Here is a 50,023-nt window from a genome sequence, read left to right on the forward strand (position 1 = left end):
CTGCCGCCGGACATCGAGTACGTCCTCGCGGGCTCCCTGGGCTATCTGCGGGTCACCGCGCGGGCCACGTACTTCGTCAACAACGTCAACTGGCCCGGAACCCTGGTCAAACGGCCCGGCACCGTCCACATCCACACCCACCGGGGCACCCCGCTGAAGTACATGGGGGCCGATCTGCGGGACAAACCGGGTGCCCGTCTGGGCCTGGACGTGCCGCAGATGCTGCGGCGCGCCGACCGCTGGGACTACAGCCTGGTGGCCAACCACCACTCCGAACTGGTGTGGGACCGCGCCTATCCGTGCGACTTCACCTCGGTGCGCAGCGGCAGCCCCCGCAACGACGTCCTCGTGGACGCCAAGCCCGGCGACGGGGCCGGGTTCCGGTTCCGGCACGGCATCCCCGAGGACCACACGGTGGTGCTGTACGCGCCGACCCGCCGCGACTACGTCCGGGGCGGCCACATCGACCGCTTCGACCTGGCCCGGTTCGCCGAGGACCTGGGCGGGGGCCACACCCTCGTCGTACGGCTGCACCCCTCGCTCGCGGAGGGTCCGGCGCGCGGGATGGGCCTGGCCGAGCTGCACCGGCGGGGCGTGCTGGTCGACGCCACCGACGAGCCGCATGCCGAGGAGGTGATGCTCGCCTCGGACGCCCTGGTCACCGACTACTCGGCTCTGATGTTCGACTACGCCAACCTGGACCGGCCGATCGTCGTGCACGCCGACGACTGGGGGGCGTTCCGGGCGAGCCGGGGCGCCTACTTCGACGTCACGGCGGACCCGCCGGGGCACGTCTCCCGCTCGTACCGGGAGCTGGCGTGGCTGTTCGCCTCCGGGTGCTGGCGCGACGAGGACTCGACGCGGTTGCGGGCGGAGTTCCGGGCGCGGTTCTGCGCGTTCGACGACGGGCGGGCGGCCGAGCGGGTGGTGCGCACGCTGATGCTGGGCGAGCCGGACACCCGGGCGTCGATCCCGGCACCGGCGGCCGGTGACAGCGGGGCGCTGACGACATCGCCGTGAACGCGCACGGCCTCGCACGCCCGGCAGGTGCGTACGAGGCCGTGGGGTGGACGGGTGTCACTCGATGACGAGCTCGACCGGGATGTTGCCGCGGGTGGCGTTGGAGTAGGGGCAGACCTGGTGGGCCTGCTCGACCAGCTTGCGGCCGGTCTCCTCGTCCACGGTGTCCGGCAGCTCGACGCGCAGGGTGACCGCGAGCGCGAAGCCCTCGCCCTGCTTGCCGATGCCGACCTCGGCGGTCACGGCGGCGTCGCTGACGTCCACCTTGGCCGCCCGGCCGACGAGGCCGAGCGCGCTGCCGAAGCAGGCCGCGTAACCGGCGGCGAAGAGCTGCTCCGGGTTGGTGCCCTCGCCGTTGCCGCCCAGCTCCACCGGCGGGGCCAGCTTGAGGTCGATCCTGCCGTCGGAGGAGACGGCGCGCCCGTCGCGGCCGTGGGTGGCGGTGGCGACAGCGGTGTAGAGCGCGTCCATGGAAAACCATCCCTCTCGAAGTCACACGGCGGCCGGCCCCTGGCTGGCTCGGGCCGCCTCATGCAGGTAAGTAGAGCACACAATTCAGTTGCCCACAACTAAATGGCGGGAGAGGAGCTACCCTGTCCTCATGACGACCACGCCGACCCCCCGTACGGAGGCGACCTCCGCGGACGAGGAGTACCTGCGCCTCGACCGCCAGATCTGCTTCTCGCTGCACGCCGCGTCGCGCGCCTTCAACGGCGTCTACCGCGTCGTCCTGAAGGACCTCGGCCTCACCTACCCGCAGTACCTGGTGATGCTGGTGCTGTGGGAGCACGGAGAGCTGCCGGTGAAGAAGCTCGGCGAGCACCTCCGCCTGGACTCCGGGACGCTCTCCCCGCTGCTGAAGCGGCTGGAGGCGGCGGGCCTGGTGCGACGGGAGCGCAGCGCCCGGGACGAGCGGTCCGTGCACATCCACCTCACGGACGAGGGCACGGCGCTCAGGGAACGCGCGCTGCTGGTGCCGCGCCGGATCGCCGCGGCGACGGGCTTCGACCTGGCGGAGATCACCGACCTGCGGGAACGCCTCGACCGGCTGACCCGCACCCTGGACACGGCGGCACTGGACGAGACCCCCGGCTGCGGATAGGCGCGCGGCCAGGCCCCGGAGCAGGCCCCGGCGCCTACCGGCGGGCGTGGGGGCCGGACTCCGGCTGCGCCTGGCGCCGTACGTAGAGCCGAAGGGTGAGGTGGGGCTGCACATACTCCTTGCGGGTGATGAAGTCCCGCCTCACGACCGCGAGTTTGGCGCGGTCCGTGGCGTTCCAGGGGGTCCAGGAAGGGTCCAGCGCGTACCGCTCGGTGACCACCCAGACACGGCTCAGCCCGTCGAGCCGCCGCCGCAGCTCCGCGGGCCCGACCTCCCGTCCGTACAGCGTCCCGCTCTCGGCGGCCGGCACGCCCAGCGCCACGTCCCGCACGCCCCGGAACCCGGCCGGATAGGCGAGCGCCGACCGCCGCTCCAGCGAGGGCAGGAACAACACGGGATCCCCGGACCGCACCCGCCGCGCCACGGCCGCGGACACGGCCCCGAGGTCGTCGGGCCGGTGCGCGGCCCGCCGGTCCTCCCGGAGCAGGGGCAACTGCACGAGGAACACACAACAGACGGCGACGACCCCGAGCAGGGCGACACCACCGCCGGGCACGGTCCGGCCACCCGGTCGCAAGCGCCCCACCATCCCGGCCACCCGCTCCGCACCGGCCGCCGCCAGCAGCGGCACCCCCGCCAGCGAATACAGCACGTACCGGTCGTCGTACAACGGCCGGAACTGCGACACCCCCATGAGCACCGCCGGCGGAACCACCAGCAACGGCACCGCCACCCGCGCCAGGGAGACCCCGCGCGGCCACGGCGCCCACACCGCCGTCACCGCGAGCCCCAGACACGGCACCAGCACCAGCGGCGACTCACCGAAGAACTCCCGCACCAGCTCCTCGACGCTGCGGCCGTCCGGCGCGGTCAGCCACGCCACCTGCTCCGCCTGCCCCCGCGACACCAGCACCAGCGGCACCAGCACCACCACCGCGACCCCGGCCGCGGTCCCCCATCCCCGCCACACCCGCCCCGGCGCCCGTGCCACCGCCAGCGTGCAGGCGTGGGCCGGCAGCATCAGCACGGCGAACTCGTGCAGTAGACACGTGACGGCGACGACGACCCCGTACGGCCACCACCTCCCGCCCTGCACGGCCCGCACGAGCAGCAGGGTCGCGCCCGTCACCCCGGCCGCGACCAACGCGTACGAGCGCCCTTCCTGCGCGTAGTGCCCGGCCATCGGCGTGACCGCGTACAGCAGCCCCGCCCACAGCCCCACCCGCGGCCGCCCGAGCCGCACGCCCAGCGCGGCGACCAGCCCGGCCGCCGCGGCCGCCCCGCACACCGAGGGCAGCCGCAGCAGCACCTCCCCGGGGTGCAGGGCGAGGACCGGGTGCATCAGCAGGTAGTACAGGCCGTGCACCGCGTCCACGCTCCGCAGCAGGTGCCAGATCTGCGGCAGCGAGCGGCGCGCCACCTGGAACGTGACCGCTTCGTCGCGCCACATGCCGTCGCGGTCCAGTCCCCACAGCCCGAGCGTGAACATGACCGCAACGGGCACGAGGACGGTGATGCGCTCCCTGCGCCTCATCGGTGACCGGCTCATGCCCGCATTCAACATGTGCGGGTTTCGTACGATTAACTAACTTTTGCCCTGTGTTGACGTCGTATCCACCCCACGGTCCATGCGGACGGCCTACCATCCGGCTTTGATGAGTGCCTTGAAGACTGCCCTGGAACGCCCGGCGACCAGACCGGCACCCCTTTTCCCGCCACCCTTCTGGAAGAGGGTGCGCCGGGGACATCGGTTGCTTCTGCTCGCCGCCGGCTGGCTCGCCACCCGTGCCCTGATGCTCTGGCTGCTCGTCCACGACCAGTACGCCCTGCTCGGCCGGGGCGGGGTCGCACGCGAGGTCTGGAAGCTCTACTTCCACTGGTACGGCATCCTCCGCCACGGCGCCTTCCCCTCCGGCGACCACCTGTGGCAGTACCCGCCCGGTGCCGGCGCGGTGCTCCTGTCACCCGGGCTCCTGCCGGGACTGACGTACTTTCAGGCGTTCGTGGTCATCACCTTGTTCACGGACGCGGTGATCGCGCTCGCCCTCGCGTACGCCGGCACCCGCCGGGGCCGGTCACTGCGCGGCGCGGCGCTGTGGATCGCCGGCCTGCCGCTGCTGTGGCACATCCCGCTCGTCCGGTACGACGTCCAGGTCACCGCCTTCGCGGTCGTCTCGCTGCTGGCGATGTCGCGCTCGCCCCGCGTGGGCGGCGTGTTCGCGGCCCTCGGCGCCCTGGTGAAGGTGTGGCCGGCACTGGCGCTCATCGGCACACCGCGGGGCCGTGGCACCCGCCAGGCGTGGACGTCGGCGGTCGTCACCGCGGTGACGCTGCTCGCCGTGGTGGCGGTCCTGTTCCGCAACCCGTTCGACTTCCTGCGCCAGCAGGGCGGCCGCGGCGTGCAGATCGAGTCGCTGGGCGGCACGGTGCTGATGCTGGCGCGCCGGGCCGGCTGGTCGGGCACCACCCGCTACCAGTACGGCGCCGTGGAGTACGTCGGCCCGCATGTGCGCGCGGTCGCCGACTGCTCGCTCGCGCTGACCGCCGTCGCCTTCGCACTGCTGCTGCTGTGGCGGGTGCGCGCCCGCCGCTGGACGCAGGCGACCCCGTACGACGCGGCGCTGACGGCCGTGCTCCTGTTCACGGTGACGAGCCGGGTCATCAGCCCGCAGTACATGATCTGGCTGGTCGGGCTGGCCGCCGTCTGCCTGACCACACGGCACACCACTCAGCGCCCGGTGGCCTGGCTCATCCTGGCGGCGACCGCGATCAGCGCCGTGGTGTACCCCGCCTTCTACGGGGAGGTGATCAGCTCCACCTGGCCGGGCTGCCTGCTCATGCTGGCCCGCAACGGACTGCTCGCCACCGCGGCGATCGTGTCCTTCGTCCGCCTGTGGCGCTCCGGGCTCGCGGTCCCGCAGCAGGAGAACCCGCAGGCTCCCGCGGGGAACCGGAACCGTGTTCCCGCCCTCTTCTCCACGGGGGGTTAATGGTCTCTTAACAGATGATTACCGGTTGCCCGTATCCTCTGCTCGTGGATGCGATCGGTCACCCTCAGGATGCACAGGTCAGCGTCGTGGTCATCGGATACGACGACGCGGCCCATGTGGCGGACGCGGTCCGTTCGGCCCTCGCGCAGGGCGGGGTGGTCCGCGAAGTGATCGCTGTCGACGACTGCTCGTCGGACGGCAGCGCCGAGCTGCTGCATGCCCTGGCGGCCGAGGAGCCACGCGTCAAGGTGATCGCCCGGACCACCAACAGCGGCGGCTGCGGCACCCCGCGCAACGACGGGATCGACGCGGCGACCGCTCCGTACCTGATGTTCCTGGACAGCGACGACGTGCTGCCGCCGGGCGCGGTGGACGCGCTGCTCATGGCGGCCGTCGCACACGGCACCCAGGTCGCCGCGGGCCTGTGCGTGCGCCGCGAGCTGCCCTCGGGCCGCGAGGTGCCCTGGCAGCCGGAGCTGTACGGGCAGGCGGCGGTGGTCTCCCACCCGTCCCGGCGCCCTCGCCTGGCCTATGACACGCTGTGCGTCAACAAGCTGTACCGCACCGACTTCCTGCGCGAGCACGGCATCCGCTTCCCCGAAGGCCGCTTCCACTACGAGGACTTCGTCTTCAGCGCGCGCGTCCTGGCCGCCGGCCCGAGCATCGCCGTGATCCCGGACACGGTGTACGTCTGGCACGTGCGCCGCGCCGCCCAGCGCCTGTCCATCTCCCTCGCCCGCGCCGACATCGACAACTGGAAGTCGCGGATGGAGGCGACCCGGCAGTCCTACGAGATCCTGCTGGGCGCCGGCGAGAAGCGGCTCGCGCGGGCGGCGCGCACCACCTTCCTGGACCGGGGCCTGCGCATGTACGCGCGGGAACTGCCGCTGCGCGACGAGGGGTACCGCACGGAGTGGTGGCGGCTCACCCGCGCGTACCTCGAGGACTTCGACGCCGACGACTTCGCCCAGGCCTCGGTGCCGGGGCGGGTCCTCGCGCAGGTCGTGCTCGCCTCCGACCGGCCGCGCGACCTGAACCGGATCAAGGAGCTCGCGGGCCGTCCCGCCCGGCTGACCCCGCCGTACGCGAGGGCGGCGGACGGCACGCCCGTGTGGTCCGACGACCTGCGGGAGGTCCGGCTCGAGCACCTGCTGGACCACCCCATGGAACGTCTGCCGGTCACCGTCGACGCCGAACTGCGCCCACGCGCGGGGGCCGGCCGGCTGCGGCTGCGCCTGCACGAGCTGTACGGGCGGGTGGAGAACGCGGGTCCGGCCCGGGTGGACGTGCAGTTCGTGCTCCGGGAGGACGAGAAGCGGGTGGGGCTGTCCACCACGGCTACCCTCGGGAAGGACCCGGACTCGTCCGGCTGGACGGCGGAGGCTCCCGTGGACCTCGCGGCGCTCGGCGCCGGCACCTGGGACCTGAAGCTGACGCTCCGGTTCGATGACGGAACGAGCCGTGAGACCGCGCCGCACGCCGTCGCGGGCCCCGGCCTGCTGCGCCGCCAGGCGGTGCCGAGCCCGAGGCACGGCGTGCTGCTGGTGCAGCCGTACGCGACGCACTCGGGCGCACTGGCACTGCGGGTGGCGTCGGGCGTACGGGGAGTGACGTCGGTCGTGCGGCGCAGGCTCCGTCGCCTGCTTCGCTCGAGGTGACCGACGGCGGGAAGGCTCCGCCTGCTTCACTGAAGCGCGCCTGCTTCACTGAAGTGGCAGCAAGAACACGACAGGCCAACGAGCAAGGAGACGGCCGCATCATGACCTGGCTGATCACCGGCGGTGCCGGTTACATCGGGGCGCACGTCGTCCGCGCGATGACCGAGGCGGGCGAGCGCGCCGTGGTGTACGACGACCTGTCCACGGGCATCGCCGAGCGCGTGCCCGCGGAGGTGCCGCTGGTGGAGGGCTCCACCCTGGACGGCGGCCTGCTGCGCCGCACGCTGGCGGAGCACGCGGTGACGGGCGTCGTGCACCTGGCGGCGAAGAAGCAGGTGGGCGAGTCGGTGGAGCTGCCGCTGCACTACTACCGGGAGAACGTGGAGGGGCTGCGCGTCCTGCTGGAGGCGGTCACGGAGACCGGGGTTCCGTCCTTCGTGTTCTCCTCGTCCGCCGCCGTGTACGGCATGCCGGACGTGGACCTGGTGACGGAGGAGACGCCGTGCGTCCCGATGTCGCCGTACGGCGAGACCAAGCTGGCCGGCGAGTGGCTGGTCCGGGCGACGGGGCGGGCGACCGGTCTGTCCACGGCGTCCCTGCGCTACTTCAACGTGGCGGGCGCGGCGAGCCCCGAGCTGGCGGACGTGGGCGTCTTCAACCTGATCCCGATGGTGTTCGAGAAGCTGACCGAGGGCGCGCCGCCGCGCATCTTCGGCGACGACTACGCCACACCCGACGGCACCTGCATCCGCGACTACATCCATGTGGCCGACCTGGCGGAGGCCCACGTCGCCGCCGCCCGCGCCCTGCAGGCCGCCCCCGGCACGGACCTCACCCTCAACATCGGCCGCGGGGAGGGCGTGTCGGTGCGCGAGATGATCGACCGCATCAACGCGATCACCGGCTACGACATCCCGCCGACGGTCACCCCGCGCCGCCCCGGTGACCCGGCCCGCGTCGTCGCCTCCGCCGACCGCATCGCCCGGGAACTGGGCTGGACGGCGAAGCGCGACGTCGAGGACATGATCACCTCGGCGTGGGAGGGCTGGGTGCGCAGGCATCCGGAAGCGGCGCGGCGGTAGGACGCTCAGGCCCCCGCGGCCCGCGAGAGCTCGGGGAGCTGCGGAAAGGCGACGCCGGTCAGCTCCTCCGAGACCGTCCACAGACGGCGGGCCGCCTCCGGGTCACTGGCCGCTCGGGAGCGGCCCACCAGGGTCGGCGCGCCGCGCATCTCGCTCAGGCCGTCGGGGCCGACGTAGCTCGCGCCGGGCAGGTCCTGGGTGGCGGCGTACAGGGTGGGCAGCGCGCCCGCCCTGTCGTCCTGGGCGAACAGGCGGTTGCCGACCCGCATCGCGATCCGGCGCAGGGCGCTGGCGTCGTGGCCCTGGAGGTTGGTCGCGGCCCAGCCCGGGTGCGCGGCCAGAGCCCGCACCCGTGAACCCGCCTCGGTCAGGCGGCGCTGCAACTCCAGGGTGAACAGCAGGTTGGCGAGCTTGGACTGGGCGTACGCCGCCATCGGGGAGTACTCGCCGGTCAGGTTCAGGTTCTCGAAGTGGATGCGCGCACCCGGGTACCGGTGCATGCCCGAGGACACGGTGACCACGCGATCCCTGACCCGCGGCAGCAGCAGGCCGGTCAGGGCGAAGTGCCCCAGGTGGTTGGTGCCGAACTGGGTCTCGAAGCCGTCCTTGGTGGTTCCCTCGGGGACGTTCATGACCCCGGCGTTGTTGACGAGCACGTCGATGTCGCCCTGCCGGCCGCGGGCGAACTCCCGTACGGACTCCAGGTCGGCCAGGTCGAGTCGGTGCACCTCGAGGCGGCCCTTCGCGCCGCGCAGGGCGGCGGCCGCCGCCTCGCCGCGCCGGGGATCGCGCACGGCGAGCACCACATGGGCGCCGGCCCGGGCGAAGGCGTCGGCGGTGGCGAGGCCGATGCCGCTGTTGGCGCCGGTGATGACGACGGTGCGGCCGGTCTGGTCGGTTATGTCGCCGGCATTCCACTTGTGCTGTGTCTTGGGCATGCCCTTCAAAGTAGGCGCCGACAACAATGCTGTCAATGACAACAATGTAGGCGACGACCACTTGGCCGATACACTGACCGGTATGCACACTCGCCGTCGCTACCACCACGGAGACCTGCGCGCCGCGCTGCTCACCCGGGCGGAGGAGACCCTCCGGGAGAAGGGGCCGGCCGCGCTGTCCCTCCGCGAACTCGCGCGCGACCTGGGCGTGAGCCACGCCGCACCGAGCCGCCACTTCAAGGACAAGCAGGCGCTGCTGGACGCCCTGGCGCTGACCGGTTTCCACCGGCTCGCGCAGACGATGACGGCGGCTCTGGAGGGGACGGGCGAGTCGTTCGCCGAACGGCTGCGGGCCGGGGCCCACGCCTACGTGGAATTCGCCACCGCCAACGCCGAGTTGCTGGACCTGATGTACGCCATCAAGCACACCCCCGAAGCCTCCGAGGAGCTCGGCGCCGCGTCCCAGCGGTGGATCGCGCAGATGGAGAACCTGATCGGCGAGGCCCAGCGCCGCGGCGAGGTGCGCGACGGCCCCCTGGAGAGCGTGGGCATCGGGGTCTTCTCCAGCCTGCACGGCTACGCCTCACTCGCGGCGGGCGACCACCTGCCGCCGGAGGTGCGTGCCCAGGGCCTGGACGACCTGGTCGCGTACATCCTGCGGGGCTGCGCCCCGGAGTAGCGGATACGCCCCAAGGAGCGGTTACGAGCCCCGGGCCCTGCGCGCCGGGGCAGGTCGGGCACATACGGCCGACCCCCGTCCGCCCCGGCGGCGTACCGCGCGGTTCGGACGGGGGTCGGCAGGCCGGCTGTGAACCGGTCAGATGATGGCGTTGTAGATGTCCCACCCCGTGCCGAAGCCGCTCCGCGCGCCGTACGGCGACGCCGGGCTGCCGGTACCCGGGTAGAGGTACACGTTCCCGGAGGAGTCCCGGGCGACGAGGTCGGGCTTGCCGTCACCGGTCAGGTCACCGGGGCCGACCATGGTGTAGCCGCCCCAGCCCGTACCGGCCTTGACGCGAGGCCCGAAGGGCGACGTCGTGCTGCCGGTGCCGGGGTAGACGTACAGGTTCCCCGCCGAGTCCCGCGCGAGCAGGTCCCCCTTGCCGTCACCCGTGAGATCACCGCCGTTGACCATGGTGTAGCCGCCCCAGCCGTAGCCCGCCTTGATGCGCGGACCGAAGGGCGAGGTGGTGCTGCCGGTGCCGGGGTAGACGTACAGGTTCCCCGAGGAGTCCCGCGCGAGCAGGTCCGGCCTGCCGTCACCGGTCAGGTCCCCCATGCCGAGCATGGTGTAGCCGCCCCAGCCGTAACCCGCCTTCACACGCGCCTTGAAGGGCGCCGACGGGCTGCCGCTGCCCTGGTAGTACCAGAGGTTGCCGGAGCCGTCGCGGGCCACCATGTCACCCGTGCCGTCGGCGTGGAAGACCGACATCGGCGTCATGGCGTTGTAACCGCCCCAGCCGTAGCCGACCTTGTACCGCGACAGGAACGGCGACGACGCCACCCCCGTGCCCTGGTACTGCCACAGGTTGCCCGACGAGTCACGGGCGAGGATGTTCTGCCGCTTCGAGGCGGCAGGCCCGGGCACCGCGGAGATCACCTTCACATCCGCCGAACTCACGTACGCCAGACGGTGGTTGTAACGGATCGGGTAGTAGGTGGTGGTGCCGCTGATCACCGTGCGGTCGTGCGGGGCGCTGCCGTCGAACGTCGTCGAGCGGTAGTAGCCCGAGGTCTCCTGCGCGTTGGCGACGTACGCCTGCCCGGAGGGGATCGAGTGTTTGGTGAGCGGAGTCACCGGCTGCGGGGTGAGGTCGCTCGGGTACGCGCTCGCCTCCGGGTAGGCACGGCCGTAGACCGGGATGGAGTCGGCCCCGTCGCGGGCGGTGACCACCGTGACCGCGGAGGTGTCGGAGACCGGCACGGTGTACGAGCCGTGCGGGTTGTAGAACCACGCCTTCGTGCCGCCGTACCAGATCGCGGTCCAGTCGCCCTGCTGCGCGGCCACCACGAAGCCCTGACCGGCGACCGCCTTGTCGCTCCAGTCGGCGGCGGCGGTCGTTCCGGAGGAGAAGTACGGGTTCGTGACCAGCGATGCGCTGTCCGACGGCGCGGTGCGCAGGTAGACGAAGTCGGCGGGCTGCGCCGACTGGCCGTCGACGGGCGGTTCGTACGACGTGTCGAACGGCGGCGCGATCCGCACCACCTCGCCGGGGACGAGCGGCGAGCCGGCCGGGTTGCTGTTCGGCGCGCCGAGCAGGGACATGTAGTGGTTCCAGTCCCAGTACGTGCCCGGGTCCCAGTGCATGCCGGCCACGTACGCGTCGAGCGGGCCCGTGATGTCGTCGTGGCCGATGATGTGTTCGCGGTCGAGCGGGATGCCGTACTTGCCCGCGAGGTACTTCACCAGCGCGGCGGACGACTCGTACTCGGACTCGGTGTACCAGCTCCCGCCCTGGAGCGCGTAGCCCTCGTGCTCGATGCCGATGGCGTGCTGGTTCATGTACCAGTTGCCCGCGTGCCAGGCCACGTCCTTGTCGGCCACCATCTGCGTGACCAGCCCGTCCGAGGAGCGGATCAGGTAGTGGGCGCTGGCGCCGGCGGTCGGGTCCTGGAACTGGCTGAGCGCCGAGGAGTACTGGCCCTCGGTGTCGTGGATGACGATGTAGTCGATCGCGTCGCCGTCCGAGGGCCGGTCGGCGATGTCGTAGTTCCCGTACTGCGTCTTGTCGGTGGAACTGGTCTGCTGGTACGCGGCAGGCGCATAGTTGCACGTCAGGCCGGACGGGCACTCCGGGGCCGGGGTGCTGGTCGCGGCGGCCGCCGTCGCCGTGGTGTAGCTCGCGGCCGTCGCGGTGGCGTAGCCGGTGTGCGTGCTGCCGGTGGTCGAGTAGGCAGCCGTGCTCGCCCGCGGCTTCAGCCCGGGCTGCGCCTCGAGCGTCACCCGCTGGCCGTCGGCGGTCACACGGCTGATCCCCGAACGCATGTGGGCGTAGACGCGCTGCGCGAACTGGGCCGCGCCCCGGCTGTCCGGCGACTGGCTGTAACGTTCCACCGCCGGGTACCACTGCGCCGGGTCGGCCGGCAGCCCGCCGGTCGCCGCGCGTTCGTACTCGGCCAGCAGGGCCGCACCTCCGCGGACGCTCTGTGCCATGTCGGCGCGCAGTGACGTCGTCGGTGCGTCGATGAGCTCGGCGGCCCGGTCCAGCGTGTGCAGTGCGGGCGCGTCGGTCTGCACGGCGCCGACGTCGGCCAGCACGCGCTTCGACGGATGGAAGGACCGCCGGCCGTCCTCACCCCGCAGGTTCAGCTCCCGCATGCGGTCGCCGGCCGACGGCTTGGGCACGTCCGTCGAGGCCACCTGTGTGAGGCCCATCACGTTGTAATTGCCGGTCATGCTCGGCCGGCCCGCGTGGGTGTCCCAGCGGCTCTCCTGGTACGCCACCGCCATCAGCACGCTCTGCGGCACGTGGAACTCCCGTGCCGCCGAGGCGAACCGATCCTGCAGGGCTGTGGGAGCGATCGCCGTCGGGTGCGAGCCACCGGGCTGGCTGGCCTGCGCCACGGCCGCGACTCCCGCCGCGACCAGCGCGAGCACACCTCCGGCAGCCATTCCCACCCGCATCCTCGACCGGCGGTGTCTTCGCTGCTTGCGATTCAAAAGACCGTCACATCCTGTTCTGGCCATGCCTCGGCCAACCAGGGGGGGTGGCAGCGGGACGTTAGCAGGGAAGACGGCCGTACACACACTCGGTATGCCGAACCGAGGTCATTCCCACGTGTCGAGCGGCAAAGGGAGCGGTGGGCGGACGGCCGCCGTCCGCGCGCGGCCTCCCGCGGTCGGGGCAGGGCTCACAAGGCCTTGAGCGCCCCCGCCGTGGCCCGGGCCAGCCCCGCCAGGTACCCCTTCGGCAGCTTCGGTCCCCGTACCACCACCGCTCGCCAGTACAGCGGGCCCGAGATCAGGTCCAGCGCCAGGTCCGTGTCGATGGTTCCGCTGATCTCGCCGCGGGCGGCCGCCGCCGCGACGATGCCGCTCGCCACGCTCTCCTGACCCTCGCGCAGCGCCTTCTGCATGGCCTCGGCGATGTCGGGGTTGCGGGCCGCCTCCGCCTGGAGGTCCGGGATGATCTGGCCGGCCACCGGGTGGCGCAGGGCCCGGGAGGTCACCTCGTAGAGCAATCTCAGATCACCCTCCAGCGAGCCCGTGTCGGGGGCCGGCAGGCCCTGGACCGCGATCGCCGAGACCAGGTCGAGGACCAGGTGCAGCTTCGAGCGCCACCGGCGGTACACCGCCGTCTTGCCGACACCGGCCCGGCGCGCGATGCCCTCTATGGACATCCGGGCGTAGCCGACGGCCGCCAGCTCCTCGAAGACCGCCGCGCGAATGGCTTCCGTCACGTCCTCACGGAGGACGGCCGCACCCGCGGGCGCCCTGCGGCGCCGCTTCACCTGGGGAGTGTCGGCGTTCGTCGTCATGCGGACCAGCATAGGGCGTGACGACGAAACGGTTGCGTTCCGACGTCGAATCGGCTTACTCTCCCGTTGCGACGATACGGTGCCGTCCCGACGTAAAGGGCAGTCGTCCGAACCCCCAAGAGCGGTACAAGAACCCTGGAGCCGAGCAAGGTCCCGGCAAGAAACGTGAGAAACGCAGGGCGGCGGTACCCGAGGGGGCGACGCGGCGGAACACTCGGTACCGGTTGTGCAACCGACCCCCCGAGCGAAAGCAGCGGATGTGAGCCAGGTCCTCCACACACCGCCCCCCACGGCCACCGACCCGGCCGAGACCCCGGCGCAGCTCGCCGCCCGTCACGGCCTGGCGGTCAGCGGCGCCCGTCCCTCGCTGCCGGAGTACGTTCGCCAGCTGTGGGCCCGCCGCCACTTCATCACGGCCTTCGCCACCGCCAAACTCACCGCCCAGTACAGCGAGGCGAAGCTCGGCCAGGTCTGGCAGGTCGCGAACCCCCTGCTGAACGCGGCGGTGTACTACTTCATCTTCGGCGTCCTGCTGGGCACCAGCCACGGCGTGCCGGACTACATCCCGTTCCTGGTGACGGGCGTGTTCGTCTGGACGTTCACGCAGAGCTCGATCATGGCGGGCACCCGGGCGATCTGCGGCAACCTCGGCCTGGTCCGGGCCCTGCACTTCCCGCGGGCCGCGCTGCCGATCTCGTTCGCGCTCCAGCAGCTCCAGCAGCTCCTGTTCTCGATGGCCGCCCTGGTCGTGATCCTGCTCTGCTTCGGGGTGCCCGTGGCCGCCTCCTGGGTCCTCGCGGTACCGGTCCTCGTCCTGCAGTTCATGTTCAACGCCGGCGTGTCGCTGATCGTGGCCCGGATGGGCGCCAAGACGCCGGACATCGCGCAGCTCATGCCGTTCCTGCTGCGCACCTGGATGTACGTCTCGGGCGTCATGTGGAGCATCGCCAAGACGCTGAAGCACAGCGGCATGCCGCACTGGGCGAAGCTGCTGCTGGAGTCGAACCCCGCGGCCGTCTACATCGACCTGATGCGCTACGCCCTGATCGACAGCTTCAAGGCGCACCAGCTCCCGCACCATGTGTGGGCGTACGCCACGGGCTGGGCCCTGCTCGCCGGCGTCGGCGGCTTCATCTACTTCTGGAAGGCTGAGGAGACGTACGGCCGTGGCTGATCTTGTGAACGACGAGCTGACCGACGCGCCGGTCCCCACGGTGATCTGCGACGGCGTCGACATCGTCTACCGCGTCAACGGAACCGGCGCGGGCCGTGGCTCCGCGACCGCCGCCCTCAACCGCATCCTGCGCCGCAAGCAGGCCGAGAAGGCGGCGGGCGTGCGCCGGGTGCACGCTGTGAAGAACGTCTCGTTCACCGCGTACAAGGGCGAGGCCATCGGCCTGATCGGAACCAACGGTTCTGGGAAGTCCACGCTGCTCAAGGCCATCGCCGGCCTGCTGCCCGTGGAGAACGGCAAGATCTACACCAACGGTCAGCCGTCCCTCCTCGGCGTGAACGCGGCCCTGATGAACGACCTGACCGGCGAACGCAACGTCTACCTGGGCGGTCTCGCCATGGGCATGTCCCGGGAGCAGATCAAGGAGCGTTACCAGGGCATCGTCGACTTCTCCGGCATCAACGAGAAGGGCGACTTCATCACACTCCCCATGCGGACGTACTCCTCCGGCATGGCCGCCCGTCTGCGCTTCTCCATCGCCGCCGCCAAGGACCACGACGTGCTGCTGATCGACGAGGCGCTCGCCACCGGCGACCGGTCCTTCCAGAAGCGGTCCGAGGAACGCATCCGCGAGCTGCGCGAGCAGGCGGGTACCGTCTTCCTCGTCAGCCACAACAACAAGTCGATCCGGGACACCTGTGACCGGGTGCTGTGGCTGGAGCGCGGTGTGCTGCGCATGGACGGCCCCACCGAGGAGGTCCTCGAGGCCTACGAGGCGTTCACGGGCGGCGCCGACAAGACCAAGGGCGGGGGCGCCGCGGGGCAGGCGGGCGCGCAGAAGAAGGCACCCGCGGCAGCGAAGTAGCATTTTCCTTCATCGAGCGCGGGAAGAGAGCGGTTGTTCCCCTCTCGTACGCGTCTCTTACTATCTCGTATACGCCTTATTCATGTTGTTCCATCAGCAGCAGTGCCGCCGTGGGCGACTGAAGAGCAGGGAGACCACGTGCAACCAGGGCTGAGCGTGATCGTTCACGGCCCCGAGACCCAAGGCCACCTGGGCGAACTTCTGGACGCCCTCACCACCCAGCCTTTCGCCGAGGCCGAGGTGGTGATCGCGGCCGTCGGCGACTGGGCCAGGCAGGAGGCCGAGCGGCGCGCCGCCGACGATCCCCGGATGGTGGTGGTGCCACTGCCCGAGGGCACGGGCGACGGCGCGGCCCGGGCCGCGGGCGCCGAGCGGGCCACCGGCCGCTGGCTGCACTTCGTGCACGCCAAGGACGGGCTGCCCGTGGGTGCCGTGCGCACGGTCGCCGACCGGGTCGCGGAGCTCGAGGACTCGGCGGACGTCCTGGTCGTGGATCACGTGCGCTCCACGTGGCAGACCTCCGGGGAGCCCAGCGGGGACCACCGGTTCCTGGCCCGGGCGAGCCGCCGCGGCGTTCCGCTCGCCGACTTCCCGCAACTGCTGCGACTGACCCCGGTTCTGGGCAACCGCGTCATACGGGCAGATTTCTGGCGAAACCAGGACATCGCGGCCCTTACGGACGGCGAGTTCCGTGACGACGAGGCGTACGCCGCCTACGCCGTGCTCCTGCACGCCGAGCGGATCGCCGCCCTCGACCACGCCGCGTACGAGATAAGGGAACTGCGCGAGGAGAGCCTGCCGCCGGTGACCGCCGCCCAGCGGTACGCCGTGATAGAGCGGTACGAGCGCCTGCACCGGATCCTGGCCGAACAGGGCGCGCCCCAGGGACCGCGCGCGGTGCTCTACGACGTGATGGTGCGCGATCTGCTGCGCACGTTCGCGCGCAGCAGGATGCCGGAGCCGGTGGCCCGGGAGTTCTTCTCCCGCGCGTCCCGCGCCGCCGTGCACTGGCGGCCCGAGCACCACCAGCGGCCGGGCGGCTTCGAGGGCATCCGCCGCTCCCTTCTGGAGGAGAACGCGTACACCCGCTACCGCGCCTTCCAGGCCGCCAACCAGACGCGGCGCGACGTGAAGTCGGCGGTGACCACCGGCAAGCGCGAGGTGGGCGCGAAACTGCGCGACCACCGCTACCGGCGCGCCCTGAGCGAGCCCGTCGACCCCAACCTGGCCGTGTTCTCCGCGTACTGGGACCGGGGTGTGGCCTGCAACCCGGCCGCGATCGCCGCGAAGCTCACCGAGCTCGCCCCGCACATCCACCAGGTGTGGGTGGTCGCCCGTGCCAAGGCGGCGCTGCTGCCGCCGGGCACCGACCACATCATCGCGGGCACCCGCCGCTACTGGGACGTGATGGCACGGGCCAAGTACCTCGTGAACAACGTCAACTTCCCGAACTCGGTGGTCAAGCGACCGGACGCGATCCACCTCCAGACCCACCACGGCACCCCGCTCAAGCGCATGGGCCTGGACCAGCTCGACTACCCGGCCGCCTCCAAGGGGCTCGACTTCGACGCGCTGCTGGCCCGTATCGACAAGTGGGACTACAGCCTGTCCTCCAACAGCCACTCCACGCGGATGTGGGAGCGGGCGTACCCGTCGCGGTACACGAAGCTGGACTACGGCTACCCGCGCAACGACGTCTTCTACTCGGCGACGGCCGAGGACATCCGCGCGATCCGCGAGCGCCTGGGCATCGCCCCGGGCCGCCGCGCCATCCTGTACGCGCCCACCCACCGCGACTACGAGGCCGGCTGGACCCCGCGCCTCGACCTCGCCTCCCTCGCCGACCGCCTCGGCGAGGACACGGTCCTGCTGGTCCGCGGCCACTACTTCTACGGCGGCGCGGCCTCCCCGCTGACCGGGCTGCGCCGGTCGGGACGGGTGATCGACGTGTCGTCGTACGACCCGGTCGAGGACCTGTGCCTGGCGGCGGACGCCCTGGTCACGGACTACTCGTCCATCATGTTCGACTACGCCAACCTCAACCGCCCGATCGTGATCTACGCCGACGACTGGGAGACGTACGCGAAGACGCGCGGCGTCTACTTCGACCTGATGGCGGAGGCGCCGGGCCATGTGGCGCGCAGCCAGGAGGAGCTGGCGGCCGCGTTCGAGACGGACGCCTGGCAGGACGAGGCCGCGCTGAAGTCGCTGGCCGCCTTCCGGCGCCGGTTCTGCGAGTTCGACGACGGACAGGCCGCGGAACGGGTGGTGCGCCGGGTGTTCCTCGGCCAGAGCGAGGCATCGCTGCCGCCGGTGATCCCCGTGGACGAACGCACCCCGGCCCCGACCCCCAAGGAGGCGAACGCGTGACGCCGGCCGTGACCGCCGAGACCCGAACCCCCGATGTGACGATCACGGTCATCGTCTTCAACGACGCGGAACGCCTTCCGCGGGCGGTGGCGTCGCTGCTGCGGCAGACGCACACCAACATCGAGGTGATCATCAGCGACGACCACTCGACGGACGACACGCCGTCGGTGGCGCGACGGCTGGCCGCCCAGGACGAGCGGGTGCGCTACCTGCGCCTGCCGGAGAACAGCGGCGGGTGCAGCGCACCGCGCAACCGGGCGCTGGAGATCGCCCGGGGCCCGTACCTGATGTTCCTCGACAGTGACGACGAACTCCCCGAGAACGCGGTCGAGTTGCTGCTGGCGGCGCACCGCGAGCGGGAAGTGGACTTCGCGATGGGCGCGGTGGAGCGGGTCCGCGTCGACACGGGACGGCGCTCGACCTGGATGGGGCACCTGGTCGCCGAGCGGCGCACCGTGGAGGGCATCGACGCCGAGCCCGAACTGCTCTTCGAGCACCTGTCGACGAGCAAGATGTACCGGCGGGAGTTCCTGGACCGGCACCAGCTCCGCTTCCCCGAGGGCATCCACTACGAGGACCAGCTCTTCTCGGCGCAGGCGTACTGTCTGGCCCGGTCCTTCACGATCATCCCGGAGCCGGTGTACCGCTGGTACATAGCGCCGTACGTGGCCGCCGAGGTGGCGTCGATCTCCAACCAGCGGCACAAGCTGTCGAACGTCAGCGACCGCATCTACGTGCAGACGCTGATCGACGAGTTCCTGACGGAGAGCGGGCACGAGGGGCTGCGCGAGCACAAGGACTACAAGTTCCTCAAGCACGACTTCCGGATGTACGCCGGTGACCTGCCCTACCGCGACGAGGAGTGGCTGGCCGGTTTCGCGGACATCGTGACGCCGTACCTGGAGGGACTCGCTCCCAGCGCCTACGCCCGACTGCCGCGGGTGGAACGCGTGGTGATCCAGCTCATCCGCGACCGGCGGCTGGCGGAGGCGCAGGAGGCGGCGCGAGGGCTGGGCCACGGGGTGGCTCCCCGCACGACGTCCACGGACGACTCGGGCGCCGTGTACTGGGGCTCGCAGGTGCCGGCGTCCTCCTGGGCGCGGCGGGAACTGGACGTGTCGGACCTGGAGTTGGAGTACCGGCCGTTCCCCAGCGCGCTGTTCCGGCACGAGATCACGTCGGTGGAGCCGGGTCCGGGTGCGTCGGTGAACCTGTCGATCCGGACGTACGACCCGGGCCTGCGACTCCCCGTGGGCCCGCAGCGGGCGAGCATCGTGGTCGCGCCGGGCCGGCGCCGCCTGGTGACGGCGTTCCGCCTGGACCCCGTGCGTCCCGGTGTCTTCGAGGGCCGGGTGCGGGTGGACCTGGCGGCGGCGCAGTTGCCGGTGCAAGGGTTCCAGGGCATCCGCCACCCCATGCTGCGCCTGGAACACCAGGGCCTGTTCAACACGGGCGTGCTGCTGGCGCCGCTGACGTTCCCGGCGCTGACCGCGACCCAGGTGGGCACGCTGCCGCACGAGGTGACCGTGGAGCCCGAGGGCCGCGGGGCGGGGCGCCTGGAGGTGCGGTGGCGTCCGGTGGGGGTCACGGCGAAGGTCGGTCCGGTGGTACGACGGATCGCGGGGCCGCGGGTGCGGCGCGCCGCACGCCTGGTCCGGAGCGCGCTGCGATAAGGCGGTGAAGCGGTAATGCCGCGGGGCGGCGGGGGCGAACAGAGGTCTGTTCGCCCCCGCCGCCCTTTCCCGTCCCGTCCTCCAGGGGCTCCGCCCCTTCGCTCCCCCGTTGCTCGAACGCCGGAGGGGCTGAAGAATCAGCCCCTCCGGCGTTCGAGGAACGAGCCCCCTAGCGGACCACCTGGTACAGCACCTGGCCACCGGGCCCCGACGCCACCTTCCGCAGCGCCCCGTCCCCCGCCGGCAGCCCCCCGTCCGACGGACGCTGGACAACCCAGCGCACGTCGTACTCCCGCAGCACGCCCAGCCGCTCGGCCCGCGACGACCCGGCCGCGAAGTACGTCCGCACCGCCGCGTCCCTGCGCGCCTCGTCCGGCAGGAAGAAGTCCGGGTAGCCCGGCTCCACCGTGTACGCCCCGTACGCCGGGATCTGCCGCGCGGGATTGGTCTTCGCCATCACCACGTCCCCGTAGTGCACCCACCGCGTGATCCAGTGGTACCCCACCCACGGCTCCTGGTACTTGTCCGCGACCACACCGGGCAGCGCGCTCCGCCCCGTCACGTACCCGACCGTCTGGATCTGCGTCCACGCCCCCACGGCCAGCGCCGCGGCCAGCACCCCGGCCGCCACGTTCCGCAGTGCGCCGCGCGCCGCCCCGGCCACCTCCACGGCCGCCGCCACCTGCGCCGGTATCAGCACCGCCGGCAGCGCGCGACCCCAGGAGTAGTGCCCGGTCAGGCCGCCCAGGCCGAACACCAGCACGCCGAGGGCGAAGAACAGCACCAGGGGATCCAGACGGTCCCGCCGCGCCCGCACTCCGAGCGCCACCACGCCGAGCAGCACCAGGCAGAACCGCGGGAACAGGTCCTGGTACAGCGGGCGGTGGATCTCCTCCAGGCCGCCCACACCGAACAGTGCGAAGAAGTCGTAGTACGGCCAGAGCGCGAGGATCACGGCGCCCAGCGCCAGCCCGGCGGCGAGGCGCAGCCACGTCCTGAGTCCGGCCCGCGCGCCGACCACCGTCGCCAGCGCGCCCAGCGTCGCGACCACCCCGGTGAACTGGTGGCTGAGCAGGATCAGCGCCCACAGCGCGCCGAGGCCGAGGAACGCCACCCAGGCGCCCCGGCCGTCCCGGTCGCCCTCGCTCCGCAGCGTCCGCGTCAGCAGCGCCCAGAAGTGGAAGGCCAGCCCCAGCGCGAACACGCTCGGGTACGCCACGGTCAGCGCCAGCGAGTTCAGCCCGATGAAGCCGCTCCACTTGAACACCTGCGTGCCCCACAGGAACAGCACGCACAGCAGGGCGAGCGGCCCCGCGAGACGGTGCGCGTTCAGCGTGCGGGCGTACCGCCACACGCCCGTCACCAGCAGCGTCAGGCTGATCAGCGCGCCGATGCGCAGGACCACCCAGACGGAGAGCCCGGTCACCCGGGCCACGACGCCGAGGAAGAGCATCCACGGCGAGTAGTACGGACTCGGGGTGTTCTCGTCGACGAGTGGATTGCCGGGGTCCAGCAGCCGGTGCCGCAGCCGTTCCACGGTCGCCGCGTGCATGCCGAGGTCGCCGACCCACGGCAGCCGCACGATGACGAGCAGCATCAGCACCACGAGCAGCGCCACCACCGCCCACAGCGCCGCGCCGACCGCGCCGTGCGGCGTCCGCACGGCCGTGAGCGGGCCCCACGGGCGCCCGAGCCGCTTCTCCGCCCGGTTCCGGGCCTCGCCGGTGCCTCCGGTCCCCTCAGCTGTGACGCTCATCGTGCTCCGGTGCCCTGCTTCGCCCCGTGCTGGAACACCCACGTCCGGTACACCAGGAAGCGGAACGCCGACGCCAGCACGATCGACAACGCCTTGGCCACGTTGGAGCCGATCGGCCCGTTCATGCCCAGGCCGTGGTAGCCGACGTAGAAGAGCAGGCTCTCCATCGCCACGCCGATCCCGCTGAAGACGAAGAACAGCACGATCTGCTGCCGGGTCCGCGAGGCCCGGTCGCGGTAGGCGAAGAAGCGGAAGCCGAGGTAGTTGGTGCCCATGGCGATCACGCTGGCGAGCACGGTCGCGGTCATCGGGGCCCACGCCAGGCCGTGCAGGAGGGCGTTGAAGACGAGGATGTTGACCGCGACACCGCTGCCGCCGACGACCCCGAACTTGATCACCTCGACCGCCAGCCGCCGGACCCGGGAAAGCGCCGGGACGGGGGCGGGAGCGACGGTCTCGGGAACCGGGCGAGCGACCTGGGGCCGCTGCTCGGTGAGGTTCACAGACACGGGTACGGGTCCTCCAACTCGTCCGACGATCACGCCAAACCTGCTCCAAACGTCCCGTCTAACAGGGACGAGTAAAACGAGGGGTTGGATTCCCCTAGGCCTTGGCAAGAAAGCGTCAGACTACGTTAGCCGATGGGCGAGCGCGGGCATGATGCCGGGATGCGCATAGGTGGGGGCGCCCCTCCCCGAGGGGCGCCCCCACCGTCGTGCCGGCCTAGCTGTGCGTCCTCAGCAGGGTCCGCATCGTGCGCATCGCCACCGACAGGTTCGCGAGGTCGAACGAGTCCGAGTTCGAGATCTCGTCGAGCGTCGCGCGCGCCCGCCCCAGGATCGGCGCGTTCTTCTGCTGCCAGGCGTCGAAGCGCTGCTCGGGCGTCGAGGTGCCGTTTCCGGCCGCCAGGACGTCGGCGGTCAGGGCCGCGTGGGCCGCGTACAGGTCCTCGCGGATCGCGGCGCGGGCCATGGACTGCCACCGGTCGTTGCGCGGCAGTTCGATGATGCGGTCCATGAGCTGGGTGATCTTGAGCCGGTCGGCGAGGTCGTAGTAGACCTCGGCGACGTCCATCGGGTCCTTGCCCATGCGGTCGGCCACCGAGACGATGTCGAGCGCCGGGAAGACCGAGGAGAACCCGGCCACGCGCGTGGCGAGCTCGTCGGGGACGCCGGCGCCCGTCAGCTCGTCGTAGATCTTCTGCCACCACTCCAGGTCCGCGCCGCGCACCAGCTTCGGCAGTTCGCTCCAGACCTGCTCGACGCGCTCGGCGAAGAACGCGACCGTCTCGGTGATCTCCAGCGGCTGCGGCCGGTTGTTGAGCAGCCAGCGCGTGCCGCGCTCGACCAGCCGGCGGGAGTGCAGCCGGATGCGGGTCTGCACGGCGGCGTCGACCTTGTTGTCCAGCTCCTCGACCGCGTCCCACACCGGCCCGGAGCGGAAGATCGCGCGGGCGGCGGTCTGCGCCCGGACGATCTCCTCGAGCGACGCACCGGTCTCCTCGCGCAGACGGTGCAGGTAGGTCGTGCCGCCCGTGTTGACCGTGTCGTTGACCAGGACGGTCGTCACGATCTCACGACGCAGCGCGTGGCCGTCGATCTGCTCGGGGAACTTCTCGCGCAGCGCGGTCGGGAAGTACGCGTGCAGCAGGCTGCGCAGGTACGGGTCGTCGGGCAGCGGTGTGTCCAGCAGCTCCCGGGCGACCGTGATCTTCGTGTACGCCAGCAGGACGGCCGTCTCCGGGCCGGTCAGGCCCGCTCCGGCGGTGAGGCGCTCGCGGATCTGGCGGTCGGTGGGCAGGAACTCCAGCGCCCGGTCGAGGTGGCCCTCGCGCACCAGGTAGCGGATGAACCGCTGCTGCGCGTGCAGCATGTCCTTGGACTGGAACAGGGCGTTGGCGATCGCCACGTTCTGCGCGTAGTTGTTGCGCAGCACCAGGGCGCCGACCTCGTCGGTCATCTCGGCGAGGAGCTGGTTGCGCTGCTTGACCGTGAGATCGCCGTTGGCCACGACGGAGTTGAGCAGGATCTTGATGTTCACCTCGTGGTCGGAGGTGTCCACGCCCGCGCTGTTGTCGATCGCGTCGGTGTTGATCTTGCCGCCGTGCTGGGCGAACTCGATCCGGCCGAGCTGGGTCAGGCCCAGGTTGCCGCCCTCGCCGACGACCTTGACGCGCAGGTCCTTGCCGTCCACGCGGATCGCGTCGTTGGCCTTGTCGCCGACGTCCGCGTTCGACTCGGTGGAGGCCTTGACGTAGGTGCCGATGCCGCCGTTCCACAGCAGGTCGACCGGTGCCTTGAGGATCGCCCGCATCAGGTCGGCCGGGGTCATCTTGGTGACCTTGCCCTCGATGCCCAGCGCCTCACGGATGTGCGCGTTGATCTGGATCGCCTTGGCCGTGCGCGGGAACACACCGCCGCCGGCCGACAGCAGCTCGGTGTCGTAGTCCGCCCAGGAGGAGCGCGGCAGCTCGAACAGGCGGCGGCGCTCGGCGTAGGAGGTCGCCGCGTCCGGGTTGGGGTCGATGAAGATGTGCCGGTGGTCGAAGGCGGCGACCAGGCGGATGTGCTCGCTCAGCAGCATGCCGTTGCCGAAGACGTCACCGGACATGTCGCCGATGCCGACGACCGTGAAGTCCTCGGACTGGGTGTCCAGGTCCAGCTCCCGGAAGTGCCGCTTCACGGACTCCCAGGCACCGCGGGCGGTGATGCCCATCTTCTTGTGGTCGTAGCCCGCCGAGCCGCCGGAGGCGAAGGCGTCGCCGAGCCAGAAGTTGTACTTCTCGGCGACCTCGTTGGCGATGTCCGAGAACGTCGCGGTGCCCTTGTCGGCCGCGACCACCAGGTAGGTGTCGTCGCCGTCGTGCCGCACCACGTCCACCGGCGGGACGACCTCGCCGGCCACCATGTTGTCGGTGATGTCGAGCAGGGCCGAGATGAACGTCCGGTAGCTGCGGATGCCCTCCGCGAGCCAGGCGTCGCGGTCCTTGGCCGGGTCCGGGAGCTGCTTGGCGACGAACCCGCCCTTGGCGCCCACCGGCACGATGACGGTGTTCTTCACCATCTGCGCCTTGACCAGGCCGAGGATCTCGGTGCGGAAGTCCTCACGCCGGTCGGACCAGCGCAGACCACCGCGGGCGACCTTGCCGAAGCGCAGGTGCACGCCCTCGACGCGCGGCGAGTACACCCAGATCTCGTACGCCGGGCGCGGCGCCGGCAGGTCCGGGATGGCCTGCGGGTCGAACTTCATGGAGACGTAGTCGTGCGGCTTGCCGCCGGGCGCCTCCTGGAAGAAGTTGGTGCGCAGCGTCGCCTTGATCACGGTGAGGAAGGAACGCAGGATGCGGTCCTCGTCCAGCGAGGCGACCTGGTCGAGCGCGGCGTCCAGCTCCTCCAGCAGCGCGTCGGTCAGCTCCAGGCCCGCCCGCTGCCGCTCCGGCGACATCCGCGCCTCGAACAGGGAGACCAGCAGCCGGGTGGTGTGGACGTTGTTGCGGAGGGTGTCCTCCATGTAGTCCTGGCTGAAGGTGGAACCGGCCTGGCGCAGGTACTTGGCGTACGCGCGCAGCACCATCGCCTGCCGCCAGGTCAGGCCGGCGCTCAGCACCAGCGCGTTGAACCCGTCGTTCTCCGCCTGCCCGGTCCACACCGCGGCGAACGCGTCCTGGAACCGCTCGCGGCCGTCGTCGCCGAGGTAGTCGCCGTTGCCGGCCACCTCCTTGGGCAGCCTGAGCCCGAAGTCGTAGATCCACGCGGTCGTACGGTCCTGGCAGCGCAGCTCGTACGGCCGCTCGTCGACGACCTCCACGCCGATCCGCTGGAGCACCGGGAGCACGGCGGACAGGGAGACCGACCCGCCCTTGCGGTAGATCTTGAAGCGGCGCTCGCCGGGGCCGGTGCCCACGGGCTCGTACAGGCTGAGGGCGAAGTCCTTGCCGCCCTCCTCGTCCGTGAGCTGTTCGAGGTGGACGAGGTCGGCGACCGCGGCGCGCGGGGTGTGGTCGGCCTTGTAGCCCTCGGGGAAGGCGTTCGTGTAGCGGCGCTGGAGCTCGGCGGCGCGTTCCTCGCCGAGTTCGGCGGTCAGCGCCTCGTTGAAGGCGTCGGTCCAGGAGCGGGCGGCCTCCACCAGCCGGGCCTCGATGCGCTCCTTGTCGGCGTCGGAGAGCTGCGGCAGCTCGGTGCCCTGCGGCACGCGGACCACGAAGTGCAGCCGGGAGAGGATCGACTCGGTGTTCCAGGCGGTGAAGTCGACGCTGGTGCCGCCCAGCTCCTCCTTCAGGATGTCGATGATGCGCAGCCGGACGCCGGTGGTGTAGCGGTCGCGGGGCAGGTAGACGAGGGCCGAGTAGTAGCGCCCGTACTCGTCCTGGCGCAGGTAGAGCCTGAGGCGGCGGCGCTCCTGGAGGTAGAGGACGGAGGTGACGATGGAACGCAGCTCGTCGGCCGGGGTCTGGAACAGCTCGTCGCGCGGGTAGGTCTCCATGATCTGGAGCAGGTCGCGGCCGTCGTGGCTGTTGGGCGAGAACCCGGCGCCCGAGAGGACCTCGTCGACCTTGCGCCGCACGACCGGCACGCGCAGCACGGACTCGGTGTAGGCGGCGGACGAGAACAGGCCCAGGAAGCGGCGCTCGCCGACGACGTTGCCGTTCTCGTCGAACTTCTTCACGCCGACGTAGTCGAGGTACGACGGCCGGTGCACGGTGGCGCGGCTGTTGGCCTTGGTGAGGACCAGCAGCTTGTGCTCGCGGGCCTTGGCGCGGGCGTCGGCGGGCAGGCGCTCGAAGGACGGGCTGACCGGGTGCTGGTCCTCGGCCGCGTGGTGCGGGTCCGATCGCAGTATGCCCAGCCCGGTGCCGGGGACGGCGGCCAGCGTGTCGTCGTCGCGCAGCCGGTACTCGCGGTAGCCGAGGAAGGTGAAGTGGTCGGCGGCCAGCCAGCGCAGCAGCTCGCCGGCCTCCTCGATCTGCGCCTCGGGCAGGTCGTCGGGGACGGGCTCCTTCTGGATCCCCTCGGCGATGCGCAGCGCGCAGTCGCGCATCTTCTCCCAGTCCTCGACCGCCTCACGGACGTCGGACAGGACGCGCAGCAGGTCGGAGGTGATCTGCTTCAGGTCGGAGCGGTCGGTCTCGCGGTCGATCTCGACGTGGATCCAGGACTCGACGCACGCGTCGTGCGGCAGGTCGGCGCCGGGGGCGTCGGGCAGTACCTCGAGGAGCTTGCCGGTCAGGTCGCGGCGGACGACGAACTGCGGGTGGATCACGACGTGGATCCCGCGGCCCTGGCGGGAGAGCTCGTTCGTCACGGAGTCGACGAGGAACGGCATGTCGTCGGTGACGACCTCGACGACGGAGTGGCTGCAGGTCCAGCCGTTCTCCTCGACGGTCGGGGTGTGCACGCGCACGTTCGCCGTGCCCTGCGGGCGCGTCTCTGCGAGCCGGTAGTGCGAGAAGGCGGCGCCGAAGACGTCCACCGGGTCGCGGTCGGTCAGGTCTTCTGGGGCGGTGTGCAGGTAGTAGCGCTGGAGGAACGCGAGCACGGTCTCCCGGTCCGGGGTGCCCTCGTCCGTCGTCCCGGTCGGTAGGTGCCCCCCGACCGGACTGTTCTCAGCTACCCGGGCGGCCCTCTCGAGCAGCTCGGCCTTGGCTTCGTCCAGCTTGGTCTGCATTGTCCTCTGGCTCCTGTCGCGCGCCGTTGCGTGACGTAGAAGGAAGTACGGTCTCTTCTCCGACGTAACGCCGCGACGCGGGGTGTCCGGTCTGCTTCGACGCTATGCCGCGTGGAGAGATGTGCGGGGGGTTATCGGCCATTTCCGGCGCCCGCGGCGGCTGTGACGCTGCTCTCGGCGCGCTCGGCGCCTGTCGCGTCCCCGGCGCCCCGGCTGCCCCGGCGGGCGCCTGCGGCGCCCTGTCGGACCGGCCCCGCCTGCGAAGACCAGCGACCGCCACCCGGTCACGGAGGTGGTCCGTGCTCGCCGGGCGCAGGGCAGGGACGGCGACGTCCCCGCGAGCTATCGCGCTGATCACGCCACAAGGCTATCGCTCCTCGTGGGGGGCACGTCATGAGCCGTATGTGTACAAAAGAGGGGGTCGAACTTTGACGTTCTGCACAGGGGCACCGAGGGCGATGCCGTGCAGGGCGCACGGTGCGAGCATGGCTGTACGGGCACCGGGCCCCCTTGGCAAGCGCCGTCGACCGAGGCACGTTGCCAGAAGGCACCCGAAGCAGCCGTCCGCACCATCGAGGGGAGCGCGGCCAACCATGACGCAGAAGATCCTGATCGTCACCGGCGACGCGGCGGAATCACTGGAGGTCCTCTACCCGTACCAGCGCCTGCGGGAAGAGGGCTACGAGGTCCACATCGCGGCTCCGGCCCGTAAGCAGCTCCGGTTCGTCGTCCACGACTTCGAACCCGGCTTCGACACCTACACCGAGAAACCCGGCTACACCTGGCCCGCCGACCTCGCCTTCTCCGAGGTCGACCCCGGGGACTACGTCGCCGTCGTGATCCCCGGCGGACGCGCCCCGGAGTACCTCCGCAACGATCCCGAACTCCGCAAGATCCTCAAGTCGTTCTTCGACACGGACAAGCCGGTCGCCCAGATCTGCCACGGTCCCCTGCTCACCGCGGCGGTGGACGCCCTGCGCGGGCGGCGCGTCACCGCCTATCCGGCCCTGGAGCTGGACATGCAGGCGGCGGGGGCCGACTTCCAGGACGCCGAGGCGGTCGTCGACGGCACGCTCGTCTCGTCCCGGGCGTGGCCCGACCACTCCGGCTGGATGCGGGAGTTCCTGACCGTCCTGCGCGCCAAGGCGCCGGTGACCTGAGCGCACCGCCCGGGTGCGGTGCCCGCCGGGGCGCCGCACCCTTGCAGGCCCCGGGCTCTCATCGGGCCGCCGGGCTCTCGTCAGGCCGCCAGACGCTCAGGCCGCCAGGCACTCGTCAGGCCGCCAGACGCTCCGCCTCCGCGACCGCCTCCTGGAGCGTGTCGACCACCGGCACGCCGACCTCCTCCAGGCTCGCGCGGCTGTGGGACCCCCCGGTGTACAGCACGGCCCGCGCCCCGACATGGCGGGCGGCGACCGCGTCGTCGGCGGCGTCCCCGATCACCACCGTGCGGGCCGGGTCGAGGCCGGCGAGTGCCCGTATGTGGCGGACCATGTGCTCCGCCTTGCTGCCGCCGGAGGGTCCGGTACGCCCCTGCACCCGTACGAAGTGCGCCTCGATCCCCAGCGCCCGGACCATCGGGACCAGTTCCTCGTGCCCGTACATGCTCAGCAGCGACTGGCTGCGGCCCGCCGACCGCCACCCCGCCAGCAGCTCGGCCGCGCCCTCGGTGAGCCCGCAGCGGACGCGGTGCTGCGCGTAGTACCGGTGGAAGACCTCGTCCATGAGCTGCCACTCGGTGTCCGTCGGCAGCCGCCCCATCAGCCGCTCGTAGAACTTCGGGACCGGCACGCAGTACAGCGCCCGGTACTGCTCCAGCGTGATCGGTTCCAGGCCCAGCTCGGCGAACGCCGCGTTCGTCGCCCCGATGATCGCCTCATTGTCGTGGAACAGCGTCCCGTTCCAGTCCCAGACGATGTGCGCGCTTCCAAACGTCCCCATGAAAGGAAAAGTACCCGGCGGCACCGACAATCACCGGTGCGCGCCACGGCGGCCCGGAAGGCGCCCGGGCGCCCGGTCAGTCCCTGGAGCCGAGCAGGTTCGGGATCTCCTGCGTGGCGTACCAGAGCAGTTCGTGGTCCTCGGCGCCGTCCACGACGAACTGCGCGTCGTCGTCCCCGCGCTCGGCCGCCTCCAGGGCCTCGGCCGCCGCGGTCACGTCCGCCTCCGCGTCGAACGCGTCGACGTGCACGGCCGCCGCCTTGGCCAGCGGCACCGGCCCGGCGACGCGCACCTCGCCGAGCGCCGCCGGGTCGAGTCCGCGGTCGGGGTCGGCGGTCGCCGCGCCGTCGGGGACGTCGACGGCGATCACGACCCGCCGCCGTGGGGACCCCGGATCGGCCGCCAGCAGGCGCAGGGAGGCGAGCGCGGCACGGCTCAGCGCCGCGTACTCCAGTTCCTCGATGTCGTCGGAGAGGTACCACTCGCGCAGCGCGGGCGTGACGGCGTACGCGACGACCGGTCCGGCGCCCAGCTCACCCGTCTTGTACGCCTCGGCGAGACCGGAGAGGGTCAGGGGGACGTAGACGCGCATGACGAGCCGCTTTCGTAGTCGGTCAGGGGTCACCTCAGGATACGTGCGGGCGTCCCCCTTCGGGGCCCGCCCGCAGACCTCGGCGGCGTCAACGGGGACCGGCATCGCTCACCCGGTGCGCCCGGGCCGCCGACGGGACTTCGCCCCGCTTCTCACCCTGATAGGTGAACTCTCCGGCCCGCCCCGCAGGCGCCCGGCTTCGTTGCGAGCCGGTCGCCCCGCCCCGTACAAGATCCCCGAGAAGTTACCGACCGGTACTCACCGGCCTCGCGAAACGGGGATCTCCGCCATGCACAAGGTGATGACCAGGAACCAGGCGCTGCCCAGGAACCAGGCAATGCCGAGGAACGAGGCGTCGCCCGGGAACCAGGCATCGACCGGGAACCAGACGACGGCCAGGAACCGGACGACGACCGGGAACCAGGCGATGACCAGGGCGAAGCCCGCGCCGGGCGCCCGTCCTCCGGTCCGCCACGACACGCGCCGGCCGGGCGGCACGCCGCGCCGCGCGGCACCGGGTCAGGGCCCGTCGCGGACGGGCACGCTCCACCGGCCGTCCGCCACCCCGGCAGGTGCCGTCCCGCCCCCTGCGGCTGGCGCCCGGGCGCCGCTCCCGCCCTTGCCGCAGGCCCGCCCCACCGACGTCTTCGCCGACCGTCTGCTGTCCGTGCTGAGCGGTCAGCGCCCGGTGCACAGCATGCTCCGGCACACCGTCGGACGAGCCTACGACGACCTGGCCCGGCTCGCCGAACGCGGCCCGCTGCGCACCCGCGGCACCCGTCCGGTCGTCCGCGACATCGGCTACTACGTCCCGCGGCCCGGCGCCATCGAAGCCTTCGCCCGCATCGGCGCCGGCGACCAGCTCCGCGCGATGGCCTTCCGCCTGGAGTGCGGCCGGGACCACCGCTGGCGCTGCACGGCGGTGGAACTGGGCGGGCCGCGGACACCGCACGGGGACGACGAGTGAGAGAAGCGGAAGGACACACGAACAGAAGTGACACACGAACAGACACACGAACAGACACACGAACAGCAGTGACACAGGGAAAGGAGTGACACAGAAACAGGGAGGGGCCGGGCACTTCGGGTGCCCGGCCCCTCGTCACGCAACGCTGCTACTTCTTGCGGCGCCGCCCGCCCTTGGCCTGCTTGCGGCGCTCCGCACGGGTCAGACCGTCCGCCTCCGAGCGGACCGGCTCACCGTCGCTGGCGAAGTCGCCCTCGACGATGCCGCCCTCACCGTCCACGGTCGGCGCGGAGAAGTGCAGCCGCTCGCGGCGCTGCGGTGCCTCCAGGCCCTTGGCACGGATCTCCGGGCGGGCCGCCTGGGCCGCCACGGCCTCCTCCTTCTCCAGGGAAGGCTGGGCGTCCTCGACGGGAACCTCCTCGACCTGCTGCTCGACCTGGACCTCCAGGTTGAACAGGTAGCCGACGGACTCCTCCTTGATGCCCTCCATCATGGCCTGGAACATGTCGAAGCCCTCACGCTGGTACTCGACCAGCGGGTCCTTCTGCGCCATGGCGCGCAGGCCGATGCCCTCCTGGAGGTAGTCCATCTCGTAGAGGTGCTCGCGCCACTTGCGGTCCAGGACCGACAGCACGACCCGGCGCTCCAGCTCACGCATGATCTCGGAGCCGAGCTGGGCCTCGCGCTGCTCGTACTGCGCGTGGATGTCGTCCTTGATGGACTCGGCGATGAACTCGGCGGTCAGACCGGCACGGTCGCCGGCCGCCTCCTCCAGTTCCTCGATGGTGACCTTCACCGGGTAGAGCTGCTTGAAGGCACCCCACAGCCGGTCCAGGTCCCAGTCCTCCGGGAAGCCCTCCTGGGTCTCCGCGGCGACGTACGCGTCGATCGTGTCGTCCATGAAGTGCTGGATCTGCTCGTGCAGGTCCTCGCCCTCCAGGACGCGGCGCCGCTCGCCGTAGATGACCTCGCGCTGCCGGTTGAGCACCTCGTCGTACTTGAGGACGTTCTTCCGGGTCTCGAAGTTCTGCTGCTCGACCTGCGACTGGGCGGACGCGATCGCGCGCGTGACCATCTTGTTCTCGATCGGCACGTCGTCCGGGACGTTCGCCATCGACATCACGCGCTCGACCATCTGGGCCTTGAACAGGCGCATCAGGTCGTCGCCCAGGGAGAGGTAGAACCGGGACTCGCCGGGGTCGCCCTGACGGCCGGAACGACCGCGCAGCTGGTTGTCGATACGGCGGGACTCGTGGCGCTCGGTGCCGAGGACGTAGAGGCCGCCCAGCGCCTCGACCTCCTCCTTCTCGGCCTTGACCGCCTGCTCGGCCTTCTCCAGGGCGGCGGGCAGGGCAGCGGCCCACTCCTCGATGTGCTCCTCCGGGTCGAGCCCGCGCTGGCGCAGCTCGGCCTCGGCGAGGTCCTCGGGGTTGCCGCCGAGCTTGATGTCCGTACCACGGCCGGCCATGTTGGTGGCGACGGTCACGGCGCCCTTGCGGCCGGCCTGCGCGACGATCGCCGCCTCGCGCTCGTGGTGCTTGGCGTTCAGCACCTCGTGCTGGATGCCGCGCTTGCTGAGAAGCTGCGAGAGGTACTCGGACTTCTCGACCGAGGTGGTGCCGACCAGGATCGGCTGGCCCTTCTCGTGCTTCTCGGCGATGTCGTCGACGACCGCCTCGAACTTGGCGACCTCGGTGCGGTAGATCAGGTCCGACTGGTCCTTGCGGATCATCGGCTTGTTGGTCGGGATCGGGACCACGCCGAGCTTGTAGATCTGGTGGAACTCGGCGGCCTCGGTCATCGCCGTACCGGTCATGCCGGAGAGCTTCTTGTAGAGGCGGAAGAAGTTCTGCAGGGTGATCGTGGCGAGCGTCTGGTTCTCGTCCTTGATGTCCACCCCTTCCTTCGCCTCGATCGCCTGGTGCATGCCCTCGTTGTAGCGGCGGCCGGCGAGGATACGGCCCGTGTGCTCGTCGACGATCATGACCTCGCCGTCGATGACGACGTAGTCCTTGTCGCGCTTGAAGAGCTCCTTGGCCTTGATCGCGTTGTTCAGGTAGCCGACCAGCGGGGTGTTCACCGACTCGTAGAGGTTGTCGATGCCCAGCCAGTCCTCGACCTTGCTGACGCCGGACTCGTGGATGGCGACCGTGCGCTTCTTCTCGTCGACGTCGTAGTCGCCGGTCTCCTCGATGCCCTTCAGCGGGTTGCCCGCCTCGCCCCTCTTCAGCCGCATGACCAGCTTGGCGAAGTCGCCGTACCACTTGGTGGCCTGGTCGGCCGGGCCGGAGATGATCAGCGGCGTACGGGCCTCGTCGACCAGGATGGAGTCGACCTCGTCGACGATCGCGAAGTTGTGGCCGCGCTGGACGAGCTCGTCCTTCGACCACGCCATGTTGTCGCGGAGGTAGTCGAAGCCGAACTCGTTGTTCGTGCCGTAGGTGATGTCGCACGCGTACTGCTCGCGGCGCTCGGCCGGGGTCATGTTGGCGAGGATGCAGCCGACGGACAGGCCCAGGAACCTGTGGACGCGGCCCATCATCTCGGAGTCGCGCTCGGCCAGGTAGTCGTTGACCGTGACGATGTGGACGCCGTCTCCGGAAATGGCGTTCAGGTACGCGGGGAGCGTGCCGACCAGGGTCTTGCCCTCACCGGTCTTCATCTCGGCCACATAGCCCATGTGCAGGGCGGCGCCGCCCATCATCTGCACGTCGTAGTGCCGCTGGCCGAGGACGCGCTTGGCGGCCTCGCGGACGGTGGCGAAGGCCTCGGGGAGCAGGTCGTCGAGGCTCTCGCCGTCGGCGTACCGCTGCTTGTACTCATCGGTGAGGGCCCGCAGCTCGGCGTCGGAGAGGTCGACGAAGTCCTCTTCGATGGAGTTGACCTGGTCCGCGATGCGGTGCAGCTTGCGCAGGATCTTGCCTTCGCCTGCACGCATGATCTTCGAGAGGACGGACACGGGGGTTTGTCTCCTTGCCGTTCGGGCCTGGGACGGTCGGTTACCTATGACAGCTTGAGCAACGGCCATCGTAAGCGAGGACCCCGCCGCGCCGGGAGGTCTGCCGCCGACAGCCACTAGGACAACGGACGGGCGCGGCGGAAGGTGCCGCGTCCGTGCCACGAAAAGTAACCGGGCGGTCACGGGTGTCGGTGCAGGGCGGGCGACGGCGTGGCGGCCGGGGCAGGGGCGGACGACGGCGTGCGGCCGGGGCGAAGGACGACGGCGTGGCGGCTGGGGCGGGAGCGGGCGTCGGCCTGGTGGCTGCTGAGAGGGTCAGGTGCCGGGCATGACACGGACAAAAATCATGGCGGCGAGGCGGAGGCCCGAGCAGAATCAAGCGATGGACCCCGTCACCCTGACCACCGACCGCCTCCTGCTGCGCACCGTGGGCCCCCGGGACACCGACGCGGTGTACGCGGCCGCCCAGGACCCCGACATCCAGCGCTGGACCACGATCCCGTCGCCGTATCTGCGCGAACACGCGGAGATGTTCGTCGGGCAGATCGCGCCGGACGGCTGGGCGAACGCCTCCATGTTCCATTTCGGCGTGTTCCTGCCCTCCGGCGAACTGGTGGGCATGCTCGGCCTGACGATGCGCTCGCTGGGCGTGGCCGAGGTCGGTTTCTGGACGGCGAAGGAGCACCGGGGCAACGGCTACACCACGGAGGCCACGCTCCGCGCGGCGCACTGGGCGTTCACCCACCTGTCGGTCGACCGCGTGGAGTGGCGCGCCGAGGTGGGCAACGCGGGCTCGCGGGCGGTCGCGGAACGCGCGGGCTTCACCATCGAGGGCGTGCTGCGGTCCGCGATCAACAACAAGGGGGTGCGCCGGGACTGCTGGGTCGGCTCCCTGCTGCCGTCGGACGTGGGCCTGCCGTCGACGGCGGCGTATGTGCCGGCTCCGGTGCGACCGTCGTAGGCGCGGGCTCCCGCGGTGCGACCGTCGTAGGTGCGGGCTCCCGCGGACCGTCCCGCGTTGTCAGTGCCGCCCCCTACGGTGTGACCATGCCGAGTCTCCCCCGCCCCGCCATCGAACTCACCGCCGACGAAGCCCGCCGCATCGCCCTGCGGGCGCAGGGCTTCCTCGGCGCTCCCGACCGCAGGGCCGGCGTGCGCGGCCTGCTGCGCCGGCTCGGCGCCGTCCAGCTCGACACCATCTCGGTCCTGGCGCGCTCGCACGAACTCATTCCGTACGCCCGCCTCGGAGCCATAGGCCGCAAGGCGGTCGACGCGGCGTACTGGACGCGTTCGCCCGACGGCCGGTCCGCGGCCGACCCGCACGCGTTCGAGTACTGGTCGCACGCCGCCTGCGTCCTGCCCATCGAGGAGTGGCCCCACTTCGCCTTCCGCCGCCGCGCCTACCGCTCCCGCCCCCACTGGAGCCACACGCTCCCGGACGGGGTCTACGACCAGGTCATCAAGCAGCTCCGCGCCGAAGGCCCGCTGACGGCGACGGATCTGGGGGGCGCGAAGAAGACCAGCGAGTGGTGGGACTGGTCCGGCACGAAGGTCGCGGTGGAGCGGGCGCTGATGTACGGAGAGGTGGTGTGCGTCGAGCGCCGCGGCTGGAAGCGGGTGTACGACCTCGCGGAGCGCGCCGTCCCCGAGGCACTGCTGCACGACGAGCTGGACGACGCCGAGTGCCTGCGCCGCCTCGTCTCCCTCGCCGGCCGCTCCCTCGGTGTCGGCACGCGCGCGGACATCGCGGACTACCACCGTCTCAAGGGTGAACAGGTCGATTCCGTGATCGCGGACTCGGGTCTGGTCCCGGTGACGGTCGAGGGCTGGGGCAAGCCCGCCTGGGCGGACCCGGAGGCCCTGCGGACCCCGCCGCGCGGCCGCCACCGTACGACGCTGCTGTCGCCGTTCGACTCGCTGATCTGGGAGCGGGCGCGCACGGAGCGGATCTTCGGCTTCACCCACCGCCTGGAGGCGTACGTCCCCAAGCAGAAGCGGGTGTACGGCTACTTCGCGATGCCGGTCCTCGCCGGCGGCCGGCTGGTCGGCCGGGTGGACCCCGCACGCGAGGGCCGCACGCTGGTCGCCAGGCAGGTCACGCTGCACGACGCGAAGGCGGTCCCGGCGGTGGCCCAGGCGCTGCTGGAGGCGGCCGGCTGGGTGGACTGCACGAACGTGCGGGTGGAGCGGGTGGACGCCCCGGAGCTGCGCGAGCCGCTCGTGCGGGAGCTGGCCCGCGCCCTGGGCTGATCCCCCGGCGCCCCCGTCCCGCTAGCGGATCTCGAGGATCTTCTCCCGCATCGCGTAGACCACGGCCTCCATCCTGGAGTGCAGTTGCAGCTTCTCCAGGATGTTGCGCACATGGTTCTTCACGGTGTTCTCGGAGATGAACAGCTCCTTGGCGATGTCCCGGTTGTTCATTCCGGTGGCGACGAGCTTGAGGACCTCCAGCTCACGGTCGGTGAGCCGCGGCGCCGGGACCAGCCGGCGCTCGTCGGTCTTCTGGATCATCGACTTGAACTCGGTGAGGAGCTTCGACGCCATCGAGGGGCTGATCTGCGACTGCCCGTCGGCGACCGCGCGAATGGCGGTGGCCACCTCGTCGGTGGAGATCTCCTTGAGGAGGTACCCCGTGGCGCCCGCCTTGATCGCTTCGTAGAGATCGGCCTCTTCGTCGCTGATCGTCAGCATGATGATCTTGGCGCTGGGCGCCACCTCCTTGATGGAGGTGCATGCCTCGATGCCACCGCGCTTGGGCATCCGCACGTCCATCAGGATGATGTCGGGCAGCAGATCCGCCGCCTTGTCGACCGCCTCCGCACCGTCCCCGGCCTCGCCGACGACCTGGATGTCCTCCTCGGCCGCCAGCACGATCTCCAGACCGCGGCGGAAGAGGGCGTGGTCGTCCACGACGAGAACGCGGATGGGCTCCTTGCGTGCAGAGCTCGTCTCCGGGACCGCGCCGGCGACGCCGTCGTCGGCATCCTCGTCGTGCGTCGGTCCGAAGCTGTCCGCCATGTTCCTCCCCCTGAAGGCTGCGGCCTGTGGTCCTGTGCCCTCGCCAACCCAAGGCAACGGCCCACCGGTTGAGCCGTTACGGCCATGATTCCATGCCCGGGCGACCGTCAGGTGACAGAGCGCGGCGCGAAGTGGTGGCACACCGGTGCCCCTGGGGGCGCATCGGCTCACCAGGGGCACCGGGTTCGGCCATCACCCCGGCGGGTTCAGCCGCGGAGCGTTCCGCCCGCTTCGGCCGACGGCGCCTGGGCCACCATCTGGTCGGTGCTGAGGTGGATGACGCCGTAGTCGTAGGCGTGCCGCCGGTAGACGACGCTGGGTTGCTTGGTCTCGGAGTCGACGAACAGATAGAAGTCGTGCCCGACCAACTCCATCTCGTAGAGCGCCTGGTCGAGCGACATGGGAGAGGCGACGTGGGTCTTCTCGCGGACGACGAGGGGGCCTTCGCCCTTCACCTCGAGCGATCCGATCTTCTTGGTCGGCACCCCGTCCGATTCTTCTTCCGGTACGAGGCCGCCGTTGCCGTTGAGCGTCGCGGCACCCGGGACGTGGTCGGGCACCTCGGCTGCCGTGAGCCTGCGGACCCCGCGACGGGTGTGACGCTTGTCGTGCTGCTTGCGCAGCCGGGCCTCGAGTTTCTCCGCCGCCAGGTCGAGTGCCGCGTACGGATCGCTTGCCGCTGCCTCCGCCCGGATCACCGGACCGCGGGAGCGAAGAGTGATCTCCACTCGCTCGCAACGGTCCGCCTGCCGGGGGTTCGGCTCCTTGGACACCTCGACATCGAGGCTGATCACCTTGGCATCCAGCTTCTGGATCTTGTCCAGCTTCAGCTTCTCGGCCACGTGCTTCCGGAACCGCTCGGGCACCTCGGTCTTGCGGCCCTTGACGACGATGTCCACGCAGAACTCCGTTCCCGGATTGCTCCGCATTCCTGGCGGAGCATCTCCCTTGTGCACCAGATTCCGGCGAGCGCCGGAACCTCGGACTCGGTGACGTCCACCTCCTCCTCCCCCAGGGGCAAGGTCTCCACCCCACCACTACGGGTGATGTTCCAGAAAACCCGTAGCACGGCATTCGGACAAGGGAGGGACGGCCTGCGCCTTTCCCTCTCAACCGAACATATCTCGCCCGGACGGATGTCGTCACCCTCTACTGCGGCGTACCTCCGTTCAGCTGAATTGACCTGCTCATTACCTGCAACGAAGCAAGTTCTCGGTCAGTTCCGGTTTATTTCGAAAGACTCGGGCGGGGCAGCGACCACGGCCGCGCAGATCCCTTCCTCCAGGCCGTTCCCAGCGGCCGTTCCCCACGGCAATCGGGGCCGGTGCGCCGGTGCCGCCGTCTCCATCGCTCTTCGTTCCCCCCTTGCTTCCCCTGCCGCGCGCGCATACACCTCCGTCTCCGCCCCGCCTTCGGCGTCCGCCAGCGCCGCCCGTACCGCGCGCGCCGCCTCCGCCAGCGAGGCGCCCGTCGTCATCAGGTCGTCGACGAGGACGACCCGCCCGCCGGTCAGCAGCCGGACGCCGCCTCCGGCGACCTCCAGGGCACCCGCGAGATTGGCCAGCCGCTGCCGGGAGCCGAGCCCCGCCTGGTCGGCCACGGCCCGCCGCTGCCGCAGCACGGACGCCACCCGGGCCGGCGTCCCGGCCCGGCGGAGCTGTCCCGCCGCCGCGAGCGCGATCCGCCGCGTCGGGTCATGGCCCCGCGCCCGCACGGCCCGCCGCGCGGAGGGAACGGGCACGAGCAGCACGGGAATCGGACGGCGACCGGCGCACGAGGCCACCGAGCCGCAGCCGGCCCGCACCGCCCCCGCCAGAGCCGCCCCCAGCGGTCCCGCCAGGGTGAGCGCGCCCCTTTCCTTGTGGGACAGGAGCGTGGCGCGGACCGCGCCCTCGTACGGCGCCGCCGCGTGCACCGGAGGCAGGCCCGCCGGCTCGGGCACCGGCCGCACCCGGCGTGCCGCCGTGCCGTGGAGGGCCGCACGGCACCGGGGGCAGAGCACCGTCCGCGGCCTGCCGCAGCCTCCGCACTCGGCCGGCAGTACCAGGTCGGTGAGGTCCTGCCACCAGCCCCGCATGGCGACCACTGTGCCAACGCCCGCGCCGCCCTGCCAGCCCTGTGGAAAACTCCCTGTGGACAAACGGGGGGCACTCGTCGAACGGCCGGTGGACGCCTCTGCGCGGAGCGCTCGGCGTCAGCCGGGGTAGACCGGCGCCGTCCCCTCCTTGACCACCTTCTGCCACTGCGCCCCGGCCGACAGGCGCACGATCCCGTCCTCCGAGTACGCCACCAGCGGCAGCCGCTCGTCCTCGGACGCCGCTATCTGCTTCACGCCCGTGAGCGAGGCGGGCGGATTGCCCGCCGGCGTGGACCCGTCGACCTGCACATACCGGATCTGCTGTACCCCGCCGGCCTCGCTCCCGACCACCACGAGCCGGCTGTCACCGGCCCACGACATGGCCGCGACCTCCTCGAGCTGCGGAGTCACCGAGTGCAGTTCCAGGATCGACACGACAGGCCGTCCGCCCCTCGCGGTGTCCCTCTCGATGCGCCCGATCTGCAGCGACGTCTTGCCGTCCTTCTCCACGATCAGCGCGATCCGCACCCCGTCGGCGGCCACCCGCACCTTGCCGATCCGCCCGTCGAGGCCCGGTGTGCGCACCACCACCGGTGTGCCCGCGCCCTGCTGCAGCATCAGCAGCCGGGGATTCCTCGGGTCACGGTCGGCCACCCACAGGTCGCCCCCGCTGTCCCAGCTCGGAGTCGTCAGCCGGTCGTCCTTCGACGCACCGCCACTGGTCAGCACCGCGTTCCCGAGCGGGGCGCCCGGCACCAGCGAGCCCACGTACAGGTACTGCCCGTCGGCCGAGACGCCTGCCGCGGTGTCCTCGTCACGCGAGACGGCGGCCGCGCGCAGCGGCCTCTGGCCCTCGCCCAGCGCGCCCGGCACCGGTTCGGGCTGCTTGGAGCCGCTGCCGCTGGACAGGCGGACGAGCCGCTGCCTGCCGTCGATGAAGTACTCGTACTCCGGACGCCGGCCCGTGCCGTGCGAGGCGATGACCTCGGCCCGGCTCTCGTTCAGCGCGCACAGCTTCGTGTTGTTCGACCCCCGCAGCTCCACCTGGCTCACGCCCGTCGGCGTCAGGTCCTGCAGGGTGAACAGCAGCTGCGCCGCCATCCTGTCGCACTGGGTCGCCCCGACGTGGTCGGCCTTGTCGTTGAGCGGCACGGTCAGCTTGTTCTGGTCGTCGGGCGACAGGGAGGTGACGTCCTTGCGCAGCGCCGTGCCCGAGGGGAAGCTCGAGGTCGCCACCGGGTCCAGCCAGCGCGTGGGGCCGTTCAGCAGCGCGCGGACCGTCGAGGTCACCGGGTCCACCTTGCTGCGCACGTACACCGGGTCGGCGACGGTGCTGAGCTGTCCGCCCTCCGCCGCGGGCACGTTCACGGCGTAGTAGTACTTGTTGACCGACACGTAGTTGCGCTGGAAGTCGGACTTGCCCATCACGACGCCCTGCGGCAACGCGTCGATACGCCACTGGCCGGTCTTCTTCACCAGCGTCAGGTGCACCGTCGCGCTGTACGACCCCGAGTCCGGCGTGTACGCGTGCTGCTCGTCCACCATCGCGAGCTTGGTGCCGGTCAGCGTGTACGTGTAGTCGTCGCCCGCGTCCCGGCTCCTGGTGCGCTCGGGCACGGTGTTCGGCCCGTCGGAGAGCACCGTGGTGGACGCGTCGGGGCTCCACCGGTGCGACGCGGCGGCCGTCAGGTACTTGCGCGCCGTCTCGTACTGCGGGTCGTCGCTGGTCAGCGCTTCCAGGAAGCCCTGCACGATCTCCGCCGGCCCCGCGTTCTCACGCGGCGGCATCGCGAAGACACGGACCTGCGCGTCCTGCCGGGGCGTCGACTCGACCCCCTGCAGATCCCCGCTGTCCGGCATCGAGGCGCACCCGGCCAGCAGTACGGCACCACAGCCGGCGTACACCCCCCTGAGCAGCGCACGCCGCCGACCGCCCCCCTCAGCGCCCACGGAACGCCTCCCCTTGCTCCCTCTCGTCGGGTCCGCCACCGCCCCGAGGCGGCTCCTGTGTCCTGTCGTCCGGCCGCCGCGCGCCCCCGGCGGGCCGTGGCACCACGCGCGCCCCGTTGCCGGGCATCGCGGTCGGGTCCGCGGCCGGTGCCACGGTCGGCCGCGGCGCGATCGGGGCACGCGCCGCCGCCTCACCGGTCGCCTGCGCGGGCACCGTGGCGCGCTTGCCCGAGCCCCCCTGCGGCGCCGCGGCGTCGCCGAGGCCGCGATTGCGCCGTGAGTCCAAGGGCTCCAGCGGTATCGGGGAGCCCCGCAGCGGCTCGTCCGCGGTCCGCGGCAGCGTCAGCCGGAACTGCGACCCCCCTCCCGGCTCGCCCCACGCCTGCAGCCAGCCGCCGTGCAGCCGCGCGTCCTCCAGGGCGATGGACAGCCCCAGCCCCGTACCGCCGGTGGTCCGCGCACGTGCCGGGTCCGCCCGCCAGAAACGGCTGAACACCCGGGTCGCCTCACCCGGCTTGAGCCCGACCCCGTAGTCACGCACCGCGACCGCGACCGCGCCGCCCGCCGCGGCGAGTTTGACGATGACGTCCTTGCCCTCGCCGTGCTCGACCGCGTTGACGACCAGGTTGCGCAGCACCCGCTCGACACGCCGGGCGTCCGCCTCGGCCACGACCGGCTGCTGGTCGCCGACGACCCGGATCCGCGTGCCCTTGCGCTCGGCCAGCGGCTCGGCCCCGCTCACCACCCGGCGCACGACCTCCCGCAGGTCGATCGGCTCGGCCTCCAGCGCCGCCGCGCCCGCGTCGAACCGGCTGATCTCCAGCAGGTCCGCGAGCAGCGACTCGAACCGGTCGAGCTGGTCGGCGAGCAGCTCCGCCGACCGCGCGGTCACCGGGTCGAAGTCGGCGCGCGCCTCGTGGATGACGTCGGCCGCCATCCGCACCGTCGTCAGCGGCGTCCTCAGCTCGTGCGACACGTCCGACACGAACCGCCGCTGCATCCGCGACAGGTCCTCCAGTTGCTGGATCTTGAGCTGCAGGTTCTGCGCCATCTTGTTGAAGGCCTCGCCCAGGCGCGCGATGTCGTCCTCGCCGGTGACCTTCATCCGTTCCTGCAGGTGCCCCGCGGACAGCCGTTCGGCGATGCCCGCGGCCATGCGTACGGGGGTGACGACCTGGCGCACCACGAGCCAGGCGATGGCGCCGAGGAGTACGACGACGAAGAGACCCGCGGTGGCGAGCGTCCCCTTGACCAGGCTGAGGGACTTCTCCTCCTGGGTGAGCGGGAAGAGGTAGTAGAGCTGGTACGGGTCGCCGTTCGGGTCGTTGATCTGCTTGCCGATGATCAGCGCGGGCTGCGGCGCCCGGCTGCTGTCGGTATAGACGATGCGGGTGTAGCTCTGGGCCACACCCATGCCGGCGTCGACACGCTTGCGCAGGTCCTCGGGCACGCTCAGGCTGGGGTCGACCCCGCCCGAGGCGCGCGGCCCGAGACTGCGGTAGTCGTCGGCCGCCGCGGTGGTGCTGAGCGTGACCACGTCGAACGCGCCCTGGCCACCGCTGGACAGGGACTCGACGAGATCGCCCATCCACCCGCTGATGTTCTGCACCGGGTTGTTGCCCGTGCCGGAGTCGTCGTTGCCGTCGCTCGCGCTGGCCGCGCTGTCGGCCTTCTGCCCGGCCACGGTGAACCCGCCGACGGCCTGGCTCTGCGAGGCCTTCACCTTGGCGTCCAGCAGGCCGTTGCGGACCTGCCCGATGACGACGAAGCCCAGCAGCAGCACGACCCCCAGCGACATCAGCAGCGTCGTGACGACGATCCGGAGCTGGATGTTGCGCCGCCACAACCGCATCATCGGCAGCAGCGGACGGCGCACCCACCGCATGAGCAGCCGGAGGACCGGGCTGCCGTGGACTCCGCCCTGCAGCAGCCCGCCCTCGAAGAACCGTTCCCACCCGGAGCGCGTCGCCCGCCGACCGACAGGCCGCCCCGGGCCGGCGCCGGGACGGCCGGGCGCCGAAGCGGCACTGTCCTGCGTCATGTCAGCTCGGCCCCGCCTTGTAACCGACGCCACGGACGGTCACCACGATCTCCGGCTTCTCGGGGTCCTTCTCGACCTTGGAGCGCAGGCGCTGGACGTGCACGTTGACCAGGCGGGTGTCCGCCGCATGGCGGTAGCCCCACACCTGCTCCAGCAGCACCTCGCGGGTGAACACCTGCCACGGCTTGCGCGCCAGCGCCACCAGCAGGTCGAACTCCAGCGGGGTCAGCGCGATCGACTGCCCGTCCCGCTTCACGGAGTGACCGGCCACGTCGATGACGAGGTCGCCGATGGCGAGCTGCTCCGGCGCCGGCTCCTCCGACCTGCGCAGCCGCGCGCGGATGCGCGCCACCAGCTCCTTCGGCTTGAACGGCTTCACGATGTAGTCGTCCGCGCCGGACTCGAGGCCCACCACCACGTCCACGGTGTCGCTCTTGGCCGTGAGCATCACGATCGGCACGCCGGACTCTGCCCTGATCAGACGGCACACCTCGATGCCGTCCCGGCCCGGAAGCATCAGGTCGAGCAGCACCAAGTCGGGCTTGGTCTCACGGAAGGCGGCCAGCGCCTTGTCACCGTCGGCTACGAAAGACGGCTCAAAACCTTCACCACGCAGCACGATGCCGAGCATCTCGGCCAGTGCGGTGTCGTCGTCGACGACAAGGACTCGTCCCTTCATGGACCACATCATCCCATTAACTAAATCGTTACCTGGCGTGACCTGTCACACAGCGCAGCGAGTGAATCGGCCGTCACAGGCGACGCGACACCCACCTCGGTGACGATCGCCGTCACCAGTTCCGGAGGCGTCACGTCGAACGCCGGGTTGTACGCCTGCGTCCCCAGGGGTGCCACAGGTATCCCGCCTCCCGCCTCCGCTCCCGCCACCGGCACCTGAGGTGCGGTGAACTCCGTCACCTCGTGCCCGGCCCGCTGCTCCACCTCGATGGAGGCGCCGTCCGGTGTCTCCGGATCCACCGTCGTCACCGGCGCCACCACGATGAACGGAACATGGTGGTACCGGGCCAGCACAGCGAGCGGATAGCTTCCCACCTTGTTCGCGACCGAGCCGTCGGCCGCGATCCGGTCCGCCCCGATGAGCACCGCGTCCACCTCGCCCGCGGCGAACAGCGAGCCCGCCGCATTGTCCGTGAGCAAGGTGTACGCCATCCCGTTGCGGGCCGCCTCGTACGCCGTCAGACGAGCACCCTGCAGCAACGGACGCGTCTCGTCCACCCACAGCCTGCGCAGCCGCCCCGCCCGGTGCGCGGCCAGCGCCACCGCGAACGCCGTGCCCTCCCCACCGGACACCAGCGCACCCGTGTTGCAGTGCGTGAGCAGACGGTGCCCGCCGCCCGGCAGCAGCTCGTCCAGCAGCACCAGGCCGCGCCGCGCCATCCGTGCGCTGGCCTCGGCGTCCTCACGGTGCAGGGCCCGTGCAGCGGCGAGCGCCGCCTCCGCGGCCTGCGTCAGGTCACCGCCGTCGGCGAGCGCGGCCCGGTATGCGGCCTGGGCCCTGCGCACGCCGACGGCGAGGTTCACCGCGGTGGGCCGGGCACCCGCCAGCGCGGCGGCGGCCTCGTCCACGTCGAAACCGCGCGCGGCGGCGAGTGCGACCCCGTACGCGCCGGCGATCCCGAGCAGCGGCGCCCCCCGCACGGCGAGCGTGCGGATCGCTTCGACGAGCGCGGGCGCGTCCGTGCACACGAGCTCGACCTCCTCGGCCGGCAGCCTTCTCTGGTCGAGAAGGGCCAGTACCGGGCCTTCGGGCGGCTCCTCCCAGCGGATCGCCCGTATCGCAGTCGCCTCGTCGTCCTCGCCGGATCGTGCGTACTGATCAGCCATGCGGTCAGTCTGCCCTGTACGCCGCCGACTATTGAAGGCATACAGCACGCACCACCCCCGCTCCCCCGGCGGACGCCGCGTGGCACGATGGCTGCCAACCCGCCGCCGCGACCGCGGACGGGCACCGTGAAGGAGCGACGATGAACGACACTCCGGGCTGGGCCTCGCCCGGATCTGCCCCCTCCGACGGGCAGCAGCCGGACGCCTCCGGCGCGCAGACCCCGGAGCAGCCCTCGGACCACAGCGGTACCGATCCGTCGCAGCCCCCGGGCAAGTGGTCCAAGGAGCAGCCTCCGCCCGGGCAGTGGACCGCTCCTCACCCCCAGAGCCCCGGCCAGACCCCACCACCGCCTCCGCCCGGCCCGGGCTGGGGCGCCCGTCCCCCCGCCGCTCCCGGCGGCTACGGCGGGCCCGGCGGCTGGGGCGGCCCCCCGCAGGGCTTCAGCGGCTACGGAGGCTGGGGCGGCGCCTGGGGTCCGCCGCCCGCGGCCAAGCCCGGTGTGATCCCGCTGCGCCCGCTCGGCGTAGGCGAGATCCTCGACGGCGCGGTCTCCACCATGCGCACCTACTGGCGCACCGTCCTCGGCATCTCGCTGACCGTCGCGGTCGTCACGGAGACCGTCGTCATCCTGCTGCAGGGCCTGGTCCTGAACGACACCACCGACGCGGACACCCTCAGGGACCCCAGCGCCTCCCTGAGCGAGGTGAGCCGTGCCCTGGGCGACGCGCTGCTGAGCTCCGCGGCGGTCCTGGTGTTCGTGCTGCTCGGCACCATCGTCGCCACGGCCCTGCTCACGGCCGTCACCAGCAGGGCGGTGCTCGGCAGACCGGTCACCGCCGGCGAGGCCTGGCGCGACGCCCGCCCGCAGCTCGCCCGCCTCGGCGGGCTCACGATCCTGCTGCCGCTCATGGCCATGGCGATCATCGCCGCGGGCACGCTGCCCGGCATCCTCATCGCCTGGTCCGGGTCGACCGCGGCGGGCGTGTCCCTGGCCGTCCTCGGCGGCCTCGGCGCCGGTGTCGTCGCCCTGTGGCTCATGATCCGTTTCTCGCTCGCCTCGCCCGCCCTGATGCTGGAGAAGCAGAGCATCCGCAAGGCGATGAGCCGCTCCGCGAAGCTGGTGCGCGGCTCGTGGTGGCGGGTCCTCGGCATCCAGTTGCTCGCCCAGATCATCGCGAGCATCGTGGCGTCGATCGTCGTGATCCCCTTCGCGTTCATCGCCGGGGTGCTCAGCGGCGACGGCCTCGGCAGCCTGGTCGGCGGCTCCACCGGCAGCCCCGGCTGGATGTTCCTCATCGTCAGCGGGATCGGCTCGGTGATCGGACGCATGATCACGTTCCCGATCACGGCGGGTGTCACTGTGCTCCTCTACATCGACCAGCGCATCCGCCGCGAGGCCCTCGACCTCGAACTGGCCCGCGCCGCCGGCCTGCAGGACTACGGCTCCCACGTCCCCGGCACCACCGCGGGGAGCTGACGGGGTGAGACTGACGGGGGGAGCGCTGAGAGCCGCACCGGTGCTGTGGCGCTCGGGCGACGGGCCACCGGTGACGATCCCGCGCGACCCCGCGCGGGAGGCGGCCCGGCGTGAGCTGTCCAAGCGGATGTACCACCAGAACGACCCCAGCCTGCTGCGGCGTGCCCTCAACGCCTTCTGGGACTGGCTCGACCGGCTCTTCAACGAGGCCTCCACCGCTACGCCCGGCGGCTCGGTCGGCCTCCTCGTCATCGTGGTGGTGGTCCTGGCGCTCCTCGCGGCCCTGTGGTGGCGCCTGGGCACCCCGCGCCGCCTGCCCACCTCGTCCGCGACACTCTTCGACGACCGCCCCCGCAGCGCCGCCGAACACCGCGCGGCCGCCGAGGCGCACGCCGCCCAGGGCCACTGGAACCAGGCCGTCCAGGAACGCATGCGCGCCGTCGTCCGCTCCCTGGAGGAGCGCGCCCTGCTCGACATCCGCCCCGGTCGCACCGCCGACGAGGCGGCCTCCGAGGCCGGCCGCACCCTCCCCGACCACGCGGACCGACTGCGCGCCGCCGCCCGGGACTTCGACGACGTCACATACGGCGGCCGGGCCGCCGGCGAAGGAGCGTACCGCCGGCTCGCCGCCCTGGACGACGACCTGGCGCACGCCAGGCCCCACCTCACCACCAGCGCCCTCAGCGCGGACCACCACGCCCGCCAGGGAGGCGCCGGATGACGGCCGAGGCCACACTCGCGCCCACATCGGCCTCGCCCACCGCGCGCCAGGTGTGGACCCGGACACGCGGTGTCCTGCTCGCCGTCGTGCTCCTGCTGATCGGTGCCGTCGTGATCGCCGTCATCCGATCCGGCGAGCGGCACGGCCGCCTCGACCCGCGCTCCGCCGACCCCTCCGGCAGCCACGCCGTGGCCCGGCTGCTCGCCGACCGGGGCGTGTCCACGCGCGTGGTCACCACCCTCGACGAGGCGCGTACCGCTGCCGGCGCCGACACCACGCTTCTGGTCGCCGCACCCGATGAGTTGACGCACCGCCAGCAGAGCCTGCTGCACCAGGCGACGCAGAACTCCGGGGGCCGCACGATCCTCGTCGCCCCCGAGACGTCCACCGCCACGCTCGCTCCCGGCGTCGTCGTCGACCCCGACCCGAGCTTCGCATCGACACTGGAGCCCGTCTGCGAGCTGCCCGCGGCCCGGCGAGCGGGCACCGCCGACACGGGCGGGGTCCGCTACCGCACGAGCGACGCCCGCGCGGACCGCTGCTACCCCAGCGACGGCCTGCCCACCCTGGTGCGCGTCCCGGCCGCATCCGGGACCGGCGACACCGTCGTCCTCGGCGCGCCCGACATCCTCTACAACAACCGTCTCGACGATCAGGGCAACGCCTCGCTCGCCCTGCAACTGCTCGGCTCCCGCTCCCACTTGGTCTGGTACCTCCCCTCGCTCTCCGACACCTCCGCCACCGACCCGGGCGGCCAGAGCTTCCTCGACCTGCTCCCCCAGGGCTGGCTGTGGGGCACGCTCCAGCTCTTCATCGCAGCGGCCCTGGCCGCCCTGTGGCGGGCACGCCGATTCGGCCCGCTGGTCCCCGAAAAACTCCCCGTCGCGATCCGCGCCTCCGAAACCGTCGAAGGCCGCGCCCGCCTCTACCGCAAAGCCGACGCCCGCGACCGCGCGGCCGCCGCTCTGCGCTCCACCACCCGCACCCGCCTCGCCCCCCTCGTAGGCGTCCCCCTCGCCCAGGCGCACGCGCCCGAGGTCCAGCTTCCCGCGCTCTCCGCACACCTGCACGGCGACGGACAGTCCCTGCACTCCCTCCTCTTCGGCCCGCCGCCCGGCGACGACGCGGCCCTGATCGCCCTCGCCGACCAACTCGACGCCCTCGAAAGAGAGGTACGCCGTCCATGATGGACCCGACCACTGACAACGCCGGGATCGCCGGGGATCCGGGCGCAGCCCGCGCCTCCCTGGAGGCCCTGCGCGCCGAGATCGCCAAGGCCGTGGTCGGCCAGGACCCCGCCGTCACCGGCCTCGTCGTCGCCCTCCTGTGCCGTGGGCACGTCCTGCTGGAAGGAGTGCCCGGCGTCGCCAAGACACTGCTCGTCCGCGCACTCGCGTCGGCCCTCGAACTCGACACCAAGCGGGTCCAGTTCACGCCCGATCTGATGCCGAGCGACGTCACGGGCTCTCTCGTCTACGACGCCCGCACCGCCGAGTTCTCCTTCCAGCCCGGCCCGGTCTTCACCAACCTCCTCCTCGCGGACGAGATCAACCGCACCCCGCCCAAGACCCAGTCGTCCCTCCTCGAAGCGATGGAGGAGCGCCAGGTCACGGTGGACGGCACCCCGCGCCCGCTCCCCGAGCCGTTCCTGGTCGCCGCGACGCAGAACCCGGTCGAGTACGAGGGGACGTACCCCCTTCCCGAAGCCCAACTGGACCGTTTCCTCCTCAAACTGACGATCCCTCTGCCGTCCCGCCAGAACGAGATCGACGTCCTCACCCGCCACGCCGCGGGCTTCGACCCGCGCGACCTGCGCGCCGCCGGCGTACGCCCCGTGGCGAGCGCCGTGGACCTCGAGGCCGCACGTGCCGCCGTCGCCAAGACGACCGTTTCCCCCCGAGATCACCGCCTACGTCGTGGACATCTGCCGGGCCACCCGGGAATCTCCGTCCCTCACGCTCGGCGTGTCACCGCGCGGTGCGACGGCCCTGCTCGCCACCGCACGGGCATGGGCCTGGCTGACGGGCCGTGACTACGTCATCCCCGACGACGTGAAGGCGCTCGCGCTCCCGACACTCCGTCACCGGGTGCAGCTCCGCCCCGAGGCGGAGATGGAAGGAGTGACCACGGACTCGGTCATCAACGCGATCCTCGCCCACGTCCCCGTACCCCGCTGATGGCACTCACCGGACGCGCCGCGCTCCTCGCGGCACTCGGCAGTCTTCCGGTCGGCATCTGGGATCCCGGCTGGACAGGCATCCTCGCCGTCAACGGCTCCCTCGCGCTCGCCTGCGCCTGCGACTTCGCGCTGGCCGCACCGGTACGCCGACTCGGCCTGACCCGTTCCGGCGACACATCCGTGCGCCTGGGCGAAGCGGCCGATGTGACGCTCACGGTCACCAACCCTTCGAACCGGCCGCTGCGCGCCCGCGTGCGCGACGCCTGGCCGCCCAGCAGCTGGCAGCCCGGAACGGAAGTGGCGGCCTCACGTCACCGTCTGACGGTCCCTCCGGGCGAGCGCCGCCGGGTGACGACTCGTCTCCGCCCCACGCGGCGCGGCGACCGCCAAGCCGACCGCGTCACGATCCGCTCCTACGGGCCGCTCGGTCTCTTCCCCCGCCAAGGCACTCACAAGGTCCCCTGGACGGTACGGGTTCTGCCTCCCTTCGCCAGCCGCAAGCACCTTCCGGCCAAACTCGCCCGCCTGCGCGAACTCGACGGACGCACCAGCGTGTTGACGCGCGGCGAGGGCACGGAGTTCGACAGCCTGCGCGAGTACGTCCCCGGGGACGACACCCGCTCCATCGACTGGCGCGCCACGGCTCGGCAGAGCTCGGTGGCGGTACGCACCTGGCGTCCGGAACGGGACCGTCATGTCCTGCTGGTGCTGGACACGGGCCGCACCTCCGCCGGCCGGGTCGGCGACGCGCCGCGCCTGGACGCCTCCATGGACGCGGCGTTACTGCTGGGCGCCCTGGCGTCACGTGCCGGGGACCGCGTGGATCTGCTCGCCTATGACCGCCGGGTACGCGCCCTCGTCCAGGGACGGGCCGCCGGGGACGTCCTGCCGTCGCTGGTCGCCGCCATGGCGACGCTGGAGCCGGAACTGGTGGAGACGGACGCACGCGGTCTCACGGCCACCGCACTGCGTACGGCACCCCGGCGCTCGTTGATCGTGCTGCTGACGACGCTGGACACCGCTCCGATCGAGGAAGGGCTCCTTCCGGTACTGCCGCAGCTCACTCAGCGCCATACGGTCCTGCTGGCGTCGGTGGCCGACCCTCACATCACCCGTATGGCCACGGCCCGGGGCAGCACGGATGCGGTCTACGAGGCCGCTGCGGCGGCGCAGGCCCAGTCGGAACGGGCACGCATGGCCGAGCGGCTGCGGCGTCATGGGGTGACAGTCGTGGACGCGACACCGGACGATCTCGCGCCGGCATTGGCGGACGCGTATTTGGCGTTGAAGGCGTCGGGGCGGCTCTGAATCCGGGGCGGCGGGTCAGGGCCCTGCCGCACCGCCCCCTGAACGCAGAAAACCCCCGTGCCGAATAGCACGGGGGTTTTCTCAAGAATTGTTCGGCGGTGTCCTACTCTCCCACAGGGTCCCCCCTGCAGTACCATCGGCGCTGTGAGGCTTAGCTTCCGGGTTCGGAATGTAAC

General features: G+C 71.5%; 37 protein-coding genes, 1 rRNA gene and 1 pseudogene (1 of these 39 running past the window's edge). 19 read left to right on the forward strand and 20 right to left on the reverse strand.

The annotated features are described in order from the left end of the window. Positions 1-1,020, forward strand: partial view of a bifunctional glycosyltransferase/CDP-glycerol:glycerophosphate glycerophosphotransferase gene (locus tag ACZ4SW_RS26120; protein ID WP_468250473.1) — the end only. It extends 1,188 nt beyond the left edge of the window; the window shows 1,020 of its 2,208 coding nt (coding positions 1,189-2,208); its start codon lies beyond the left edge, outside the window; it ends in the stop codon at positions 1,018-1,020. A 57-nt stretch (positions 1,021-1,077) separates the two neighbouring features. Here the strand turns inward: ACZ4SW_RS26120 and ACZ4SW_RS26125 are convergent, their stop codons facing one another. Beyond that, the gene (locus ACZ4SW_RS26125; RefSeq protein WP_468250475.1) at positions 1,078-1,491 is read right to left on the reverse strand and encodes an organic hydroperoxide resistance protein; all 414 of its coding nucleotides are present in this window, start codon (positions 1,489-1,491) and stop codon (positions 1,078-1,080) included. Between the two features lie 130 nt (positions 1,492-1,621). Between ACZ4SW_RS26125 and ACZ4SW_RS26130 the strand changes: the two genes are divergently transcribed. Further along, the gene (locus ACZ4SW_RS26130; protein ID WP_468250477.1) at positions 1,622-2,122 is read left to right on the forward strand and encodes a MarR family winged helix-turn-helix transcriptional regulator; all 501 of its coding nucleotides are present in this window, start codon (positions 1,622-1,624) and stop codon (positions 2,120-2,122) included. A 34-nt stretch (positions 2,123-2,156) separates the two neighbouring features. Here ACZ4SW_RS26130 and ACZ4SW_RS26135 read toward each other — a convergent pair whose 3' ends face one another. Beyond that, complete coding sequence (locus ACZ4SW_RS26135) at positions 2,157-3,671, reverse strand: glycosyltransferase family 39 protein (RefSeq protein WP_468250479.1); 1,515 nt, start codon at positions 3,669-3,671, stop codon at positions 2,157-2,159. 244 nt (positions 3,672-3,915) lie between these two features. On the opposite strand from ACZ4SW_RS26135, the gene ACZ4SW_RS26140 reads away from it, so the two are divergent. The 3 genes from ACZ4SW_RS26140 to galE all read left to right on the forward strand — a co-directional run bounded on the left by ACZ4SW_RS26140 (position 3,916) and on the right by galE (position 7,852). Next, complete coding sequence (locus ACZ4SW_RS26140; protein ID WP_468250543.1) at positions 3,916-5,112, forward strand: glycosyltransferase 87 family protein; 1,197 nt, start codon at positions 3,916-3,918, stop codon at positions 5,110-5,112. Between the two features lie 44 nt (positions 5,113-5,156). After that, the gene (locus ACZ4SW_RS26145) at positions 5,157-6,770 is read left to right on the forward strand and encodes a glycosyltransferase family 2 protein (protein ID WP_468250481.1); all 1,614 of its coding nucleotides are present in this window, start codon (positions 5,157-5,159) and stop codon (positions 6,768-6,770) included. A 101-nt stretch (positions 6,771-6,871) separates the two neighbouring features. Beyond that, a complete protein-coding gene (gene galE, locus ACZ4SW_RS26150) occupies positions 6,872-7,852 on the forward strand; it encodes a UDP-glucose 4-epimerase GalE (protein WP_468250483.1) in 981 nt (326 codons plus the stop codon). A gap of 5 nt (positions 7,853-7,857) precedes the next feature. Here the strand turns inward: galE and ACZ4SW_RS26155 are convergent, their stop codons facing one another. Next, a complete protein-coding gene (locus ACZ4SW_RS26155; RefSeq protein ID WP_468250485.1) occupies positions 7,858-8,790 on the reverse strand; it encodes an oxidoreductase in 933 nt (310 codons plus the stop codon). A gap of 82 nt (positions 8,791-8,872) precedes the next feature. Between ACZ4SW_RS26155 and ACZ4SW_RS26160 the strand changes: the two genes are divergently transcribed. Continuing rightward, positions 8,873-9,469, forward strand: coding sequence for a TetR/AcrR family transcriptional regulator (locus tag ACZ4SW_RS26160; protein WP_200417721.1), 597 nt, complete (start codon positions 8,873-8,875; stop codon positions 9,467-9,469). Positions 9,470-9,607: 138 nt separating this feature from the next. Here the strand turns inward: ACZ4SW_RS26160 and ACZ4SW_RS26165 are convergent, their stop codons facing one another. Both ACZ4SW_RS26165 and ACZ4SW_RS26170 read right to left on the reverse strand, forming a co-directional pair. Then, entirely contained in the window at positions 9,608-12,403 is a 2,796-nt protein-coding gene (locus ACZ4SW_RS26165) for an N-acetylmuramoyl-L-alanine amidase (protein WP_468250487.1), read from the reverse strand. A 239-nt stretch (positions 12,404-12,642) separates the two neighbouring features. Further along, the gene (locus tag ACZ4SW_RS26170; RefSeq protein ID WP_468250489.1) at positions 12,643-13,269 is read right to left on the reverse strand and encodes a TetR/AcrR family transcriptional regulator; all 627 of its coding nucleotides are present in this window, start codon (positions 13,267-13,269) and stop codon (positions 12,643-12,645) included. 259 nt (positions 13,270-13,528) lie between these two features. Here ACZ4SW_RS26170 and ACZ4SW_RS26175 point away from each other — a divergent pair, with 259 nt between their 5' ends. The 4 genes from ACZ4SW_RS26175 to ACZ4SW_RS26190 all read left to right on the forward strand — a co-directional run bounded on the left by ACZ4SW_RS26175 (position 13,529) and on the right by ACZ4SW_RS26190 (position 19,351). Then, positions 13,529-14,443 carry an ABC transporter permease gene (locus ACZ4SW_RS26175; RefSeq protein WP_468250491.1) on the forward strand — a complete coding sequence of 305 codons (915 nt, stop codon included), beginning with the start codon at positions 13,529-13,531 and terminating at the stop codon, positions 14,441-14,443. Beyond that, positions 14,436-15,308, forward strand: coding sequence for an ABC transporter ATP-binding protein (locus tag ACZ4SW_RS26180; protein WP_468250493.1), 873 nt, complete (start codon positions 14,436-14,438; stop codon positions 15,306-15,308). The genes ACZ4SW_RS26175 and ACZ4SW_RS26180 overlap by 8 nt, the downstream gene beginning before the upstream one ends. A 138-nt stretch (positions 15,309-15,446) precedes the next feature. Next, on the forward strand, positions 15,447-17,678 hold the full coding sequence (locus tag ACZ4SW_RS26185) for a CDP-glycerol glycerophosphotransferase family protein (RefSeq protein ID WP_468250495.1): 2,232 nt from the start codon (positions 15,447-15,449) through the stop codon (positions 17,676-17,678). Continuing rightward, complete coding sequence (locus tag ACZ4SW_RS26190; RefSeq protein WP_468250497.1) at positions 17,675-19,351, forward strand: glycosyltransferase family 2 protein; 1,677 nt, start codon at positions 17,675-17,677, stop codon at positions 19,349-19,351. Before ACZ4SW_RS26185 ends, ACZ4SW_RS26190 begins: the two co-directional genes overlap by 4 nt. Before the next feature lie 169 nt (positions 19,352-19,520). Here the strand turns inward: ACZ4SW_RS26190 and ACZ4SW_RS26195 are convergent, their stop codons facing one another. From ACZ4SW_RS26195 to ACZ4SW_RS26205, 3 genes are all read right to left on the reverse strand, one after another. Further along, a complete protein-coding gene (locus tag ACZ4SW_RS26195; protein ID WP_468250499.1) occupies positions 19,521-21,107 on the reverse strand; it encodes a hypothetical protein in 1,587 nt (528 codons plus the stop codon). Then, positions 21,104-21,616, reverse strand: a complete 513-nt coding sequence (locus ACZ4SW_RS26200; RefSeq protein ID WP_468250501.1) for a GtrA family protein — start codon at positions 21,614-21,616, stop codon at positions 21,104-21,106. Before ACZ4SW_RS26200 ends, ACZ4SW_RS26195 begins: the two co-directional genes overlap by 4 nt. 214 nt (positions 21,617-21,830) lie before the next feature. Beyond that, positions 21,831-26,771, reverse strand: coding sequence for an NAD-glutamate dehydrogenase (locus tag ACZ4SW_RS26205; protein WP_468250503.1), 4,941 nt, complete (start codon positions 26,769-26,771; stop codon positions 21,831-21,833). Positions 26,772-27,364: 593 nt separating this feature from the next. On the opposite strand from ACZ4SW_RS26205, the gene ACZ4SW_RS26210 reads away from it, so the two are divergent. Further along, complete coding sequence (locus tag ACZ4SW_RS26210) at positions 27,365-27,931, forward strand: DJ-1/PfpI family protein (RefSeq protein WP_468250505.1); 567 nt, start codon at positions 27,365-27,367, stop codon at positions 27,929-27,931. Positions 27,932-28,046: 115 nt separating this feature from the next. Here the strand turns inward: ACZ4SW_RS26210 and ACZ4SW_RS26215 are convergent, their stop codons facing one another. From ACZ4SW_RS26215 to ACZ4SW_RS26225, 3 genes are all read right to left on the reverse strand, one after another. Then, positions 28,047-28,712: an HAD family hydrolase gene (locus tag ACZ4SW_RS26215; protein WP_468250507.1), complete on the reverse strand. Its 666-nt coding sequence runs from the start codon at positions 28,710-28,712 to the stop codon at positions 28,047-28,049. 76 nt (positions 28,713-28,788) lie between these two features. Then, entirely contained in the window at positions 28,789-29,304 is a 516-nt protein-coding gene (locus tag ACZ4SW_RS26220) for a DUF6912 family protein (protein WP_468250509.1), read from the reverse strand. 258 nt (positions 29,305-29,562) lie between these two features. After that, entirely contained in the window at positions 29,563-29,784 is a 222-nt protein-coding gene (locus ACZ4SW_RS26225; protein ID WP_468250547.1) for a hypothetical protein, read from the reverse strand. Here ACZ4SW_RS26225 and ACZ4SW_RS26230 point away from each other — a divergent pair. After that, complete coding sequence (locus ACZ4SW_RS26230; RefSeq protein ID WP_468250545.1) at positions 29,732-30,271, forward strand: Rv3235 family protein; 540 nt, start codon at positions 29,732-29,734, stop codon at positions 30,269-30,271. The two genes, ACZ4SW_RS26225 and ACZ4SW_RS26230, sit on opposite strands and share 53 nt — an antisense overlap. Positions 30,272-30,419: 148 nt before the next feature. On the opposite strand, the gene secA is transcribed toward ACZ4SW_RS26230, so the two are convergent. Further along, positions 30,420-33,230 (reverse strand): preprotein translocase subunit SecA, encoded by a 2,811-nt coding sequence (secA, locus tag ACZ4SW_RS26235; RefSeq protein ID WP_468250511.1) that lies wholly within the window; start codon positions 33,228-33,230, stop codon positions 30,420-30,422. Between the two features lie 382 nt (positions 33,231-33,612). On the opposite strand from secA, the gene ACZ4SW_RS26240 reads away from it, so the two are divergent. Then, positions 33,613-34,191, forward strand: coding sequence for a GNAT family N-acetyltransferase (locus ACZ4SW_RS26240; protein WP_468250513.1), 579 nt, complete (start codon positions 33,613-33,615; stop codon positions 34,189-34,191). A gap of 86 nt (positions 34,192-34,277) precedes the next feature. Continuing rightward, complete coding sequence (locus ACZ4SW_RS26245) at positions 34,278-35,480, forward strand: winged helix-turn-helix domain-containing protein (RefSeq protein WP_468250515.1); 1,203 nt, start codon at positions 34,278-34,280, stop codon at positions 35,478-35,480. A 21-nt stretch (positions 35,481-35,501) separates the two neighbouring features. Here the strand turns inward: ACZ4SW_RS26245 and ACZ4SW_RS26250 are convergent, their stop codons facing one another. The 7 genes from ACZ4SW_RS26250 to mtnA all read right to left on the reverse strand — a co-directional run bounded on the left by ACZ4SW_RS26250 (position 35,502) and on the right by mtnA (position 44,161). Next, positions 35,502-36,248, reverse strand: coding sequence for a response regulator (locus tag ACZ4SW_RS26250; protein WP_468250517.1), 747 nt, complete (start codon positions 36,246-36,248; stop codon positions 35,502-35,504). A 206-nt stretch (positions 36,249-36,454) separates the two neighbouring features. Beyond that, the gene (gene hpf / locus ACZ4SW_RS26255) at positions 36,455-37,147 is read right to left on the reverse strand and encodes a ribosome hibernation-promoting factor, HPF/YfiA family (RefSeq protein ID WP_468250519.1); all 693 of its coding nucleotides are present in this window, start codon (positions 37,145-37,147) and stop codon (positions 36,455-36,457) included. A 317-nt stretch (positions 37,148-37,464) separates the two neighbouring features. Then, the gene (locus tag ACZ4SW_RS26260) at positions 37,465-38,325 is read right to left on the reverse strand and encodes a ComF family protein (RefSeq protein WP_468250521.1); all 861 of its coding nucleotides are present in this window, start codon (positions 38,323-38,325) and stop codon (positions 37,465-37,467) included. Between the two features lie 117 nt (positions 38,326-38,442). Further along, positions 38,443-40,275: an LpqB family beta-propeller domain-containing protein gene (locus tag ACZ4SW_RS26265; protein ID WP_468250523.1), complete on the reverse strand. Its 1,833-nt coding sequence runs from the start codon at positions 40,273-40,275 to the stop codon at positions 38,443-38,445. Further along, positions 40,265-42,316 (reverse strand): MtrAB system histidine kinase MtrB, encoded by a 2,052-nt coding sequence (mtrB, locus tag ACZ4SW_RS26270; RefSeq protein ID WP_468250525.1) that lies wholly within the window; start codon positions 42,314-42,316, stop codon positions 40,265-40,267. Before mtrB ends, ACZ4SW_RS26265 begins: the two co-directional genes overlap by 11 nt. A gap of 1 nt (position 42,317) precedes the next feature. After that, positions 42,318-43,007: a two-component system response regulator MtrA gene (gene mtrA / locus ACZ4SW_RS26275; RefSeq protein WP_200417736.1), complete on the reverse strand. Its 690-nt coding sequence runs from the start codon at positions 43,005-43,007 to the stop codon at positions 42,318-42,320. An 8-nt stretch (positions 43,008-43,015) separates the two neighbouring features. Then, positions 43,016-44,161 carry an S-methyl-5-thioribose-1-phosphate isomerase gene (gene mtnA / locus ACZ4SW_RS26280; RefSeq protein ID WP_468250527.1) on the reverse strand — a complete coding sequence of 382 codons (1,146 nt, stop codon included), beginning with the start codon at positions 44,159-44,161 and terminating at the stop codon, positions 43,016-43,018. Between the two features lie 140 nt (positions 44,162-44,301). On the opposite strand from mtnA, the gene ACZ4SW_RS26285 reads away from it, so the two are divergent. The 5 genes and pseudogenes from ACZ4SW_RS26285 (at position 44,302) to ACZ4SW_RS26305 (ending at position 49,847) form a co-directional block, all read left to right on the forward strand. Further along, a complete protein-coding gene (locus ACZ4SW_RS26285; RefSeq protein WP_468250529.1) occupies positions 44,302-45,639 on the forward strand; it encodes a glycerophosphoryl diester phosphodiesterase membrane domain-containing protein in 1,338 nt (445 codons plus the stop codon). A gap of 4 nt (positions 45,640-45,643) precedes the next feature. Next, positions 45,644-46,360: a DUF4129 domain-containing protein gene (locus ACZ4SW_RS26290; RefSeq protein WP_468250531.1), complete on the forward strand. Its 717-nt coding sequence runs from the start codon at positions 45,644-45,646 to the stop codon at positions 46,358-46,360. Continuing rightward, the gene (locus ACZ4SW_RS26295; protein WP_468250533.1) at positions 46,357-47,547 is read left to right on the forward strand and encodes a DUF4350 domain-containing protein; all 1,191 of its coding nucleotides are present in this window, start codon (positions 46,357-46,359) and stop codon (positions 47,545-47,547) included. Before ACZ4SW_RS26290 ends, ACZ4SW_RS26295 begins: the two co-directional genes overlap by 4 nt. Beyond that, positions 47,547-48,537: pseudogene (locus ACZ4SW_RS26300) on the forward strand (AAA family ATPase). Before ACZ4SW_RS26295 ends, ACZ4SW_RS26300 begins: the two are co-directional and overlap by 1 nt. Next, positions 48,537-49,847 (forward strand): DUF58 domain-containing protein, encoded by a 1,311-nt coding sequence (locus ACZ4SW_RS26305; protein ID WP_468250537.1) that lies wholly within the window; start codon positions 48,537-48,539, stop codon positions 49,845-49,847. Before ACZ4SW_RS26300 ends, ACZ4SW_RS26305 begins: the two are co-directional and overlap by 1 nt. Before the next feature lie 90 nt (positions 49,848-49,937). Here ACZ4SW_RS26305 and rrf read toward each other — a convergent pair. After that, positions 49,938-50,023, reverse strand: a 5S ribosomal RNA gene (gene rrf / locus ACZ4SW_RS26310); the annotation flags it as partial.

Source organism: Streptomyces sp. NPDC028331, from assembly GCF_055565775.1.

Excerpts from the sequence above, each read along its gene's own strand:
- ACZ4SW_RS26125 (WP_468250475.1), bottom strand. The coding sequence starts at position 1,491 with ATGGACGCGCTCTACACCGCTGTCGCCACCGCCACCCACGGCCGCGAC.
- ACZ4SW_RS26130 (WP_468250477.1), top strand. The coding sequence starts at position 1,622 with ATGACGACCACGCCGACCCCCCGTACGGAGGCGACCTCCGCGGACGAG.
- ACZ4SW_RS26135 (WP_468250479.1), bottom strand. The coding sequence starts at position 3,671 with ATGAGCCGGTCACCGATGAGGCGCAGGGAGCGCATCACCGTCCTCGTG.
- ACZ4SW_RS26140 (WP_468250543.1), top strand. The coding sequence starts at position 3,916 with ATGCTCTGGCTGCTCGTCCACGACCAGTACGCCCTGCTCGGCCGGGGC.
- galE (WP_468250483.1), top strand. The coding sequence starts at position 6,872 with ATGACCTGGCTGATCACCGGCGGTGCCGGTTACATCGGGGCGCACGTC.
- ACZ4SW_RS26155 (WP_468250485.1), bottom strand. The coding sequence starts at position 8,790 with ATGCCCAAGACACAGCACAAGTGGAATGCCGGCGACATAACCGACCAG.
- ACZ4SW_RS26160 (WP_200417721.1), top strand. The coding sequence starts at position 8,873 with ATGCACACTCGCCGTCGCTACCACCACGGAGACCTGCGCGCCGCGCTG.
- ACZ4SW_RS26165 (WP_468250487.1), bottom strand. The coding sequence starts at position 12,403 with ATGGCTGCCGGAGGTGTGCTCGCGCTGGTCGCGGCGGGAGTCGCGGCC.
- ACZ4SW_RS26170 (WP_468250489.1), bottom strand. The coding sequence starts at position 13,269 with ATGACGACGAACGCCGACACTCCCCAGGTGAAGCGGCGCCGCAGGGCG.
- ACZ4SW_RS26195 (WP_468250499.1), bottom strand. The coding sequence starts at position 21,107 with ATGAGCGTCACAGCTGAGGGGACCGGAGGCACCGGCGAGGCCCGGAAC.
- ACZ4SW_RS26205 (WP_468250503.1), bottom strand. The coding sequence starts at position 26,771 with ATGCAGACCAAGCTGGACGAAGCCAAGGCCGAGCTGCTCGAGAGGGCC.
- ACZ4SW_RS26210 (WP_468250505.1), top strand. The coding sequence starts at position 27,365 with ATGACGCAGAAGATCCTGATCGTCACCGGCGACGCGGCGGAATCACTG.
- ACZ4SW_RS26215 (WP_468250507.1), bottom strand. The coding sequence starts at position 28,712 with ATGGGGACGTTTGGAAGCGCGCACATCGTCTGGGACTGGAACGGGACG.
- ACZ4SW_RS26220 (WP_468250509.1), bottom strand. The coding sequence starts at position 29,304 with ATGCGCGTCTACGTCCCCCTGACCCTCTCCGGTCTCGCCGAGGCGTAC.
- ACZ4SW_RS26230 (WP_468250545.1), top strand. The coding sequence starts at position 29,732 with ATGACCAGGGCGAAGCCCGCGCCGGGCGCCCGTCCTCCGGTCCGCCAC.
- ACZ4SW_RS26240 (WP_468250513.1), top strand. The coding sequence starts at position 33,613 with ATGGACCCCGTCACCCTGACCACCGACCGCCTCCTGCTGCGCACCGTG.
- ACZ4SW_RS26245 (WP_468250515.1), top strand. The coding sequence starts at position 34,278 with ATGCCGAGTCTCCCCCGCCCCGCCATCGAACTCACCGCCGACGAAGCC.
- ACZ4SW_RS26250 (WP_468250517.1), bottom strand. The coding sequence starts at position 36,248 with ATGGCGGACAGCTTCGGACCGACGCACGACGAGGATGCCGACGACGGC.
- ACZ4SW_RS26260 (WP_468250521.1), bottom strand. The coding sequence starts at position 38,325 with ATGCGGGGCTGGTGGCAGGACCTCACCGACCTGGTACTGCCGGCCGAG.
- mtrB (WP_468250525.1), bottom strand. The coding sequence starts at position 42,316 with ATGACGCAGGACAGTGCCGCTTCGGCGCCCGGCCGTCCCGGCGCCGGC.
- mtrA (WP_200417736.1), bottom strand. The coding sequence starts at position 43,007 with ATGATGTGGTCCATGAAGGGACGAGTCCTTGTCGTCGACGACGACACC.
- mtnA (WP_468250527.1), bottom strand. The coding sequence starts at position 44,161 with ATGGCTGATCAGTACGCACGATCCGGCGAGGACGACGAGGCGACTGCG.
- ACZ4SW_RS26285 (WP_468250529.1), top strand. The coding sequence starts at position 44,302 with ATGAACGACACTCCGGGCTGGGCCTCGCCCGGATCTGCCCCCTCCGAC.
- ACZ4SW_RS26295 (WP_468250533.1), top strand. The coding sequence starts at position 46,357 with ATGACGGCCGAGGCCACACTCGCGCCCACATCGGCCTCGCCCACCGCG.
- ACZ4SW_RS26305 (WP_468250537.1), top strand. The coding sequence starts at position 48,537 with ATGGCACTCACCGGACGCGCCGCGCTCCTCGCGGCACTCGGCAGTCTT.